Source organism: Pseudoclavibacter sp. Z016 (assembly GCF_002931215.1).
Lineage (GTDB): Bacteria > Actinomycetota > Actinomycetes > Actinomycetales > Microbacteriaceae > Pseudoclavibacter.
This window is the reverse complement of record NZ_PSTU01000003.1, coordinates 110,275-165,569: the sequence shown is the minus strand read 5'-3', so window position 1 is coordinate 165,569 and position 55,295 is coordinate 110,275. Positions and strand designations below refer to the sequence as shown.

53 protein-coding genes (1 of these 53 running past the window's edge) are annotated in these 55,295 nt (G+C 69.0%); 18 read left to right on the top strand and 35 right to left on the bottom strand.

Annotation, left to right across the window (positions count from 1 at the left end):
- Nucleotides 1–91: 91 nt before the first annotated feature.
- The 5 genes from C5B99_RS02085 to C5B99_RS02065 all read right to left on the bottom strand — a co-directional run bounded on the left by C5B99_RS02085 (nt 92) and on the right by C5B99_RS02065 (nt 4,063).
- Entirely contained in the window at nt 92–1,393 is a 1,302-nt protein-coding gene (locus C5B99_RS02085) for an NAD(P)H-dependent oxidoreductase (protein ID WP_104240122.1), read from the bottom strand.
- 44 nt (nt 1,394–1,437) lie between these two features.
- The gene (locus tag C5B99_RS02080; RefSeq protein WP_104240121.1) at nt 1,438–1,923 is read right to left on the bottom strand and encodes a transcriptional regulator GutM; all 486 of its coding nucleotides are present in this window, start codon (nt 1,921–1,923) and stop codon (nt 1,438–1,440) included.
- Between the two features lie 3 nt (nt 1,924–1,926).
- Nucleotides 1,927–2,301 carry a PTS glucitol/sorbitol transporter subunit IIA gene (locus C5B99_RS02075; RefSeq protein ID WP_104240120.1) on the bottom strand — a complete coding sequence of 125 codons (375 nt, stop codon included), beginning with the start codon at nt 2,299–2,301 and terminating at the stop codon, nt 1,927–1,929.
- 86 nt (nt 2,302–2,387) lie between these two features.
- Nucleotides 2,388–3,464, bottom strand: a complete 1,077-nt coding sequence (locus C5B99_RS02070) for a PTS glucitol/sorbitol transporter subunit IIB (protein ID WP_104240119.1) — start codon at nt 3,462–3,464, stop codon at nt 2,388–2,390.
- Nucleotides 3,461–4,063 (bottom strand): PTS glucitol/sorbitol transporter subunit IIC, encoded by a 603-nt coding sequence (locus C5B99_RS02065; protein WP_104240118.1) that lies wholly within the window; start codon nt 4,061–4,063, stop codon nt 3,461–3,463. The genes C5B99_RS02070 and C5B99_RS02065 overlap by 4 nt, the downstream gene beginning before the upstream one ends.
- A 275-nt stretch (nt 4,064–4,338) precedes the next feature.
- On the opposite strand from C5B99_RS02065, the gene C5B99_RS02060 reads away from it, so the two are divergent.
- Both C5B99_RS02060 and C5B99_RS02055 read left to right on the top strand, forming a co-directional pair.
- A complete protein-coding gene (locus C5B99_RS02060) occupies nt 4,339–5,223 on the top strand; it encodes an aldo/keto reductase (protein WP_104240117.1) in 885 nt (294 codons plus the stop codon).
- 369 nt (nt 5,224–5,592) lie between these two features.
- A complete protein-coding gene (locus tag C5B99_RS02055) occupies nt 5,593–6,477 on the top strand; it encodes a helix-turn-helix transcriptional regulator (protein ID WP_104240116.1) in 885 nt (294 codons plus the stop codon).
- 187 nt (nt 6,478–6,664) lie between these two features.
- On the opposite strand, the gene C5B99_RS02050 is transcribed toward C5B99_RS02055, so the two are convergent.
- The 4 genes from C5B99_RS02050 to C5B99_RS02035 form a co-directional block, all read right to left on the bottom strand.
- Entirely contained in the window at nt 6,665–7,081 is a 417-nt protein-coding gene (locus tag C5B99_RS02050; RefSeq protein WP_104240115.1) for a cupin domain-containing protein, read from the bottom strand.
- Nucleotides 7,082–7,165: 84 nt separating this feature from the next.
- Nucleotides 7,166–8,227 (bottom strand): zinc-binding dehydrogenase, encoded by a 1,062-nt coding sequence (locus C5B99_RS02045; RefSeq protein ID WP_181064908.1) that lies wholly within the window; start codon nt 8,225–8,227, stop codon nt 7,166–7,168.
- A gap of 594 nt (nt 8,228–8,821) precedes the next feature.
- Nucleotides 8,822–9,871 (bottom strand): aromatic acid exporter family protein, encoded by a 1,050-nt coding sequence (locus tag C5B99_RS02040; protein ID WP_181057683.1) that lies wholly within the window; start codon nt 9,869–9,871, stop codon nt 8,822–8,824.
- A gap of 57 nt (nt 9,872–9,928) precedes the next feature.
- A complete protein-coding gene (locus C5B99_RS02035; protein WP_104240114.1) occupies nt 9,929–10,588 on the bottom strand; it encodes a hypothetical protein in 660 nt (219 codons plus the stop codon).
- Between the two features lie 37 nt (nt 10,589–10,625).
- Between C5B99_RS02035 and C5B99_RS02030 the strand changes: the two genes are divergently transcribed.
- On the top strand, nt 10,626–11,564 hold the full coding sequence (locus tag C5B99_RS02030; protein WP_104240113.1) for an alpha/beta hydrolase: 939 nt from the start codon (nt 10,626–10,628) through the stop codon (nt 11,562–11,564).
- A gap of 43 nt (nt 11,565–11,607) precedes the next feature.
- Here the strand turns inward: C5B99_RS02030 and C5B99_RS02025 are convergent, their stop codons facing one another.
- From C5B99_RS02025 to C5B99_RS02015, 3 genes are read right to left on the bottom strand one after another with little or no spacing between them, the layout of a single operon-like run.
- Nucleotides 11,608–12,738: a hypothetical protein gene (locus tag C5B99_RS02025; protein WP_104240112.1), complete on the bottom strand. Its 1,131-nt coding sequence runs from the start codon at nt 12,736–12,738 to the stop codon at nt 11,608–11,610.
- Nucleotides 12,735–14,696, bottom strand: a complete 1,962-nt coding sequence (locus C5B99_RS02020; RefSeq protein WP_104240111.1) for a hypothetical protein — start codon at nt 14,694–14,696, stop codon at nt 12,735–12,737. Before C5B99_RS02020 ends, C5B99_RS02025 begins: the two co-directional genes overlap by 4 nt.
- 3 nt (nt 14,697–14,699) lie before the next feature.
- Nucleotides 14,700–16,319 carry a phenylacetate--CoA ligase family protein gene (locus C5B99_RS02015; protein WP_258063002.1) on the bottom strand — a complete coding sequence of 540 codons (1,620 nt, stop codon included), beginning with the start codon at nt 16,317–16,319 and terminating at the stop codon, nt 14,700–14,702.
- Between the two features lie 132 nt (nt 16,320–16,451).
- Here C5B99_RS02015 and C5B99_RS02010 point away from each other — a divergent pair, with 132 nt between their 5' ends.
- The 4 genes from C5B99_RS02010 to C5B99_RS01995 all read left to right on the top strand — a co-directional run bounded on the left by C5B99_RS02010 (nt 16,452) and on the right by C5B99_RS01995 (nt 19,407).
- A complete protein-coding gene (locus C5B99_RS02010) occupies nt 16,452–16,913 on the top strand; it encodes a MarR family winged helix-turn-helix transcriptional regulator (RefSeq protein WP_104240110.1) in 462 nt (153 codons plus the stop codon).
- Complete coding sequence (locus C5B99_RS02005; RefSeq protein WP_104240109.1) at nt 16,910–17,908, top strand: alcohol dehydrogenase catalytic domain-containing protein; 999 nt, start codon at nt 16,910–16,912, stop codon at nt 17,906–17,908. Before C5B99_RS02010 ends, C5B99_RS02005 begins: the two co-directional genes overlap by 4 nt.
- Before the next feature lie 189 nt (nt 17,909–18,097).
- Nucleotides 18,098–19,093 carry an intradiol ring-cleavage dioxygenase gene (locus tag C5B99_RS02000; protein ID WP_104240108.1) on the top strand — a complete coding sequence of 332 codons (996 nt, stop codon included), beginning with the start codon at nt 18,098–18,100 and terminating at the stop codon, nt 19,091–19,093.
- Nucleotides 19,094–19,122: 29 nt separating this feature from the next.
- Nucleotides 19,123–19,407: a twin-arginine translocase TatA/TatE family subunit gene (locus C5B99_RS01995; protein ID WP_104240107.1), complete on the top strand. Its 285-nt coding sequence runs from the start codon at nt 19,123–19,125 to the stop codon at nt 19,405–19,407.
- Here the strand turns inward: C5B99_RS01995 and C5B99_RS01990 are convergent.
- Nucleotides 19,359–21,935, bottom strand: a complete 2,577-nt coding sequence (locus C5B99_RS01990) for an excinuclease ABC subunit UvrA (protein WP_181064907.1) — start codon at nt 21,933–21,935, stop codon at nt 19,359–19,361. The genes C5B99_RS01995 and C5B99_RS01990 overlap by 49 nt on opposite strands.
- Before the next feature lie 145 nt (nt 21,936–22,080).
- On the opposite strand from C5B99_RS01990, the gene C5B99_RS01985 reads away from it, so the two are divergent.
- Nucleotides 22,081–23,262, top strand: coding sequence for a Gfo/Idh/MocA family protein (locus C5B99_RS01985; protein WP_104240105.1), 1,182 nt, complete (start codon nt 22,081–22,083; stop codon nt 23,260–23,262).
- 656 nt (nt 23,263–23,918) lie between these two features.
- Here C5B99_RS01985 and C5B99_RS01980 read toward each other — a convergent pair.
- From C5B99_RS01980 to C5B99_RS01970, 3 genes are all read right to left on the bottom strand, one after another.
- The gene (locus tag C5B99_RS01980; RefSeq protein WP_104240104.1) at nt 23,919–24,959 is read right to left on the bottom strand and encodes an NAD(P)-dependent alcohol dehydrogenase; all 1,041 of its coding nucleotides are present in this window, start codon (nt 24,957–24,959) and stop codon (nt 23,919–23,921) included.
- 98 nt (nt 24,960–25,057) lie between these two features.
- Nucleotides 25,058–26,743, bottom strand: coding sequence for a threonine/serine exporter ThrE family protein (locus tag C5B99_RS01975; protein ID WP_104240103.1), 1,686 nt, complete (start codon nt 26,741–26,743; stop codon nt 25,058–25,060).
- A gap of 32 nt (nt 26,744–26,775) precedes the next feature.
- Nucleotides 26,776–27,849 (bottom strand): aminotransferase class V-fold PLP-dependent enzyme, encoded by a 1,074-nt coding sequence (locus C5B99_RS01970; protein ID WP_104240102.1) that lies wholly within the window; start codon nt 27,847–27,849, stop codon nt 26,776–26,778.
- Nucleotides 27,850–28,113: 264 nt separating this feature from the next.
- Here C5B99_RS01970 and C5B99_RS01965 point away from each other — a divergent pair, with 264 nt between their 5' ends.
- The 3 genes from C5B99_RS01965 to C5B99_RS01955 all read left to right on the top strand — a co-directional run bounded on the left by C5B99_RS01965 (nt 28,114) and on the right by C5B99_RS01955 (nt 30,576).
- Entirely contained in the window at nt 28,114–29,028 is a 915-nt protein-coding gene (locus C5B99_RS01965; protein WP_104240101.1) for a hypothetical protein, read from the top strand.
- A 147-nt stretch (nt 29,029–29,175) separates the two neighbouring features.
- A complete protein-coding gene (locus C5B99_RS01960) occupies nt 29,176–30,099 on the top strand; it encodes a hypothetical protein (RefSeq protein ID WP_104240100.1) in 924 nt (307 codons plus the stop codon).
- A 12-nt stretch (nt 30,100–30,111) separates the two neighbouring features.
- Nucleotides 30,112–30,576, top strand: a complete 465-nt coding sequence (locus tag C5B99_RS01955) for a DIP1984 family protein (protein WP_104240099.1) — start codon at nt 30,112–30,114, stop codon at nt 30,574–30,576.
- A gap of 292 nt (nt 30,577–30,868) precedes the next feature.
- Here C5B99_RS01955 and C5B99_RS01950 read toward each other — a convergent pair whose 3' ends face one another.
- Nucleotides 30,869–31,318: a hypothetical protein gene (locus C5B99_RS01950; protein ID WP_104240098.1), complete on the bottom strand. Its 450-nt coding sequence runs from the start codon at nt 31,316–31,318 to the stop codon at nt 30,869–30,871.
- A gap of 185 nt (nt 31,319–31,503) precedes the next feature.
- Nucleotides 31,504–31,779, bottom strand: coding sequence for a hypothetical protein (locus tag C5B99_RS01945; RefSeq protein WP_104240097.1), 276 nt, complete (start codon nt 31,777–31,779; stop codon nt 31,504–31,506).
- A 26-nt stretch (nt 31,780–31,805) separates the two neighbouring features.
- On the opposite strand from C5B99_RS01945, the gene C5B99_RS01940 reads away from it, so the two are divergent.
- Nucleotides 31,806–32,342, top strand: coding sequence for a CGNR zinc finger domain-containing protein (locus tag C5B99_RS01940; RefSeq protein WP_104240096.1), 537 nt, complete (start codon nt 31,806–31,808; stop codon nt 32,340–32,342).
- Between the two features lie 260 nt (nt 32,343–32,602).
- Here the strand turns inward: C5B99_RS01940 and C5B99_RS01935 are convergent, their stop codons facing one another.
- Nucleotides 32,603–33,904, bottom strand: coding sequence for an O-acetylhomoserine aminocarboxypropyltransferase/cysteine synthase family protein (locus tag C5B99_RS01935; protein WP_258063001.1), 1,302 nt, complete (start codon nt 33,902–33,904; stop codon nt 32,603–32,605).
- 99 nt (nt 33,905–34,003) lie between these two features.
- On the opposite strand from C5B99_RS01935, the gene C5B99_RS01930 reads away from it, so the two are divergent.
- Entirely contained in the window at nt 34,004–35,191 is a 1,188-nt protein-coding gene (locus C5B99_RS01930; RefSeq protein WP_104240095.1) for a MalY/PatB family protein, read from the top strand.
- A 67-nt stretch (nt 35,192–35,258) separates the two neighbouring features.
- Here the strand turns inward: C5B99_RS01930 and C5B99_RS01925 are convergent, their stop codons facing one another.
- A complete protein-coding gene (locus C5B99_RS01925) occupies nt 35,259–35,648 on the bottom strand; it encodes a chorismate mutase (protein ID WP_104240094.1) in 390 nt (129 codons plus the stop codon).
- 128 nt (nt 35,649–35,776) lie between these two features.
- Here C5B99_RS01925 and C5B99_RS01920 point away from each other — a divergent pair, with 128 nt between their 5' ends.
- Nucleotides 35,777–36,838, top strand: a complete 1,062-nt coding sequence (locus tag C5B99_RS01920) for a cation diffusion facilitator family transporter (protein WP_104240093.1) — start codon at nt 35,777–35,779, stop codon at nt 36,836–36,838.
- An 11-nt stretch (nt 36,839–36,849) separates the two neighbouring features.
- Nucleotides 36,850–37,500 carry a GntR family transcriptional regulator gene (locus tag C5B99_RS01915; protein ID WP_104240092.1) on the top strand — a complete coding sequence of 217 codons (651 nt, stop codon included), beginning with the start codon at nt 36,850–36,852 and terminating at the stop codon, nt 37,498–37,500.
- A gap of 125 nt (nt 37,501–37,625) precedes the next feature.
- Here C5B99_RS01915 and deoC read toward each other — a convergent pair whose 3' ends face one another.
- From deoC to C5B99_RS01895, 4 genes are all read right to left on the bottom strand, one after another.
- Nucleotides 37,626–38,318, bottom strand: coding sequence for a deoxyribose-phosphate aldolase (deoC, locus tag C5B99_RS01910; protein ID WP_104240091.1), 693 nt, complete (start codon nt 38,316–38,318; stop codon nt 37,626–37,628).
- Nucleotides 38,318–38,743, bottom strand: a complete 426-nt coding sequence (locus C5B99_RS01905) for an organic hydroperoxide resistance protein (RefSeq protein ID WP_104240090.1) — start codon at nt 38,741–38,743, stop codon at nt 38,318–38,320. Before C5B99_RS01905 ends, deoC begins: the two co-directional genes overlap by 1 nt.
- A 57-nt stretch (nt 38,744–38,800) precedes the next feature.
- Nucleotides 38,801–39,451 (bottom strand): GNAT family N-acetyltransferase, encoded by a 651-nt coding sequence (locus C5B99_RS01900; protein ID WP_104240089.1) that lies wholly within the window; start codon nt 39,449–39,451, stop codon nt 38,801–38,803.
- 592 nt (nt 39,452–40,043) lie between these two features.
- Entirely contained in the window at nt 40,044–40,661 is a 618-nt protein-coding gene (locus C5B99_RS01895) for a YitT family protein (protein ID WP_104240088.1), read from the bottom strand.
- An 89-nt stretch (nt 40,662–40,750) separates the two neighbouring features.
- On the opposite strand from C5B99_RS01895, the gene C5B99_RS01890 reads away from it, so the two are divergent.
- Entirely contained in the window at nt 40,751–41,230 is a 480-nt protein-coding gene (locus tag C5B99_RS01890) for an Lrp/AsnC family transcriptional regulator (protein WP_104240087.1), read from the top strand.
- Nucleotides 41,231–41,275: 45 nt separating this feature from the next.
- Here C5B99_RS01890 and C5B99_RS01885 read toward each other — a convergent pair whose 3' ends face one another.
- The 5 genes from C5B99_RS01885 to C5B99_RS01865 form a co-directional block, all read right to left on the bottom strand.
- Nucleotides 41,276–42,286, bottom strand: coding sequence for a sugar phosphate isomerase/epimerase (locus tag C5B99_RS01885; RefSeq protein WP_104240086.1), 1,011 nt, complete (start codon nt 42,284–42,286; stop codon nt 41,276–41,278).
- A 3-nt stretch (nt 42,287–42,289) separates the two neighbouring features.
- Nucleotides 42,290–43,522, bottom strand: coding sequence for a Gfo/Idh/MocA family protein (locus tag C5B99_RS01880; RefSeq protein ID WP_104240085.1), 1,233 nt, complete (start codon nt 43,520–43,522; stop codon nt 42,290–42,292).
- Between the two features lie 87 nt (nt 43,523–43,609).
- Nucleotides 43,610–44,683, bottom strand: a complete 1,074-nt coding sequence (locus C5B99_RS01875; protein WP_104240084.1) for a substrate-binding domain-containing protein — start codon at nt 44,681–44,683, stop codon at nt 43,610–43,612.
- Between the two features lie 122 nt (nt 44,684–44,805).
- Nucleotides 44,806–45,900: an ABC transporter permease gene (locus tag C5B99_RS01870; RefSeq protein WP_104240083.1), complete on the bottom strand. Its 1,095-nt coding sequence runs from the start codon at nt 45,898–45,900 to the stop codon at nt 44,806–44,808.
- Entirely contained in the window at nt 45,897–47,426 is a 1,530-nt protein-coding gene (locus C5B99_RS01865) for a sugar ABC transporter ATP-binding protein (RefSeq protein WP_104240082.1), read from the bottom strand. Before C5B99_RS01865 ends, C5B99_RS01870 begins: the two co-directional genes overlap by 4 nt.
- Nucleotides 47,427–47,595: 169 nt before the next feature.
- On the opposite strand from C5B99_RS01865, the gene C5B99_RS01860 reads away from it, so the two are divergent.
- Complete coding sequence (locus tag C5B99_RS01860; RefSeq protein WP_104240081.1) at nt 47,596–48,783, top strand: ROK family protein; 1,188 nt, start codon at nt 47,596–47,598, stop codon at nt 48,781–48,783.
- A 201-nt stretch (nt 48,784–48,984) separates the two neighbouring features.
- Nucleotides 48,985–50,124, top strand: a complete 1,140-nt coding sequence (locus C5B99_RS01855; RefSeq protein ID WP_146081116.1) for a hypothetical protein — start codon at nt 48,985–48,987, stop codon at nt 50,122–50,124.
- Nucleotides 50,125–50,129: 5 nt separating this feature from the next.
- Here C5B99_RS01855 and C5B99_RS01850 read toward each other — a convergent pair whose 3' ends face one another.
- The 6 genes from C5B99_RS01850 to C5B99_RS01825 all read right to left on the bottom strand — a co-directional run.
- A complete protein-coding gene (locus C5B99_RS01850; protein ID WP_104240079.1) occupies nt 50,130–50,705 on the bottom strand; it encodes a pyridoxamine 5'-phosphate oxidase family protein in 576 nt (191 codons plus the stop codon).
- A complete protein-coding gene (locus tag C5B99_RS01845) occupies nt 50,702–51,496 on the bottom strand; it encodes an SDR family NAD(P)-dependent oxidoreductase (protein ID WP_104240078.1) in 795 nt (264 codons plus the stop codon). The genes C5B99_RS01850 and C5B99_RS01845 overlap by 4 nt, the downstream gene beginning before the upstream one ends.
- 53 nt (nt 51,497–51,549) lie before the next feature.
- Nucleotides 51,550–53,142, bottom strand: a complete 1,593-nt coding sequence (locus tag C5B99_RS01840; protein ID WP_104240077.1) for a CYTH and CHAD domain-containing protein — start codon at nt 53,140–53,142, stop codon at nt 51,550–51,552.
- 9 nt (nt 53,143–53,151) lie between these two features.
- The gene (locus C5B99_RS01835) at nt 53,152–53,568 is read right to left on the bottom strand and encodes a DoxX family protein (protein ID WP_104240076.1); all 417 of its coding nucleotides are present in this window, start codon (nt 53,566–53,568) and stop codon (nt 53,152–53,154) included.
- Nucleotides 53,569–53,625: 57 nt separating this feature from the next.
- On the bottom strand, nt 53,626–54,387 hold the full coding sequence (locus C5B99_RS01830; protein WP_104240232.1) for an alpha/beta fold hydrolase: 762 nt from the start codon (nt 54,385–54,387) through the stop codon (nt 53,626–53,628).
- A gap of 124 nt (nt 54,388–54,511) precedes the next feature.
- On the bottom strand, nt 54,512–55,295 hold the 3' portion of the coding sequence (locus C5B99_RS01825; RefSeq protein ID WP_104240075.1) for an adenylosuccinate synthase. It continues 503 nt past the right edge of the window; the window shows 784 of its 1,287 coding nt (coding positions 504–1,287); its start codon lies off the right edge, out of view — the gene reads right to left on this strand; the stop codon is at nt 54,512–54,514.

Below are 55,295 nucleotides of genomic sequence, written 5' to 3'. Positions count from 1 at the left end.
GGGCGCGGCATCGGTGATCCGGTTCACATGATCCTATCGACCGCCGATCAGGCGCCCAGTTCAGCCGGGCGCCCGAAGGGGGTCGGACGGGTCAGGCGCCGATGACACCAGCCGCGACCAGCGAGTCCTGCAGGCGGCGCATCGCGATGAGCGGACGCGTCTCGTCGAGCTCGACGTCGTCGTAGGAGACGATCTCACCCGCCTTGATGTCGCGCTTCAGGATGCCGCCGGAGATGAGCCCGATCGGGATCGAGTTGTCGGCGCGTGCCTCGTCCGCATCGACGGCCCAGCCGTGCACGTGGTGCCCACCCATGCCCTCGAGCTTCGTGCCGGCGGCGAGGTCGAACTTCGCCTTCGAGGCGACCTCGGTGCGCCACGTGGTGGTCTGGAAGTCGGCGCGACGCTCGAGCACGGCCTCGCTGATCGAGAGGATCGCCTCGACCGAGGCGAGGTGGTACGGGCGGTAGAGGGCGTAGTACGGCCCCTTGCCGAGCTTCAGGTAGTCGAGCTCGTGCGTGACGACATCGTCTTCCGACTTCACGACGACGAACACGCCTGGCGCGACGTCGCCCTCGACCGTGTACTCGACGGCCGGGGTCGAGGTGAGGACTCCGCCGTCCTCGACGGGGATGAGCGTGGTCGCGAGCGTCGCGATGTCGGCGGCCGGTCCGTGCATGCCCGGCTTGTTGACGGGGAAGCCGGTCGCGTTCGAGAGGGAGGCCATCTCGATCTGCGTCTTCGTTCCGTCGGTGAACTCGCACAGGATGCGCGGGTTCATGTTCTTGGCCTTCGCCTCCTCCATGACGTCCTCCGGCACGTCCGTCGGGCGGTTCGGGTTGTTCTTGCCCTTGCCGGCCGCGACGACGGTGAGGCCGAGGTCGGTGGCGTGCTCGACGAGCTTGAGCGCCTCGACGGGCTCGTCACCGCGGCAGATCGTGTAGATCTGCTGTCCGGCGTTGGCGATGCTGGCCAGGAAGAGCCCAACCGTCACGTCGGCCTCGACGGTCATGAGAGCGACGTCCTTCTTGCCGAGGAGCGACGCGTAGGCGACCTGCGCTGCGATCTCGGTGACACCGGAGACCTCCAGCACGACGTCGACGGGGAGCTTCGGGATGAGGAGGCCGTCGTTGATGACCACCGGGCGGCGAGCCTCGATGTGCTCGGCGACCACGGCGAGGTCGGTCTCGACCTGGACGTCGCTGCGGCCGGCGCGAGTGTACGCATCCACACCGCGCTCGACGGCGATGTCGGCGACGACGGCGACCTCCATGCCCTTGGCTCGCTCGATCTGGGCGATGAGGCCTGAGCCCATCTGCCCGGCCCCCACGACGCCGACGCGGATGGGGCGGCCGAGTTCTGCTTCACGCTGGATGAGGCGCTGGGTGTAGTTCATGTGCGTTCCTTGCTGAGTTCGTGGGGTGGGGTGCTGATCAGGGGCTAGTTGCTGACGCGGGAGAGGCCGGCGAACTGCTTCGGGGCCGCGCCCTTGACAGCGTTGGGCTGCGCACGCTTCGTCTTGCCCTTGACCGGTGGCAGCGTGACCTGGGCGCGCACCGTGTGCGGCAGCATGCTGATCGCCTGGCGGACGGCGGTTCCGAGGTGCTTGTGGCGAGCCTCCGCGCGGTCGTAGACCGTCGTGAGCGGGCCCTCGAGGTCGGGAGCGGGCTTCAGGCGTCCGAAGACGCTGAACCCGAGGAGCGCTCGCGCCTCGACGACCTCGAGCGTGGTCGGGTCGACGAGCAGCACGGCGATCGCGCCGCGGAACGCGCCCTTGCCTCGACCGCTGACGAGGTTGAGGTTCTTGCCGGCGTTCGCCTTCGCGATCTCGTTGACCTGGCTCATGTAGGCGCGCATCTGCACGACCGTCATGAACATGCTCAGGACGAGCGCGAGGACCAGAACGGCGGGGAATCTCCAGTCCATGATCTACACCTCGTTCCGGCGCACGCTGATGAGTGCGCCCTCGGCGGGAGTCGTGAGGGTGCCGGATGCCTGGATGGCGCCCGGGAGGAGCGCGGTGTCCTCCGCGTTCAGGTAGAGCACCACGTGACCCAGTTCCTGCAGGTTCGGGTTGGCGAGATCCCCGACCGCGGTGACCGTGACGGCCTCGTCGCCGATCACGAACTCGTCGCCGGCCTGCACGGGGACGAACTCACCCGAGTGGCCCTTGTGCACGAGGCTGACCTCGGCGAGCGCATCCGGAACGGGTTCGCCGAAGAGGATGTAGACGCCACCCTCGAACATGTCGTTCGCGTCGGGTCCGATGCGTGCGATTTCTGACTGCCAGATGGTCGTGGACACGTGGTGGTCCTTTCTTGAGGCGAGAGGTTGAAGCGAAGTTCAGGGGTGGATGCGCGGGCGGGCCGGTGCGGCCCGCCCGGCGCCCACTAGATGAGGAGGAAGGAGGCGAAGTAGGCGAGCACAACCGCGAGGGGCGACGTGATCTGCCTGGAGAACAGCACGGCTGGGACACCGACCGCGACCGTCTCCGGCTCAGCCTCACCGAGGGAGAGACCGACGGGGATGAAGTCACAGCCGACCTGGCCGTTCACCGCGAAGAGCGTCGGCAGTGCGTACTGCACCGGCAGCGCGCCTGCCGCGATCTGCGTTCCCATGAGCACGCCGACGACCTGGGCGATCGCGGCACCTGGGCCGAGGATCGGCGACAGGAAGGGGAGACCCGTGATGACGCCGAGCAGGATCAGGCCGATCGGGTTCGAGGCCAGCGGCGACACCGCGTTGGCGATGAAGTCCGAAGCGCCCGTGTACGTGACGACTCCGATGAGGAGCGAGACGTACGCCATGAACGGCAGGATCGTGTTGAGGGTCAGCTTGATCGCCTGGCGGCCCGAGGAGAGCAGCGTGTTGATGAAGTAGCCGATGGCGTTTCCGAACTTCACGACGAAGCCCGTGAATCCGCTTCCCTGCGCTGCGACCCTGGCGCGTGCATCCGCCTTGGCCTTCGCCGCGACCTCTTCCGGGCTCAGGCTGGGCGCCTCGGCTGCGGCCGGGGCACCAGCTGCTGCCGTTGCCGCCGCGTCGAGCGCGACGACGTCGCGAGGGGCGACGTCGGAGACGAAGATGTCCTCGGTGATGAACTGGGCAAGCGGGCCGCCCGGTTCGCCGGGGTACACATCCACCGTCGGGATGCGCTTCTTCGGGTACACGCCGATGCGCGCCGTGCCACCGCAGTTGATGACCGCGCAGAGCACGTTCGCGTCCGGCACGTTGTTCTTGAAGCCGTCGACGGCCTCAGCGCCCGTCAGCTCTGCGATCTTCTGGGCGACCGGGTGGATGCCACCACCCGTGACCGACAGGACGATGTTCTTCTCGGCGTTGGGGACGAGCGTCAGCCCGTCGCCCCAGCCGCCGCGACCGCGGTTGACCTTGACGCCCTTGTAGTCCGCGGTGCTCGCGCCGCCGTCGGCCGAGTTGGCGTTCGTGTTCTCAGCGTCTGTGCTCACAGGACACCACCTTCGCTCTTGGAGCCCTGGAGGTGGCCCTCTGCATACATCTCGTCGAAACGAGCGAACGTCGCCTCGTGTCCGCCGCGCTTGATGAGGATCTTCGTGATCCACTGCGTCGTTATGCCGCGGATGAAGATGACGACGATGCCGACCATGAAGTACAGGGCCGCGAGGGTCGCGTACTTGTCCGGTGCGATGGAGAGGACACCGGCGGAGATGCCCGTCCAGACGAACAGCTCACCAGCGTTGGCGTGAGGAAGGAACGCCGTGACCGGGTGCACGAACGACACTGCGGAGTCGTAGAAGGCCGGCTTGTAGCGCTCGGGGAGGAAGCGGCCGAACGTGTACGCCATGGGGTTCGTCAGCATGATGACCGCGATGATCGGCATGACCGTGTAGCGCGTGATCGCGTACTTGCCCGCCCAGCGGACGGCGCGCGTGACGCGCTCCTCGCCGATCCACGTGGTGACGGCGTACATTGCCGTGAGCAGCACGAGAAGCAGGGGGAGGATGCCCGTGATGAGGCCCATGAGGCTCTCGGCGGAGGCGTTGAAGAGGCCGATGAAGTTCTCGGCGATCCAGGTGATTACTTCCATGCCGGCTGCCCTCCCGACGTGGTCGTCGAGCTGTGCTCGACTGTGCTGGCCGCGGGGGCGGCGAGCGGCGACGTAAACCGCATGTTCTGACTCCTTTGTCGGGGTGTGCACGAAGTTGCAAATAGATATGATCGTTTGTGCACCTGCCGAAAGTGTAGGCATGCGGGACCCCGTGCGCAAGTGCGGGTTTTCACCCATCCGAAACGGCTTCGGTTCGACTGGCAGGTTCTGTCAGAACCTGTCACCCCTCAGCCGCCAGACGTAGCGTTTTCAGCATGAGCACCACGAACCTCACCCTGAACAACGGCGTCGAACTGCCCAGCATCGGCTTCGGCGTCTACCAGTCCGCACCAGAGGAGACCGCAGCCGCCGTCGCCGAAGCCCTGCGCGTCGGCTACCGCCACATCGACACCGCCGCCGCCTACGGCAACGAGCGGGAAGTCGGCCAGGCGATCGCCGCATCCGGAGTACCCCGCGACGAGATCTTCGTCGAGACCAAGGTCTGGATCAGCGACTACGGCTTCGACGAGACCCTCCACGCCTTCGACAAGTCGGCCCGCAAGCTCGGCCTCGAGCAGCTGGACCTGCTCATCCTCCACCAGCCGCTCCCCACAGACTGTGAGAAGACGATCGGCGCCTACCGTGCCCTCGAACGGCTCTCCGCCGACGGCAAGGTGCGCGCCATCGGCGTCAGCAACTTCATGCCAGACCACCTCGACCGGCTGCTCGACGCGACCGACATCGTGCCGGCCCTCAACCAGATCGAGCTGCACCCCTACTTCCAGCAGAAGGACGTGCAGGAAGCGGATGCGCGCAACGGCATCCTCGACCAGGCCTGGTCACCCATCGGCGGCATCACGTTCTACCGCGAGGGCGACGGCGGAAGCACGCTGGAAGACGCGACGATCCGCGCCATCGCGGACGCCCACGGCAAGAGCCCTGCGCAGGTCATGCTGCGCTGGCACGTGCAGGAGGGCCGCTCGGTGATCCCCAAGTCGGTCAAGCCGCATCGCATCGCCGAGAACTTCGACATCTTCGGCTTCGAGCTCACGCCCGACGAGGTCGCCCAGATCGACGCCCTCGACAAGGGCGTGCGCCGCGGGCCCGAGCCCGAGTCGCTGACGCTGGAGGCCTACGGCATGCCCATCCCCGAGGCCTGATCGGTGCGGCCTGATCCGTGCGGCCTGATCCGCGCGGCCGCGTGCCTCTCCGCGCTGACCCCACCTCGCGGGTGTTCTCCCCTCGCGGGTGTCCAACTTCCGGGACGGGAACGCCCGCGCAGGCCCGAACCGCGCGCCTGAGCCGAACTACTCCCGGAAGTTGGCCAGCCACCCCGTCGTCAACCGAGTCGGGGCCTGCCTGGCTTGCCTCCGCCCCTGTCCAACTTCAGTGCAGAATCAGCTCCGACGGGAGCTCTACTCGCGTTCCCGCCGGAATCTGCACTGAAGTTGGACAGCGGCGCGTCTGCATCCGCCAGCAGGTACTCGCGGGGCCTCCCTCGCTCGAGCCCGCGGGCGTAGCTTGGACACATGAACGATGTGCGCGAGCAGGTGAAGGAGTTCCTCAGCTCCCGCCGGGCGAAGATCACCCCCGAGCAGGCTGGGCTGCCGGCCTACGGAGGGAACCGCCGCGTCGCGGGACTGCGGCGCGAAGAGGTCGCGATGCTCGCCGGCGTCTCCGTTGACTACTACGTGCGGCTCGAGCGCGGCAACCTGTCGGGCGCATCGGAGAGCGTGCTCGATGCCATCGCGTCGACGCTGCAGCTCGACGAGGCCGAGCGCGAGCACCTGTTCAACCTCGCGCGGGCGAGCGCTCCGCCCAGGCGAGTGTCGAGGAAGCGGGGCGGCGGCGAGCTGCGCGCCTCGGTCCGGCAGATGCTCGACGCGTTCTCCGAGGCTCCCGCGTGGGTGCGCAACGACCGACACGACGTCCTCGCGGCCAACCGCCTCGGCCGGGCGCTCTACTCCCCCGTCTTCGACGACCCTCGCCGGCCCGTCAACACGACGAGGTACATCTACCTGAATCCGGCGGCCCGCGACTTCTGGCCGGACTTCGACCGCATCGCCGCCGACGCGGCATCCATGCTGCGGATGGAAGCGGGCCGGAACCCCCACGACCCCCAGCTGCACCAGCTCATCGGAGAGCTGTCGACGCAGAGCGAGCTGTTCCGCGAGATGTGGGCGGCGAAGGACGTGAAGTTCCACCGCAGCGGTGTGAAGCGCCTGAACCACCCGGTCGTCGGCTTGCTCGAGCTGAACTTCGAGTCCCTGCCGCTGCCGAGTGAGCCCGGCCTCACGATGAACGTCTACACGGCCGCCGAGGGAAGCCCCAGCGCCGACGGCTTGCGGATGCTCGCATCCTGGGCGGCGACGGAGTTCCCCGTCGAAGCGCAGGCAGCCTTCCAGCAGCAGTAGGCGCGAGCCGGCTGCCTGTTGCCGCCCTGCTGCACGCCCCTCGTACGCACGCGAAATTGAGCCAGACGCATCCGCCCACAAGGGTTCTGGATGCGTCTGGCTCACACTTCAAAGGCGTGAGGCGTGCAGGGTCAGCTGGTGGCCGAGCGGCGCGTGAGGCCCTGCCAGCCGTCTCGCGTGCGCCCGCTCACCACCCGCTCTGCGGGTATTCCTCCGGCGTGAGCAGCTCACCCCAGACCGTCTCGGGCTCGTCGGAGTCAGCGCCTGGAGCTTCCCAGAGCGCGAGGTGGCACATGAAGTTGTCGGCGGATGCGCCGTGCCAGTGCCACTCGCCGGCCGGGGTGTGGACGGTGTCGCCCGGGCGCAGCTCGATGAGCTCCTCACCACGCGACTGCACGTAGCCGTACCCCTCGGTGACATGCAGGGTCTGACCGACCGCGTGGCGGTGCCAGGCGGTGTGCGCGCCCGGGGTGAAGCGCACCAGGTTGAGGCGGGTGCGCGACGGCTCGGTACCCGCGTAGTAGGCGTTGAAGTAGACGTCACCGGTGAACCACTCGGCTGGACCTTTGCTGGTCGCGCTCTTCGGCTGGAGTTCTGTGCTCATGAGGGTGTTCCTCTCGACAATCGATCACGCATTTTCGGTTCGCGCGCGGCCGCGCACGCGGTGAGCGTGGGCGGCCGCTCGCGCCTACATCTGGACGAGCACCTTGAGGGCTTCGCGCGCATCCATGGCGGCGTAGCCGGCCGGCACCTCGTCGATGCCGATCGTGCGGTCGAAGACGCGGCCGGGGTTGATGTCGCCGTTCAGGACCTGCTGGATGGCCGGTTCCATGTAGGCACGGACAGGGGCGGGCCCACCGGTGAGGGTGACGTTCTTGCCGAAGAGCGAGCCGAAGCCGATGGGCGCATCCTCGTACTGGGGCACGCCGACCCGGGAGATGACGCCGCCGGGGCGCACGATGCCGTAGGCCTGCTCGTAGGCGGGCATGTGGCCGACTGCTTCGAGGACGACGTGGCTGCCTTCGCCGTTCGTGAGGTCCATGACCTGCGCGATGCCGTCGTCACCGCGCTCGGCGACGACGTCGGTTGCGCCGAAATCGATGCCGAGGTCGGTGCGCGAGGTGTGACGACCCATGAGGATGATGCGCTCGGCGCCGAGCTGCCTGGCGGCGAGCACAGCTGAGAGCCCGACGGCGCCGTCACCGATCACCGTGACGGTCTTGCCCGCCTCGACGCGGCCCATGTGGGCTGCGTGGTAGCCGGTCAGATACACGTCGGACAGCGTCAGCAGGCTGGCGGTGAGCTCAGCGCTCTCCCCACGGCCGAGCGCTGCGGCGTCGACGCCGGGCACGACGACCAGGCTGCCGTCGGCCTGTGGGATGCGGGCGAACTCCGCCTGCAGGCCGCCGACCTCGCGGCTGCCGTAGAAGCCGCCGTGGAGGCACGACGTCTGCACACCCTCGCGGCAGAACACGCACGTGTTGTCCTGGAACGCGAACGGCGCGATGACGAAGTCGCCGACCTTCAGGGTCGTGACGGCGGCGCCGAGCTCCTCGACGATGCCGATGAGCTCGTGTCCCATCGGGGACCCCTCTTCGCTCGCCTGCATCGAGTGATACGGATGCAGGTCCGAGCCGCAGATGCACGCCTGCGTGACGCGCACGATCGCGTCCGTGGGCTGCTGGATGGTCGGGTCGGCGACGCTCTCGACTCGGACGTCGCCTGCCGCGTACATGAATGTGGCCTTCATGGGTGCCTCTCGTTGCGCTTCCGGGAACGGCAGCGCGCCAGCCGCCCTCGTCGAGAGCACCGGCCGCCGCCGTTCCTCCATTGGATCGCTACCAGCCTGCGCCCGGGAGGGGCAGGTGTGCCAGGTACTGGCATGCCCTGCCACGGCGCGCGGCGGGCCTGCGGCGTGCAGCGCGGCCAACTTGCGTGACGAAAACGGCGCACCGGGGGCCCGAAGGGCACATTCCGGGCCCATCCATCCCGCGAGTTGGACAGGGGATTCCGACGGCGGGGCAGGGACTCGAGGACGGGACAGGGGCCCCTGGACGGGAGAGGGGATTCCTGGGGCTGGACAGCAGGGCAGCCCCTCTCGGCGGCGGCCAACTTGCGTGACGAGAACCGCTGCCGGGCCCCTGAGAGCGCATCCCCGGCCGCCTCATCACGAAAGTTGGCCAGGTGGGGCAAACGGGCGGCACGGGCGCGCGCCAACACAGGCGAACGGCTGATGCCGGCGCGCAGGGCGAGGGCCTCCGCCCAGCGAGACCGGGCGACCGACTGCGCGAAGGAAGAGGGGGTGCACCGCCGCTCCGCGAAGGCGGAGGGGCGTGCCCTGCCGCTACGCGTCGGCGGTGAGCCCCTCGTGGATGCGTCGGAGGTCTTCGATGAGGGAGCCGATGAGCACCCAGCTGCCGCCCTTTGGCGCCGAGACGACCAGCGGGGCGGTGAGGGCGGGCGGTTCGAGGATGAACCCGCGGGGCTCTCCGGGCTCGCTCGGGATGAGGATGCGCGTGTCGTGGGCTGCCCGTCGGAGCTGCTCGGCGATCGCGATGGCCTGCGGCTCGTCCGCGAGGGTCGGCTCCCAGTGCTCTGCGACAGCGCGGGTCATGCCGGTGAGCTGTGTGACGATCGGGCGGAAGCGGTCGAGGAGCTGGCGGCACTCGACGAGCTCCTCGTGGTGGCTCGACTTGCGCGGGTTGAAGGCGAGGGACTCCAGGCCGTCGGCGATGGAGTTCTCGGCGGCGCCCGCCATGGGGCGCAGCAGGCGCGCCTTGAGGAGCATCTCGGTGAGGCTCGCGGCGGTCTGCGGCTGCTCGATGGCGTCGGCGAGTCGCTCCAGCGACGCGGCGATCTCGTTGCCGAGCATCGCGGTGTCGCGCTGCGCCGGCCCGACGAGCACGGGCGGCAGGATGATGGCGTTGACGAGCAGCCCGAAGGCCGCGCCGATGAGGGTCTCGAGGATGCGGTCGAGCGCGTACTCGGGCGTGGATGCGCCGAGCGCGAGCACGAGCATGGCGCTGATGGCGACCTGGTTGCTGGTCGTTGCGGTCATGCGCAGCAGCCAGGCGACGATCATGGCGACGACGATCGCGAGGAGGATCACCCACGACTGGGGGCCGAGCACGAGCGAGATGGCGCTCGCGACGGCGACGCCGATGACGACGCCGGCGCTTCGCTCGAGCGCCTTCGCGAACGACTGGTTGACGCTCGGCTGCACGACGAGCAGCGCGGCGACGGCGGCGAACACCGGCAGTGGGCCAGGGATGAGCCACCCTGCGAGCAGCCACGCGCCCACGGCCGCGATGGCGGTCTTCGCGACCTGCAGTGCGGGCACGCGCTTGCTCGCCTGAATCCGGTCGAGGCCGGTGAGACGGGAGAGGGAGCGCACTGACTCAGCGTAGGCCGCGGGCCGGGGACGAAGCTCAGCGAGGGCCAGGAGCCTCGGTCAGGACGTGGTCGCCGTGAAGATGACGAGGGCCAGGACGACGAGCAGCAGGATGACGAAGATGAAGACGCCGCCGGCGATGAGCAGGGCGAGGGCGACCGGGTGCGCCTGCCACCACGGCACGAGGCGAGGGTCCCGCTGGCGCAGCTGCGGCGGCGTGACGAGCTCGGGGACGGACATCCACGGCACGCCCCGGCTCGCGAGGTCCTGCATGATCGCCGTGAGCTGTTGCGTGCTCCACATCTGTCCGACGAGGATCAGCAGGCGGCGGTCGTGGCCCGTCACGATGAGGTGATGGGTGGGAGGTCCGGAGAAGCCGCCGAATGACATCCGGTCGACGGTGACGACGCTGGTGGCCTCGGCTGCCGCGAACCGGCGGGTGCGGAACATCCACCTGTGCTCGATCCAGCCGTCGCCGAAGCGGATGTAGGTCTCGCGCATCGACTTGCGCGCGAGCCAGATGGAGAGCGGCACGGAGCCCCCGAGGAGGACGACGATCAGTGCGCCGTAGCCGAAGCCGAGCCAGAAATCCTGCAGCGAGAAGATGACGGTGAGGATCAGCAGGAGCGGGGCGAGCATCCCGAGGCTGATCCAGGACTGCCGCATGTTCAGCGCGACGGCACGGCGCTGGGTTTCCGGGGAGAGGCGTAGCTCGTGCATTCGAAGAGCCTAGAGCGTGTGCCCGTATGGTGGGCGGATGCCGAGACGCTCGCCGACTGCACCGCACGGGGTGGATGCGACGGGTTCCGCCGTCGCTGGCCCGAACGGCCCGGTGGCGGTCCGGTCCTACGCGCCCGCCGCGAGCGCTGCCCGGCCCTCGAGTTCGCCAGTGATCTGGCTGCACGGCGGCGGCTTCTACTCGGGCGGCCTCGACCAGCCGGAGACGCATGAGGTCGCGCTCGCGCTCGCGCGCGCGGGGTTCGAGGTGACGACCGTCGACTACCGGCTCGTGACGCTCGGCGGGCGCGACCGGGCCCAACGCGAGGCGTCCGGGTCCGCGCAGCGGCCGGAGCGGTCTGGACGCGCACCACAGTCGGGACGCTCAGCTCGGTGGGAACGCGACCGTCGCCCCGACGTGCGCTTCCCGGTGCCGCTCGACGACGTGCTCGCGGTCGTCGAGGCGGTCGCCTCCCGGTCGGGTCGTGATGTGATGCTCGGCGGGGCGAGTGCCGGTGCCTGCCTCGCTGCGGCGGCGGCGTACCGGCTCGCCCGAGCTGAGCGCTCTCCCGTGCGGGGCCTGTTCCTGACCTACGGGACGTTCCACGCGCAGCTGCCGACCCGGTCCTCCGAGCTGCTGAGCCGACTGCGCGGAAGCCGCCGCTACGTCCACACTCCCTGGCTCATCGGAGCCATGAACCTCAACTACGCGGGGAGCGAGGACGTGCTCTCACGTCCGGACGCGTTCCCCGGCGGGCACGACCTGACGGGCCTCCCGCCGTCGCTGGTGGTGGACGCGGACCGCGACGCGATGCGCGCATCCGGTTCGTCGTTCGCGCGCGAGCTCGCCGCAGCCGACGTCGACACCGAGTACCGCGTGATTCCCGGAAGTGCGCACGCCTTCCTCAATCGGCCGCGCGACCCGGCCTTCACTCGCGGCATCGACCTGATCAGCGAGTGGATGCGGCGCCTCGACTGAGCGGACCCGCGCGGACGACGCGTTCCGCGCAGCGGGGCGCTGTTCAGCGTCGCGGTGCCCGGGGCGGGTGTGGGTCTCTCGGAACTCCGACGCGCGTGACGAACAGCGGCACGTCGCGGCGGGAGAGGCCGAGCCGGTAGCGCAGCTCGCCCTGCGCGAGCGAGGAGTCAATCACCTCTGAGGCGGGCGCGAACGCCGCCCCGCGCGCGGTCGCACGCAGCCAGAGGCGCATGAGCGCCTGGCCGGCCTCGAGCACTCGCGCGGGTGGCAGCCCGAGCGGGGAGTTGAGCACCCGCGTGATCTCTGTCCCGGAGCCGAGGTCGAGCAGCTTGGTGTCGGCGACGAGCACGAAGGCCGTCGCCTCGGCTGGGGAGTCTTCGTCGGCGGCCGACACGGGCACCTCGAGCAGCACGCGACGCCACAGCTCGCCGAGCGGTGCGGCGACGCCGACTGCAGCGTCTCGGAGGCGCCGCCTCCTGGTGAACGCGGAAGCGACCCGGGTGGCGAACGCCGGGATGCCGAGCGCCTTGTCGTTCAGCCCGTCGACCGTGTAGCGCGGATGCGAGGGGTGGAGCCGCAGCCAGTGCGCGAGCTCGCGCGCCACAGCCGGCTCTCGCAGGGTGTCGGCTGTGCCGAGGGACGAGAAGTGCCGGAGATCGTCGGCGTCGACGGGAACGAGCCGCAGCCACTCGGGAAGCGCGCCGGAGAGCTCGAGCACCAGACCACGCGCGGGCTCGAACCCGCTGCGCACGGTCTTGCGTGCGGCGAGCATCCGTCGCTCGGAGTCGGGGTCGAACGCGGACTCGGCGTGCTGTTTCGTGTCGCCGCCGGGCGAAGACACGGTGTCGTGGTGCAGCTGGATGCGGAGCACCGGTTCGTCGCTTCTGGCCTGCACGATCGCTTCCGGGTCGGCAAGCGCGGGGAGGAGCTCGACGTCGAAGGCCACGCCGTGCGATGCCGCGCTGACGCTGAAGGCCTCGAGCCACGCGCCGAGGCCGAGCAGCGTGTCGCGACCGGTCGGGTCTGCAGCTGGGAGCGTTCGTCTTCGCGAGACTCTCAGCTCCACGGCCACCCCGTCACCGATCATGCGCGGCGACCACGGCTGGGTGTTGTGCGCTGACGGGGCCGACGCTGCGTCGGCGATGATCTGATTCAGCGTGTGGATGCCGGTCATGGCTGCTCCCCCTGGTTCGTCGCCTGCTGCTGCCCCGCGATCGCTGTGTCTGCGCCCTGACTGCCCCGAGTGCCCACGGGCCGCCGGTAGAACACCGTGCCGTGCAGCTCCGATCCGCCCATCCTGCTGAGCTGCCTCGCCGAGGCGGGGTTGTCGAGGCCGATGTAGGTCGAGCGCAGTGCCGTGTAGCCGCCCTCGATGAGTGCCTCACCGACGGTGCGTCCCAGCAGCGAGCTGATCCCGCGACCGCGAGCGTCGGGCGCCGTGCCCTGGATGGTGAGCACCGCTTCCCGCGGCTCGCGCCGTTGGCGCCAGATCTCGAGCAGCTGCCTCGCCCCGATGCGACCCGAGGAGCGCTGAACGATGCGGGTCACATCGGGCACACAGAGCAGGAAGCCGAGTGGCGCACGCGTCTTCGCATCAAACGCGAACACCCAGATGGCGGGGTCGATGATGGCGACGAGCCCGCTGGTCGCCTCGCGCATCTGCGCCGGCGAGATCTGCGTGTAGTAGGGCAGCTCGGCGAAGGCGGCGTTGACGAGCTCCCGCTGGCGAGCGACATCACGTGCGAACCGAAACCGCGACGCCCGTTCGATGACGATGCCGGCGGCCTCGAGTTCGGCCTCGGTCGGAGCCGTGAAGGCGTCGCTCTCGATCTGTCCGAGGCGACCCTGCTCGAGTCGGGCCATCCATGTCGCCGACTCGTTCCACGTCGTGAAGCCCAGCCCCTCGTAGGCGCCTGGGACCCAATCCGGGTTCCAGGCCCCCTCGACGAATCCCCGCTCGCCGAAGCCCGAGGTGATGACGCCGCCCACTTGGTTGGGGAGCAGGGTGACAGGTCCGAGAAGCTCGCGCCGACCTGTCTCCGCGGCACGTTCCTCGACGGCTCCGACGATCGCTCCGAGCGCCTCCGCGTCGGCCGCGGCGACGGCGCCGAACAGCTGCAGGCTCGATCCGAGCTTCGCGTCGAGGGCGCTGCTCGTGTGCGTGACGGCGCGGGCGACCGGCACGCCCCCGCGGTAGGCGAGCAGCAGCTCCACCTTCGACTCGTGCGCGTGCTTGTCCTTCCACCACGAGCGGAGTGTCGACTCGAGCACCGGCACCTCACGGCTCGGGTCTGAGACGCGCCCCGGCAGCTCGACGAACTCCAGGAACTCGAGCTCAGAACTGACGCGTCGCACCTCGAGCGCAGGCCGCGACGCGTCACCCGCTTCCGTCTCTCGACGCGTTGCGCCTTCCTCGAGACCCGCCAGCTCCTCCTCGCTCGCGAAGAGTCGGATGAACCCGGCGTCGGCGTTCTTGGTGTCCTTCACGATCCACTGCATGAGGTGCCGGTGCTCGGGCATCCTCGCGAAGCGGATGAGGGCGTCGCGCGTCGAGAAGTTCGCCAGCGTGCCGAGCGTCCACGGCGCCTCCCAGTAGATGCCGTGCCAGCAGTAGTCGGGCATGCGCCGCATCTTGCCGGTCATCCGGCCCCAGATTCGACTCGTCACTGCCCAGGCGAGCGGGGTCGTGTAGCGGGTCGCACCCACGAACATCGATGCGGTGTCGAAGATCGTGTGCGACGGCGGCGGGATGGGCGTCGCGAGCCGCTTCGGCTTGCGCGTGGGCTCGGCGACGAGCGGTGGCGTGCGCCCTTCGGCCCGTTCCTTGGCGACGGGGGCGAAGTGGGGGTTGTGCGCCATCTCGCCGGGTGGCGGCTCGGGGTCGGCCCGCCAGATGCCGTTCGAGTAGCCGCGGGTCTCGGCGAGCAGGAGCTTCGTGCGCCCGTCGTGTCGAGCGGCGACCTCGCGGGCGCGCTCGACGCTCGCGAAGAGCAGCAGCTCCGCCGAGACACGGCGGTCGCGGAGGCGCCGCCGCCAGATCACGCCCTCCCGCTCGGCGCTGCGCCCCTCGACGATGACAAGAGCCTCCGCCCTTCCCTGGATGGGCGCCTTCGAGAAGTCGGTGGTGTACACGGCCTACTCGGCGTTCTTCACGACGTAGACGTTCTTGATCTTCGCGTTGCCCCCGGTGAACGGCCCCGTGCCGAAGGAGTGCACCTCGATGCGGAGGTCACCCGTCGTCGGGTCCTCGTCGAGCGACTGGGCGAAGTCGCGCGAGACGGAGGCGAGGTGGTCGACGATGCCCGCCCTCGTCGTCTCGCTGAGCGTCGCGAGCTCTTCGCTCGAGAGCGCCGCGCCCTCGCGCAGCTGGAGGTGCACGACGGGCCGCTGCTCGTGGCCGTCGAGCTCGAGCAGCCCGAGCTTGAACGACTCGATGTCGCCAGCGTGCGGGTTGTCGCGGTAGAGCCCGTTCTCGATGTCGATCGGATAGAGGTTCGCGCCCATGTACGAGATGGTCGAGTCCTTCCTGCCGAAGAGCAGGAGGAACGGCAGCTTCATGCGCTGCACCGCGAATGCGCGGTGGAACGCCCGCGACAACGCCGGGTCGAGCTCGGCGATCTTCTCTCGCACCTCGGGGAACGAGAGGATCTTCGCCTCGTCGCCGATGTTGTAGCGCAGCTTCGGGCTGAGCACGGCAGACGAGTTGAGGGTCACGACGAGCTCGTTGCTCGCGTTCGTCTCGAGGTACGTCTCGAGCGGGTTGTACTGGAAGACCATCGGGATGCGCGACTCGTCATCACCGAGGAGCGCCCGCCTCAGCCGCTCGTCGGCGAACATCGCCCGGCGCAGCCAGACGCACGCGTCGGACTCGCCCGCCATGCCGATCGTGAGGTCGGATGCCCCGTACCCCGAGTACACGCGGCCGAAGCGCTCCTCCAGGTAGTCACGCAGACCCTCGGTCATCGCCTCGCCTCCGACGAAGCCGTTGAGTCGATGCTTCGACCAGTCGAACCACTCCTCGCCGTCGAGCCGATCGCGCAGGTGCTTCAGGAACGGTGGGTAGGCGCTCACCAGGTATTGGTACTTCGGGCCGAAGTGACGGATGGTGTCGACGATCTTGTCGATGTCCGGCCCGGTGTTCTTGACCATCGAGATCTTCGACAGCGCGTGGCCCGTGTTGGTGCCGGTCGCCCAGGCCCCCATCGAGAAGGCGTTGATGCCGAAGAGCTTCTTCGTGCCGAACAGCAGCGTGATGTAGCCGGCGACGTTGTTGTGGATCGTCTTCAGCTCGTGCCGCCCGCGGATCCAGTTGAAGGGAGAACCGCTCGACCCGCTCGACTCATCGACCACGGTGCCGACCGTGTCGATCTCCCCGCCCCAGCAGCGCTCGTCTTCCGTGTAGCGCTTGACGTAGTCGTCCTTGCTCGTCTCGGGGTAGCTCGAGAGCTGCCACCACCGGAACGTGAAGTCGTTCTCGTGCAGCCACCGCTGGTACGCGGGCACGTCGAGGTTGGCGCGCTGGCAGATCATCCAGGCGTTGAACTTCGCGAAGTCGCCCATGGCCGGCACGTAGTGGCGGGCGGTCCACCGCCAGACGGCGGGGTGCAGGTGGTAGAGGTCGTAGGTCTTCGTGAGCGCACCGGAACCGAGGCGCAGCAGCGTCTGCCGCAGCTTGGATGCACGCTGCAGGCCGGCTGGCCCTGGGCTCGCCGCTCTGCCTGTCCCCGACTCCCGAACACCGATCTGCTGCGTCACGTCGCTCCCCCGCCTCTCGCCACCGCCGAAGTGTGGGCATAGCTAAGCACGAGCGACGGACATTCAGCCTGGGACGCCAGAAATAATACATTCCATAGAATATAGTTCTCTGGAATGTGGTTGCATGCCTGTATGACCGATTCGAAGACCCCGTCCTCCGACTTTCTGCGGGCACTCGTGAGCACGCAGATCCGGCTCTGGAATGACGCGGACGCCGCTCTGCGCCCCATCGGAATCCCGCTCTCGCATCTCTACGCCCTCAACGCGATTGCCGAGGCCGGCACCGTGCGGGCGAGCGACCTCGCCGCGACGATCGGCATCACGGTGGGCGCCGCGAGCAAGCTCATCGACCGACTCGAGCGCGACGGGCACTGCAGCAGGCGCGCGAACCCTGATGACCGCCGCTCGGCCCTCGTCGAGCTGACGGCCAGCGGCTCGCGGGCGCAGGTCCAGGGGTCTTCCGCCCTCGAGGCGTACCTGACGTCCCGCCTCGACCTCACGGGCACTCGCGCCGAACGAGATGAGCTCTCGGCCCGGCTGCACTCGCTGACCACCGCGCCCACAGACGCTGCAGAAGGATCGGCAAGCGAGTGAGCGAGCGCATGCGTGCGGTTGTGCTGCGCGAGTTCGGCGGCCCGGAGAAGCTGCAGCTCGAAACCATCAAGAGGCCGAAGGCGCACCCTGGCGAGGTGCTCATCCGCGTGCAGGCGTTCGGCCTCAACCGCTCCGAGTACCACTTCCGCTCAGGCGTCGCCGAGGCCGGCGAGCTCCCCCGCGTGCCGGGAATCGAGGCGACCGGCATCGTCGTGGATGCGCCAGGCAGCGACTTCAGACCAGGCCAGCAGGTCGCGACCATGATGGGCGGCATGGGCCGGTCGTTCGACGGCGGCTACGCGGAGTACGTGACGGTCCCGGCAGCACAGGTCATCCCTTTCCGCAGCAATCTCGACTGGTCGATGCTCGGCGCGCTCCCCGAGATGCTGCAGACCGCCTGGGGGTCCCTGTCGACCGGCCTCCAGGCGAAAGAGGGCGACAGCATCCTCATCCGCGGCGGAACATCGTCGGTCGGGCTCGCGATCGCAGCGCTCGCCATCATGCGCGGGATACGCGTCTTCTCGACGACCCGTAACCCCGACCGCTTCCATCACCTGCGCGACCTCGGCATCGAGCATCCGCTGCTCGAGAACGGTGCGGTCGCAGCTCAGATCTGCGAGATCGCTCCGGACGGGGTCGATGGGGCAGTCGAGCTCGTCGGCGCGACGACGCTGCGCGACACGCTTCGAGCCGTGCGCACGGGAGGGACAGCCTGTTTCACCGGCATGCTCGCGGACGACTGGATCATCCCCGAGTTCTACCCCATCGCATGGCTGCCCAACGGGGTTCGCCTCACTGCCTATTCTGGGGAGGCGAACGACCTGCCCCCGCACGTGCTGCAGGACTTCATCGATGCGGTCGAACGGGGCGACGCACGCGTCCCCATCGGCCACGTGTACCGGATGGACGAGATCGCCCAGGCGCACACCGACATGGAGTCTGGTCGCTACGTTGGCAAGCTCGTGGCAGTGCCGTGGACTGGCTCAGAGCTCTGATCCGCGGGCTGACCCGCGGGGCGTCCGGGCTGCACGCGGCGCACGGCTGGATGCTCCCTCCGTTGCCTGACGCCACCTCGGGCGACCACCCCACAGCTCCATAGGCGACTCGTAGCATCGCCATAGCCCCCTCCTGGGCAGGCGACTCATGCTGACGTTCATCCCACGATGAAGAGCAGGAGCACCGCCATGATCAAGATCCCCGAACCCGACCTCACGCCTGACGGACCCGCCTACGAGGGCAGGCTCCTCGACCGAGCGGACGAGGAGGTCGTCGACCAGGGCGTCGCCTTCGACATCGGCACGCTCCTGTCGCGGCGCGGACTGCTCAGCATCTTCGGAGTGGGCGTCGGAACGGTCGCCCTCGCCGCGTGCACCCCTGCCGGGTCGGGTGCTGCGGGCACCGCCGCGGCGACGGCAGCTGCCACGGCTAGCCCGTCCTCGAGCGCTTCGGCAGCGGCCGGCGCCCTCCCAGCGAGCGAGATCCCCGACGAGACAGCCGGCCCCTATCCGGGCGACGGCTCGAACGGCGCGGATGTGCTCGAGCAGTCCGGGGTCGTGCGCAGCGACATCCGCACGAGCATCGGCAGCAGCACCGCAGCTGCCGGCGTGCCCATGACGCTCACGCTCACGATCCTTGACATGGCGAACGGCGACCGGCCGTTCGAGAACGTCGCCGTCTACGTCTGGCACTGCGACGCCACAGGTGGCTACTCCATGTACTCCGAGGGCATCGAGAACGAGACCTTCCTCCGCGGGGTCCAGGTCGCCGACAGCTCCGGCAGCGTCACCTTCACGTCGATCTTCCCTGCCTGCTACACGGGCCGCTGGCCGCACATCCACTTCGAGGTGTACCCGACGGTCGACGACATCACCGAGTCCACCAACGCGATCTCGACCTCGCAGGTCGCGCTGCCCGAGTACGCCTCGGACGCGGTCTACGCGCTCGCGGGCTATGAGGGCTCCGCCTCGAACCTTGCCCAGGTCAGCCTCGACTCCGACAACGTGTTCGGTGACGACGGCGGAGCCCTGCAGCTCGCAACCGTCACGGGCGATGCGACGAGCGGCTACAACGTCGCCCTCACCGTGCGCGTCGACACCACGACCGCCCCGACCGCAGGCGCGGCCCCCTCCAGCGGTGGCGGTGCCGGAGGGCCAGGCGGCTCCGGCGGACCCGGGAACTGATCGACCACCGACAACCGAAGGATCCCGACATGCTCGCGAATCTCACCGGCTGGCACGGCCTCGCCGTGCTCGCCATCATCGTGCTCATCTTCGGCGCGTCCAAGCTGCCCGCCCTCGCGAAGAGCGTCGGACAGTCGATGCGCATCCTCAAGACGGAGGTGCGAGAGCTCGACACCGAGGCGACCGAGGCACCCCCGGCGGAGGTCAGCACCGACGGTCACCCCAAGAGAGGAACGCCGAGCCAGCCGCGAGGAGCGGACCCGGATCAGCGCTTCCCGGATGCCACCAGCCGCTCCACGGCGAGCTTCAAGTAGGGGGCGGTCGCGCTGCCGTCGGCAGCCGCCACCTCCTGCGGGGTGCCCTGCGCGACGACCTCGCCGCCCTCGTCCCCCGCACCCGGCCCCATGTCGATCACCCAGTCCGCGCCGGCGACGACGCGCATGTCGTGCTCGACGAGGATGACGGTGTTCCCCAGATCGACGAGGTCGTGGAGATGCCCGAGGAGGCGATCGGAATCAGCGGGGTGCAGCCCCGAGGTCGGCTCGTCGAGCAGATAGAGGGTGTCGCCCTGCTGAGCCCGACGCAGCTCGGCAGCGAGCTTCACGCGCTGCGCCTCACCGCCTGAGAGCTCCGGCGCGGGCTGGCCGAGCGAGACGTAGCCGAGCCCGACATCGGTGAGCGCATCCAGATGCTGGAGCACCTCCGCCCGACCGGCGAACTTCTCCCGCGCCTCGGTGACGCTCATCGCGAGCACGTCCGCGATCGACGATCCCTCGTACTCGATCTCCAGCGTCTCCGCGTTGTAGCGCTTCCCGCCGCAGGTCGAGCACGGTGCCTGCACCGTTGGCAGGAAGAGCAGCTCGACCTCCATCGTCCCCTCGCCCTTGCACGTCGGGCAGCGGCCGCTGGGGAGGTTGAACGAGAATCGGCTCGCCGAGTACCGCCTGCGCTTCGCCTCATCCGTCGCCGCGAACAGCGAGCGGATGCGGTCGAACAGCCCCGTGTAGGTCGCGACGTTCGAGCGTGACGTGCGCCCGATCGGCGCCTGGCTGACCTGCACGATTCGCGTGAGCCGCTCGGCCGGGCCGATGGCTCGACCGCGCGTGGTCTCCGCCGCGACGGCGACCATGGGGTCTGCCCCGTCCGGCTCCTCATCGGCGACGGCCTCGCCCAGCTCACTCGCGAGACTCGCGCGGAGCAGGTCGGGCAGCGCCTGGTTCACCAGCGTCGTCTTCCCCGAGCCCGAGACCCCCGTGACCGCGGTCAGGCAGCCGAGCGGGAACGCCACGGACAGTCCGCGGATGTTGTTGCGCACCACACCCTCGAGCGCCACCTGCTGCTCCCTGGGCCGAGCCTCACGCAGCTTCGGCTTGGGCGAGTCCTCGCAGTCGAACAGGTAGCGGCGCGTCACCGATTCCTCGGCGGACCGCACCCCCTCGAGAGCGCCCGAGTAGACGATGCGGCCGCCGGAAGCTCCTGCCCCCGGGCCGATGTCGACGATCCAGTCCGCCTCGCGGATCACGTCGAGCGAATGCTCGACGTAGAAGACCGTGTTGCCCCGATCGCGGAGCCCGCGCAGGATCCGGAGGAGCGCCTCCGTGTCGGCAGGATGCAGACCCGCCGACGGCTCATCGAGCACGAACACGACACCGAAGAGCCCCGCGAGCAGCTGGTTGGCGAGCCGAAGCCGCTGCAGCTCACCGCCGGAGAGCGTCCCCGTCTGCCGGTCGAGCGAGAGGTAGCCCAGACCGAGGTCCGAGAGCGGCGCGAGTCGCGCGCACAGCTCACCAGCCAGCCGTCGCGCGGCGAGGTCCTGCTCCGGGGCAAGCGCCTCCCCCTCCCGCACCCAGCCGGGCTCGAGCACACGCTCCATCAGCACGGCCAGCTCGCGCAGCGGCATCGCCGCGAGCTGCGTGATGTCGAGCCCCTCGAACGTCACGGCGAGAGCATCCGGCTTCAACCGCGTGCCCCGACACGAGGGGCACTGCACGCTCTCCATGAACGCGGCCGCCTTCTCGCGCATCCGCTCGCTCTTCGAATTGGCAAAGGTATCGAGCACGTACCGCTTCACGCCGACGAACGTGCTCATGTACGAGGGCTCGTCGCCCGCCGCCACCGCAGCGCGAACCTGCGCGGGCGACCTGCCCGTGAACACCGGCACCTGCGGCTTCTCCGTCGTGTTCAGCAGCCACGACCGGCGCTCGCTGGGAACCTCGCGCCACGGGATGTCGATGTCGTAGCCGAGCGAGACCAGGCTGTCCCGGAGCTGCTTGCCGTGCCAGGCCGTCGGCCACGCGGCGATCGCCCCGTCGCGGATGCTCAGCGACGCATCCGGGATCATGAGCGACTCGGGCACCTCGTAGACGCGGCCGAGCCCATGGCAGTTCGGGCAGGCACCCTGCACGGTGTTCGCCGAGAAGTCCTCCGCGAGCAGCATCGGCGCGCCCTCCGGATACACGCCGACCCTCGAGAACAGCATGCGCACGACATTCGCGATCGTCGACGTGCTCCCGACCGTCGAACGAGCGCTCCCGCCTCCGCGTTGCTGCGGGAGCGCGACCGCAGGCGGCAGGCCCTCGACCGAATCCACGTCGGGCGGCGAGACCTGGTTCATGAGGCGGCGTGCGTAGGGTGCGACCGACTCGAAGTACCGCCGCTGCGCCTCGGCGTACAGCGTCCCGAACGCGAGCGAGCTCTTCCCCGAGCCCGAGACCCCCGTGAACGCGACGAGGGCATCCCGCGGGATATCGACATCGACGTCCCGCAGATTGTGCTCTCGGGCGCCTCGGACCACCACCCGGTCCGGCGCTGCAACTGATGTGTGTCCTTCGGCGAAACCCATCGGAACAGCATGACTCGCGCTCTCGACCCGAAACTGAACGCTTCAGGTAACGCAAGGTTACGCAGAGCTACGACACGACCACACCGGGTAGAAATGTCTCGTTGTCCGAACATATGACAGCTCCAAGCTGGACAAAGGAGTTCCCATGACCGACCAGACCACCACCACGCCCCGCACCATCGGCGTCGGCCTCATCAGCGTCGGCTGGATGGGTCGCCTCCACTCGCGCGCCTACCGAGCCGTCCCCGACCACTTCCCCGAGCTCGGCATCAAGACGCGGCTCGTCGTCGCCGCCGACCCCGTGCCGGAAGCCCGCTCACAGGCAGAGGAACGACTCGGCTTCGAGCGCACCGTCGCCGACTACCACGAAGTGCTCGCGGACCCAGAGGTCGACGTCGTCTCGATCTGCTCCCCCAACTTCCTGCACGCCGAGATGGCCATCGCGGCAGCCGAAGCCGGGAAGCCGTTCTGGATCGAGAAGCCCATGGGACGCTATGCGTCCGACTCGCGGCGCATCGCATCCGCAGTGGATGCCGCCGGCATCGTCACGGCTGTCGGGTTCAACTACCGCAACGCACCCGCGATCGACCACATGAAGCAGCTCATCGAGGAGGGCGCCATCGGCCGCATCACGAACGTGCGCGGCGCGCTCCTCGCCGACTACTCGTCCGACGCCCTCGCACCGCTCACGTGGCGCTTCGAGCGCGAGCGCGCCGGATCCGGCGTGCTCGGCGACCTGCTCTCGCACGGCCTCGACCTCGCCCAGCACGTCGTCGGCCGCATCGGCAGCGTCTCCGCGACCGCCGAGACCTTCATCACCGAGCGCCCAGCCCCGGGCACGGGCATCGTCGACCGCTCCGCCCCCGGAACCGGCGAGCTGAAGCCCGTGGAGAACGAGGACTACGCCGCCCTGCTCATGCGCTTCGACAACGGCGCGATCGGCATCATGGACTCCAGCCGCATCATGCGCGGCCCCCGCGCCGAGTACGCCCTCGAGGTGTACGGCACGAAGGGCTCGCTGCGGTGGGACTTCCAGCGCCTCAACGAGCTCGAGGTCTGCCTCGACTCGTCGAACCCGTACGGCTACACGACCGTCTACATGTCCCCCGGCCACGGCGAATTCCACCGTTTCCAGCCAGGCGGCGGAACCGGCATGGGCTTCGACGACCTCAAGACCATCGAGGCGGCGCGGTTCCTGGAGAGCGTCGTCACGGGCAGGCAGGTCGCTCCGTCGGTCGCCGACGGGCTCGTCGCCGCGCAGATCGTCGAGGCCGCGGAGGCGTCCATCGAGGACGGCCGCTGGCACGACGTGCCCGCCCGCGCGTAGCCGCCGGCACGGCTTGCGCAACGCGCGGCACAGCGCCCGCCGCGCAACGAGTTTCGGGATGGGTTCCACGCCTCCGGATGACTTACAACCCACCCGCATGCGCGAAAGCCATCCCGAAACTCAGCGCCGCATCCCGGCCGGACGCCCTGCGGAACGCCCACCGCGCAACGAGATTCGGGATGGGTTCCACGCCTCCGGATGACTTACAACCCACCCGCATGCGCGAAAGCCATCCCGAAACTCAACGTCGAGGCCGCGGAGGCGTGCATCGAAGACGGCCGCTGGCACGACGTGCCCGCCCGCGCGTAGCCGCCGGCGGCGCTCGGCAGAACGCGCGGCACGACGCCCGCCGCACGACGAGATTCGGGATGGGCTCCACGCCTCCGGATGACTTACAACCCACCCGCATGCGCGAAAGCCATCCCGAAACTCAGCGCCGCATCCCGGCCGGACGCCCTGCGGAACGCCCGCCGCGCAACGAGATTTGGGATGGGTTTCACGCCTCCGGATGGGTTGCAACCCATCCGGAGGCGTGGAACCCATCCCGAAACTGAAGATCCGCGCCAGGCGCCGGCGCCAGAACGCCGCGCCGGCGGGAGAGCCGCCGCGCCGGCGGGAGAGCTGCCGCGGCGCCGCTAGAACGTGGCGGCGCCGCTCTAGAACGTGGCGGCGTCGATCACGAAGCGGTAGCGCACGTCCGACTTGAGAACGCGCTCGTAGGCCTCGTTGATCTGCGCGGCGTCGATGAGCTCGATCTCCGGCGCGATGTCGTGCTCGGCGCAGAAGTCGAGCATCTCCTGCGTCTCGCGGATGCTCCCGATCGTCGATCCTGCGAAGGAGCGGCGGTTGTTGAAGAGCGTGAACGCGCGCACGGGGATCGGCTCGGCCGGCGCACCGACGTAGACCATGGTGCCGTCGAGTGTCAGCAGGTTGAGGTACTGGTCGATCTCGAGGTTCGCGCTCACCGTGTTGATGATGAGGTCGAACGTGTTCCGCAGCTCCGAGAACGTGGCCTTGTCGCTCGTCGCGTAGTAGTGCTTCGCTCCGAAGCGCAGTCCGTCTTCCTGCTTGCTGAGGGTCTGCGAGAGCACGGTGACTTCGGCGCCCATGGCGACCGCGATCTTCACGGCCATGTGGCCGAGGCCGCCCATGCCGACGACGGCGACCTTCTTGCCGGGTCCTGCATTCCAGTGGGCAAGCGGCGAGTACGTCGTGACACCGGCGCAGAGCAGCGGGGCGGCCTTCTCGTACGGGATGCTCTCAGGCACGCTGAGCACGAAGTCGGCGTCGACGACGACGTTCGTCGCGTATCCGCCCTGCGTGATGCTGCCGTCGCGGTCCTTGCCGCCGTACGTCATGACGTTGCCGTTGGTGCAGTACTGCTCGGAGCCGGCCTTGCAGTTGTCGCACTCGCGGCACGAGTTGACCATGCAGCCAACGCCGACGCGGTCGCCGACCTTGTGCTTGGTGACGTCGGAGCCGGCCTCGGCGACCGTGCCCACGATCTCGTGGCCGGGGGCGAGCGGGTAGGGAACCTGGCCCCACTCGCCGCGCACCGTGTGGATGTCGGAGTGGCAGATGCCCGAGTATGCGATGTCGATGAGCACGTCGTTCGCTCCGACGTCGCGGCGCTCGATGGTGATGGACTCGAGCGGTTCGGTTGCTGAGGGGGCGGCGTAGGCCTTCGCGGTCGTCATTCGTGCTCCTTCGGGATGTGCGTGGAGGTCGTTCGCTCGCCTGCTCCGGTTCTCAGAGCACGGCGGGACCGAGGAGACTCTATGCCTCGCCCCGACCGTCACTCTCCGCGAGCGTTCAGGTCGCCACGCTTGAGCGCGACGTTGGGATGCGTCGGCCGCGCCGTCGCCTCCGGCTGAGCTGGCGCATCTGGACCCTTCGCGGCGGCGCCGGTCACCGCATCCACGACCTCGTCGACCGAGACGATGCGCAGCATTCCTGTCTCGAGGCCGACGGCGACCTCGTCGGGGATGACGTACATGGCGCGTGTCTCAGGGCCGGCGGTCGCGGTTCCTCGGAACTGTCGCTTCGACATGACCCTCGCCTCGCGCGGCGCGCCACGACGACGACGCCGGAACTGCCGGGCGAGGAACCGCCCCAGGGTGACGCCGCCGGCGATGCCGATGCCGATGGAGCCCGCCTGCACGAGTCGCAGCACGCCGTCGTCCGAGGAGGAGCTCGACGTGATGTCGAGCATCCCCTGGTAGATGGCCAATCCTGGAAGCAGGGGCACGGTGCCGCAGACGGTGGTGATGGTGGCGGGGATGTGCAGCTTGCGTGAGAGGCCTTCGCCGAGGACGCCGATGATGAGGGCGGGCACAGCGGTCGCGACGAGCGGCTCTGTTCCGGCTGTCACGAGGATGTCGTAGCCGAGGTACGCGATTCCGCCGAACACCATGGCGACCAGGGCGGTGCGCACGGTCGCGTAGGACGCGAGCGCCCACGCCGCGGCTGCGATGGCGGCGCCGACCACCTGCACGGCCGAGGGCCACGGCTGCACGGATCGTTCGACGAGGCGAAGGTCGATGCCGAGGCCCCGCGCGACATCGAGAACGACGGCGATGCCGACGATGAGGCCGAGCGTGAGCAGCACCACTTCGAGCAGCCGCCCCATCGCCGTGATGGGGAAGCCGTTGATGGCGTCGTCCGCTGCACCCACGAATGACATCCCGGCGAGCAGGACGACAAGCCCGGATGCGACGACAAGCGCCGGCGGGAGCGCGGCGAACTCCACTGGCAGCACCGGGAGCAACGCGAGCAGGCCAACGGCCACCCCCGTCGCGATAGCGGCACCAGCGATCTGCAGGAAGAAGGCGGGGAGCCCCCAGCGGCCCAGAGCTTGGAGGACGAGGTCGACGATCACGGTCGTCGCCGCCGAGAGCAGGCAGACGAGCGGTCCGCCACCGAGCAGGAAGCCGACGCCGCCGGCCATGAGCGCGAGCCACACGGTGACCATCGAGCGGCGGAAGCGCTGCGGGGCGACGAGGATCTCGTCGAGGCGCTGGTGGAACGACTCGAGCTGCTTCAGGGCCTCTTCCAGCTTCGCCGGGTCGTCGATCGTCTCGGCGACGTCGATATCGTTGGGGTCGGCCGCGATCTCGCGCGACAGCTCCATGACCCGGGTGAGGCGGTCGTAGTCGGGGAGGCGGCTGTTGACGACGCGCAGCAGGCTGATGCCCGCGCCGTCGTTCGCGCCATCGTGCACGACGAGGATCGACGTGAAGGTGAGGTCGATCTGGCAGTCGACGCCGAACGCCTTCGTGGTGCGGCGGATCGCATCCGTCACGTCCGTCGCGGAGGCACCGAGCGCGAGCATCGTCTCGCCGACCCGCACGGCCAGCTCGAGCACCTCGCGGATGCTGCGTTCGGCGAGCAGGGCACGCTGCGCGCGGCGCCCGATGGTCGTCGACGGGGTTTTTCCGCCGACCTTCCTGGCCAGGTTGTCGAAGAAGTTCTTACCGCGCACGGCCGGAGTCTAATTGCGCGGGAGAGGCCGCGTCAGCGTCCGGAGACGATGTGCACGAGGCCTCTCAGTGCCTCTCCGAGCGGCTCGACTTCGTCGGCGGTGTTGTGCGCGTGGAAGGACAGCCGCAAGTTACCGGCGCGGTTGGCGGCCATCACGTCGAGGTGCTCGAGCGTGTCCTTGATCTGCTGGGTTGCGCCCTCGACGGGGGCGAGCGCGAGGATCGCGGAGCGAGCATCCGGGAGTCCCGCCGCCGACGCGAATGCGGCGCTCACCTCGAGCGCGTGCGCTTCCAGTTGTGGCGCTCCCACCCCGAGGAGGAACTCGAGCGAGGCCTCCGTGCCGACCCATGCCTGCCAGGCGGGCGAGACGTCGAAGCGTCGCGCATCCGCTGCAAGCCGGAGCGGCAGCCCGTAGATGCTCGACCACGGGTCCTCACCTGCGTACCAGTTCGCGGCGAGCGGGCGGATGCTGTCGTGCAGTTCCGGATCGAGCGTCAGGAAGGCGGTACCTCGCGGGCACAGCAGCCACTTGTAGGCGGCGCAGACGGTCGCGTCGAAGCGGCTCGCGTCGACGTCGTTCCACCCGGCGGACTGCGTGAGGTCGATGAGGGTGCGCGCCCCGTGCTTCTTCGCCGCCGCTTCGATGGCGTCGAGGTCGGCGAGGGTGCCCGTCGAGGACTGCACCGCCGAGACGACGACCCAGGCCGTGTCCGAGCCGATCTCCTCGGCGAGGGTGTGCATGGGCACCTCGCGCAGCCTCAGGCCACGGTCGGCGTGGGCCGCGAACGGGAAGCTGACGCTCGTGAAGTCGTTCTCCGCGAAGAGCACCTCGGCGCCGTCCGGGACCGAGGCTGCGATGAGTCCGACGAGGGGCGAGACCTGGTTGCCGATCGCCACCCAGGCGGCGGGCACGTGTACGAGCTCCGCGTAGAGCTGCCGCGATCGAGTGACCGTGGCGTCGTAGTCGTTCGCCTGTCGGCGCCCCGCGCTCCAGCCTGCGATCTCCCGCGTGAGCGCATCCGTTGTCGCCTTCGGCGGCAGGCCCATCGACGCGGTGTTCAAGTAGAGGGGCTCCGCCGTGAAGGAGGCTGCGTGGATCCAGGACATGAGGCCAGGCTAGCGACCGGTGGTGGGGCGATCATCTCCGAGCGCGAGGCCATGTCGGACTGAATGGCGGTGGGCGTCTCCGTCGTCGACGAGTTCGGTCTTCCGCTCGAGGTGACCGCGGGACCCATCACCGTGGAGCTCATCGACGAGGTGCGACAGCGCCACATCGTGTCGTGACCGACCAGTTCCCCAGCCTGAGTCTGCCGTTCCGCGGTCGCGCGATCACGTCTTCCCGACGGCCGCACCGCTCGGTACCCTTCGAGCATGACCGAGACGACAGCGCTGCGCCGTTCGAAGATGCCCCTCTGCGCGGCGGTCCTCGCCCTCGCCGTCGCAGGGCTCGTGGGATGCGCGCCCGCCGATCCGCAGACCGGAGACCGGTCCCCGGGTGACGAGCCGTACCTCGTCGAGTTCGAACCAGAACCCGCCCGGTCTGCCACGCCCACGGAGGGCGAGCTGTTGAGCTCGCCGGATCGTGTCAACGGGGCGGCGGTCCTCAGCGAGGACGGCACCCGCTTCACGGTGATCCGCACGGACAGTCCGGATGACTCCTGCAGCGAAGCCCCCATCCGCCTGATGGTCGTCGACCCGACGACCATCCTCGTGACCTACCGCTTCCTCGGCGAACCTGGCCAATTGTGCAGCGCCGTGGGGACGACCCGCGTCGACGAGTTCGAGGTCCCGCCGGGAATCGAACCGCGCGGCGTCGAGGTGCGCACCGCGAACGAGGCGACGCTACCCGCGCCACTCGCGTTCGATGCGGCACCGGCCACGGACGGCGGTGGGGGTGCGAACGTCGAGTTCCCGAGCCTGAACGCGTTCGAGCTGCTGAGCTCGGCGATTTCTACGCCCGAGGAATCGGCCACGGTCGTCAGCACCGACCCCTACGGCCCAGTGCCTGCCGTCATCTCGCACCCGGACGGCTCGTTCTCCGTTGTCCGCACGGACTCCGCCGATCCGTGCGGCCGGATGCCAGCAGAGCTCGTCGCACTGAGCGCCTCCGAGGTCGCCGTGCACTACCGCTTCCTCGGCGAACCCGGTCAGGACTGCGGCCTCGAGCAGATCGATCGCACCGACACCTTCTCTGCCCCGGCGGGCGTCACCGGTGCGGTCGCCGTCTCGATCGCCTTCGAGTACCCGAAGTACCGCCCCATCGTCATCGAGCAGCTCCCGACGTGAGACGGGAGAAGGCAGCTGCGTGATTCCAGGACAGGCGCCTCGACTCCTCATCGCGAGTTGAACTCGCCCTCCCGCAGCCCACCCGGCAGCGCCGTGTCGCACAGCCGGAGCCTTCCCCGGGACCGCCCCACTCTGTAGCCTTCGAGCATGACCGAGACGACAGCGCTGCGCCGTTCGAAGACGCCCCTCGCCGCGGCTCTTGCCGCGCTGGCTCTCGCGACGCTCGTCGGATGCGCGCCCACGGACCCGCGAGTCGGGAACCCGAGCGAGACGCCCGGGGCTGACGGAGGCGTCTACGTCGAGGAGTTCGATCTCGCGGTGGCCAGAGCTGCGACCCAGGAGGAAGAAGAGCTGCTCCGCCAGGAGGACAACTTCCGGGTCGAAGCCGCCGTGCTGAGCGAGGACCGGGAGACGTTCCGCGTCGTTCGCAGCGACAACGGGGTGGACACCTGCAGTGAGGCGCCGTCGCGGCTCATGGTGCTCGACAGCACGACGATCCTCATCACGTACGCCTACCTGGGCGATCCTGAACAGGCCTGCACACTGACCGGGATGACGAGGGTCGACGAGTTCCAGGTCCCGCCCGGGATCGACCCGGAGGGTGTCGAGGTGCGCATGACGAGTGAGTACGTGCAGACCGACGACCCGACCGTGGAGACCCCGTCCGGGGCGACGACGGAGGCGGTCGCCCCAGCTTTCACCACGCTGGACGGCGCTGTGGCACCCGTCGCGACAGCCGAGCAGTCGGCCCTCATCCCCGGAACGGACATCACGCAGCGTCGGCCCGTGGTCGTCGCCAATGACGACGGGACCTTCACCGTCATCCGCCCAGACGGCGCTGAGCCGTGCAGCCACGTGCCGAGCGAACTCATCACATTGAGCGCATCCGAGATCTCGATCAATTACCGGTACCTCGCGAAAGACGGTGACGGTGCCAGCTGCAGCGTCGAATCGATCGACCGCGCCGACGTGTTCGCCATCCCTGCGGGCGTCGCCGGGAATGTCTCCGTCTCGATCACGCACGAGAGTTCCCCGCTCGGCCCCATCATCATCGAGCCAGCTACGACGTGAGATCGTGAGCACATGAAACTCGCCGAAGCGCTCCTGGAGCGCGCTGATCTGCAGAAGCGCGTCGAGTCGTTGCAGGCTCGCATCGTCGCGAACGCCTCCTATCAGGAGGGTGAGCAGCCGACCGAAGACGCGAGTGAGCTGCTCGAGGAGTGCGCGACTCGCCTCCTGCAGCTGGAGCGTCTCGTGACGTCGATCAACATCACCAACGCGACCGCACCCACGGAAGATGGGCGCACCATCACGGCGCTGCTCGCGGCGCGGGAGACGCTGCGCACGCAGCACAGCATCCTGGTGCGGGCAGCGGATGCGGCGGCCGGGTCGTGGGGGCAGCGGCAGATGCGCAGCGAGCTGCGGCAGATGTCCGCACTGCCGGTGCGCGACGTGCGTGCCAAGGCCGACGGGGTCGCGCAGGCGCTCCGCGAATTGGACGTCGTCATCCAGCGCACGAACTGGGAGGTGGAGCTCCTCGAGGCGTAGCCGTCGACGGGGCGAACACGGGGAAGACTGTCGCGGTGAGTCGGTAGGCGAACGGCGCGAGCACACACCGAGGGCTGGCGGTTTCCAGTCCACCTGTCGACGCGGTGGGCAGCGTCTCGGCTTCGGCCGTCACACCTCAGCCCAGCATCCCTCACCGGGAACCGCGCACGTAGGACACCTCATCACCATGTGCTGGCCGGACGCCGAGGGCGGGATCGGGGACCTCACCGCACCGAGAACGACGGTCAGCGCCTTCTGCGTGCCCGCGGGGTTCGGCGGCGCCTTGTGCGCGCTACGCCTGCTCGCTCGGCAGCACCGATACGGCGAACCACTGCCCGTAGCCGTCCTGCGCGAAGGTGAGCGTCGATCCGCGGTCGATGGTCGCCTCGTTGTGGGTTCCGCACATCGACACGTGCTGCGTGTCGTAGGAAACGCCGGGGCGCACCTTGCCGTCGATGACGGGCAGCAGCGCAACCGGGCCGTCGGTCGTCAGGCCCGGCAGGTCGCGGTCGCCGACGCGGAACAGCTCGCGATCGATGCCGGAGCTCGCAGCGAGCGCATCGACATCGCTGTACGGGCAGCCGAGCACAAACGCGCTCGCGTCCTCGGGGAGCAGCTCATCGATCTCCATCGTCGCCGAGAGCTCGTTGACCTTGAGGTGATCGACCAGGCGCACCGGATCGGGGGTCGCGCAGGCCGACAGCGAGGTCACGGAGAGCACGCTGAGGGCGACGAAGGTCACTGCTCGACGGGGGTGCACAGGAGTGACCCTACTTGTTGGACCGGGTCTATCGCGTCATCCGAAGTGGTGAACTTCGTCATCCGAGAGATGGATGTGACGCATCCGTGGCCGTGCATGCGGACTTCCAGCCTTCCGCGCCTGCGGGCCTGCGGGCGGAACCAGCCCCCGCGGCACCTCCCCCGAACCTAGGAGCGATCTGCGGAGCGCACGCCGACCGCGTGAGAGATGGGTGTGGGAAAGAAGGCGCGCGACTCGAGGAGCTCCGCCCGGTGCGTGCCACAGCTCGCACAGGCGCTGTAGATGATCGTGCCGAGCGACGTCGCGTGTCGGGATGCGGTGACCCATCCGTGCTCGACGCACGTCGGCCCGGCGTCGGCGACTGCTGGAACGGGCGCCTGCGCGGCGGCAGGCAGGGCGATAGGGCGCGTGGCGAAGTCATCTGCTGGCGTGAGTCTCTTCATGCCATCGAGCCTGGTGTAATAGCCTTATGCATCTCAACCCTTACGGTGAGTACGCCGTCATCCTGGCCGCTTCGCTGGCCAACGACTGGCCAGCGGACCGCCCCGCGCTCCTCGCTCGCACCCGCGAGCACGGGATGACCATGCCATTTCCGCCGGAGGCCGAGGACCACGCGCGCACCCGAGCCGTGATCGACGAGTGGCTCCGCGTCGTGGATGCCCCGAGTGACGAACAGCGCGCCGAGGTCCTCAACACCCTCATGGCCTCGGCGACGGCATATCCGCGCCTCACCAACCACGACAACGAAGGCTGGCACCTCCACTACCGCGACTGGAACATGTCCCTGCCGGACATCCTGCTCGCCGTCATCACCGTCGGCACCGCCCTGCACCTCACGACGCGAGGCATGCACCGCCTCGGCCGGTGCGCGGCCGGCCTCGACGAGGGCGACGAGTGCCGCAACGTGGTCGTCGACGTCACCCGGAACGGGCGCCAGCGCTACTGCTCGGTGCGTTGCGCGAACCGGGCCGCCGTTCGCCGACACCGGGCTCGCGCGACGAGGTGAGCGCATCCGCACCCAGCACGCTCCTCGCCGAGGGCACCTGCGAGGTGCCCCGGATGCGCGTGATGGGTTTCCGCGACCGTGATGGGAAGAAACCCATGACCAGTCACCGAAACCCATCACGCCCAGCATCGAAACCCATCAGGGATGCAGAAACCCCGCAAGCCCACCGGGCGCGAGTCGCACGCGCGCGACGCCGACGTCCCGGAGCCACCACCCGGAGCTGTGCCCGGCAGGGCCGCGCCAGGCAGGGGCCGCGCCTGCTAGGACCGCGTCGCCTCGAGGCCGCGCTCGAGGTCGGCGAGGATGTCCTCGATCCCCTCGATGCCGATCGACAGGCGGATGAGTCCTGGAGTCACACCGGCCTCGTCGCGCTGCTCCTGCGAGGAGCGCTTGAAGATCGTCGATTCCATGTGCAGCGCGAGCGATCGCACGTCGCCGATGTGTGTCATGTGGCTGACCAGGTCGAGGGCCTCCACGAACTTGCGCGCCGCACCCGGGCCGCCGGGAAGGTCGAACGAGACGACGGAACCAGCACCGTCCGGCAGGTACTTCTGGGCGAGGGCGTGGTACTCGTTCGACGGCAGTCCCGAGTAGTCGACCGAGGCGACCTCGGGTCGGGCCTCGAGCCATTCGGCGACGCGCTGCGCGTTCGCAACATGGCGCTCCATGCGCAGCGACAGCGTCTCGATGCCGTGCAGCAACAGGAACGTGCTGGTCGGCGGCACCGTGGGTCCGTAGTCGAGGACCGTGACCGACTTCACGTAGCTCATGAACGTGTCGGCGCCGTACCGCTCGATGAAGGAAGGGGCCCCCTCGAACGACCCCTTCGTGAAGTGCGGGAACCGCTCGGAGTTGGCGGCCCAGTCGAACTTCCCAGCATCGACGATGACACCGCCGATGACTGAGCCATGGCCTGAGAGCCACTTCGAGGTGGAATGGATGACGATGTCGGCGCCCCACTCGATGGGGCGACAGAGGTAGGGGGTCGCGACCGTGTTGTCGACGATGAGCGGCACCCCGGCCTTGGCGGCTACGCGCCCGAGCAGCTCGAGGTCGACGACGTCGTTCTTGGGGTTGGGGATCGACTCCGTGTACACGGCCCGAGTCTCGGGGCGGATGCGCGCGAGCCACTCCTCCTCGCTCGCATCCGCGCGGAGGAACTCGAAGTTCAGGCCCTGCCGCGTGAGGCTGCCGTCGAACAGCTGCCGGGTGCCCCCGTAGAGGCTCGCCGTCGAGAGGATGTGGTCACCGGAGGCGGCCAGCGAGAACAGGGTCATGGCGATGGCCGCCTGCCCGCTCGACACGACGAGCCCGTTCCGCCCACCTTCCAGGTTCGCGATGCGCTTCCCCGCGACGACGTTCGTCGGGTTGTCGCCGCGCGAATAGGCGCGCCCGACGCTCTCGCCGGAGAATCGGGCCTCGGCCTCGTCGTAGGACGGGAAGACGTACCCGGCGCTCTGGTAGATCGGGGTCACGCGTGCGCCGACGTCGCTGTCGACGACCGCGCCGGCGTGGATCTGCCTGGTCGCAAAGGTCTGTTCGTTTCGCTCTTCAATGGCCACAGGGTCAACGTACGGAACTCGCGTCAGCTTGTGGAGCCGCGGCGAAACCTTTGGAAATACGCGAGGGGCCCCGAGCGTTTGCGTGGTTACGTTTCCCACATGCCCTCGCCGACAAGCAGCACCGAGACCACGAGGCGCTTCGACGCCGTCACCCGCGCGGAGCTGGCCCGCCCCGACAGCCGAAAGTGGAGCCTCAACGAGGGCACCATCGGCGCGTGGGTCGCGGAGATGGACTTCGGGACGGCGTCGAACGTGCGGCAGGCGATCCTCGGGGCCGTCGAGAAGGACGAGCTCGGCTATCTCGCCCCACCCACCTGGGCGCGCACGGCGACGGCCGCGTCCGCGTTCTTCGAGCGACGCTATGGCTGGGCGGTGGAGCCCGAGCGCATCCACCACATCGCCGATGTCATGGGCGCCTTCGACGTGTTCGTGCGTCACTTCACGGCTCCGGGCTCTCCGATCATCGTGCCGACGCCCGCGTACATGCCGTTCCTCGTGACCGACGCGTTGCAGGGGCGCGAGACGATCGAGGTTGCGGGAGTGATCGAAGACGAGCGCTGGACGCTCGACTTCGAGGGCATCGAGCGTGCCTTCGCGAATGGGCCGGCCAACGTGGTGCTCGTCAACCCGCACAACCCGACGGGCGCCGTCTACACGAGAGACGAGCTGCTCCGCCTCGCCGACATCGTCGAGCGCGGCGGAGGCCGCGTCTTCGCGGACGAGATCTGGGCGCCGCTCACCCTTGATGGGCCGCAGCACATCCCGTACGCGTCCGTCTCGGCCGAAGCGGCCCGCCACTCGGTGACCTCGACGGCGGCCTCGAAGGCGTGGAACGTCGCTGGCCTGAAGTCCGCGCAGATCATCTTCACGAACGACGCCGATCTCGAGCACTACCGCACGTTCGGCTTCGGAGTCGTGTGGGGCTCGTCGATCCTGGGTGCGTTCGCCGCCGAGGCCGCGTACAGCGACAGCGACGGCTGGCTCGACGAGGTGAACGCGGCGCTCGTCGAGAACCGCGACCTCCTCTTCCGGCTGGTTGCCGAGCTCCTGCCCGGCGTGCGTGCCATCGTGCCCGAATCGACCTACGTGGCCTGGCTCGACGTGTCAGCCCTCGGCATCGATGGCTCACCCGCGAAGTTCTTCCTCGACAACGCCCGCGTCACCCTGACCGCAGGTGCGTCCTGCGGTGCCGATTTCGAGCAGTACGTGCGCATCGTGTTCGCCACCCCGAAGCCGGTGATCGAGGAGATCATCCAGCGCATGGCCGACGCTCTCGCGGCCCGCTAGGGCACCGCACCCTCCCAACGGAGCGGCAGGCGGGCGGGCCTAGGCCCGCTCGCCGAGACCCGATCGCCTAGTTCTGCTCGGCGATGCGCTCGTGGTGGCGGATCACCTCGGCGATGACGAAGTTGATGAACGTCTCCGCGAACTCGGGGTCGAGGTGCGCCTCCTCCGCGAGCTGGCGGAGGCGGAGGATCTGGCGTCGCTCACGGTCGGGGTCTGCGGGCGGCAGGCCGTGCTCCGCCTTCAGCTCACCGACGAGGGTCGTGAACTTGAAGCGCTCGGCGAGCATGTGCACCAGCGCGGCATCGATGTTGTCGATGCTGCCGCGGATCGAGGTCAGCCGGCGCAGCGCTGCATCGTCCGACGTGTGCTGGACCTGCGCGTCGCGAGCGGATGCGGGGGCCTCGACGCCATCGACGTGCTCGTTCCTGACTGCGGGGGCTTCGCTCGATGAGGACATGCCAGGAGCCTAGCGCTGGCTCCGTGTCGCGAGAAATACGCGCCAGGCGCGGCACGGGACCGATACTCCCCGCAACCGTCCCAGGATTGGAGATTGTCAACAATAGACAGCAGGGCTAGCCTGGACGCATGTCGAACCCCACCGAGCCTGCCGACGGCCACCGCCACGACGGCGATCAGCCGGCGCACGACCACGACGGCGGCGAGGCCTTCAGCCCGACGCATCCGTGCGTCGAACGCTCCTCCGAGCTCCACGAGGACCACGGGCACAGCCACGGGCTCGGCGACCACACGACGGCCACGGGCAAGCACCGCAAGAAGCTCATCATCGTCCTCGCCATCACGGCGAGCGTCTTCCTCGTGCAGATCGTCGGAGCCTTCGCCTCGAACTCGCTCTCCCTGCTCGCCGACGCCGGCCACATGCTCACGGATGCGGCCGGCGTCACCGTCGCGCTCCTCGCCAGCTACGTGGCGACGCTCCCCGCATCCTCCCGCCGCACCTTCGGCTTCCAGCGAGCGGAGGTGCTGGCGGCACTCATCAACGGACTCATCCTCGGCGTCATCGCCGTCACGATCTTCATCGAGGCGATCCGCCGATTCGGGCAGGAGGTGGAGGTCGAGTCCGGCATCATGCTCGCCGCGGCGGTCATCGGAGCCGTCGCGAACCTCGTCTCGCTCCTCGTGCTGCGATCGGGCCAGAAGGAGAGCCTGAACGTGCGCGGCGCGTACCTTGAGGTCCTCGGCGACCTGCTCGGCTCGGTGGCCGTCATCATCGCGGCCATCGTCATCTGGGTGACGGGGTGGATGGTCGCCGACCAGATCGCGTCGATCCTCATCGCCGTCCTCATCTTCCCAAGGGCCATCAGCCTGCTCCGCGAGGTGGTGGACGTGCTCATGGAAGCCACCCCGAAGAACGTCGACCTCGACGCCACTCGCAGGCACCTGCGGTCCGTGCCCGGGGTCGTGGATGTGCACGACGTGCATGCGTGGACCATCACGTCCGGCGTGCCCATGTTCTCCGCCCACGTCGTCGTCGCCCCGGAGACGCTCGACGAGCGGGGCCTCGACGCCGTGCTCTGCGAGCTCGACGCGTGCCTCAAGGAGCATTTCGAGACGAGCCACAGCACCTTCCAGGTCGAGCCCGCCACCCATGTCGACCACGCGGCCCACTCGGGTCAGCTCCACAGCTGAGGACGCATCCCATGAGCGCAGCAGCCACGCTTGGCCTCCAGAGCCAGCAGACCTCGGCGATCATCGCCGACCATCTCCGCGAGCAGGTCATCGACGGCTCGTTCGCACCAGGCGCGCAGCTGAACGAAGCGCGCATCGCCGCTGACTACGAGGTCTCGCGCGGGCCGGTTCGTGAGGCGCTGCAGCGGCTCGTCCAGGAGGGCCTGCTCGAGAGCCGCCGCAATCGTGGCGTCTTCGTCCGAGAACTCACCGACGAGGACGCCGCGGAGATCTTCGCGGCCAGGGAAGTGCTCGAGTGCGCGGCCGCCGCCGTCATCGCGGCCAAGTCCCCCGCCGAGCGGGCGAGCATCGCCTCGGCCCTGTCCGCCGTCGTGGCGGAGCTGCACGAAGCCGCCCATGCCGGCGACGAGATCCGGGCACTCCGCATCGACCACGCCTTCCACCGGAGATTCGTCGAGAGTGCAGGCAACTCGCGCCTCTCCCGGGCGTACTCGACCATCGCGACCGAGTCGCTCATCTGCACCTCGCACGCAATCGGCGCGCACCCCGCGCTCGGCGACTTCAGCACCCATCACGAGGAACTCGTCCGCCTCACCGAGCAGGGCGACATCGAGGGCATCCACGAGGCCGTGCACCGGCACCTCACACCGCGCACCGCCTGAACGGGCACCGCGACCGGCGCGCGAGCTCGAGGCACAACGACGAAGAGCGCATGCCCCTGAGGGCATGCGCTCTTCGCACGTTCAGCGTTCCGGGCCGCCGAATGGGAACCCGGAATGCGGGACTTCTAGCCGCTGAGGCCGTCCAGCACAGCTGCCGTTCCGGAGAGGCCGAGGCGTGAGGCGCCGGCTTCGACCATGGCAAGCGCATCCGCCGTCGAGCGGATACCGCCGGACGCCTTCACGCCGAGCCGTTCGCCGACCGTGGCACGCATGAGCGCCACGGCATGGGTGGATGCTCCGCCAGCGGCCGAGAAGCCCGTCGACGTCTTCACGTAGTCGGCCCCCGCGGCTTCGGAAGCCTGGCAGGCGGCGACGATCTCGTCGTCCGTCAGCGCGGCAGACTCGATGATGACCTTGAGGAGTGCGGACGGGGCGGCCTCGCGGACCGCGGCGACGTCCGCCTGCACGAGGTCGGCCCGGCCAGCCTTCAGCATGCCGATGTCGATGACCATGTCGAGCTCGTCGGCGCCGTCGGCGACGGCCCGCGCCGCCTCTGCGGCCTTGATCGCGGAGTGGTGCTTCCCGGAGGGGAAGCCGACCACGGTCGCGATCTTCACCTCGCCCGGGTCTCCCTGCACGGGGAGCATGTTGGGCGAGACGCAGATGGAGAACGCCTTCAGGGCCTTGGCCTCCTCGAGGAGGGCAGCCACCTGCCCAGGGGTCGCGTCGGTCTTCAGCAGCGTGTGGTCGACGATGCCCGCGAGCTCGGCTCGCGTGACCCGGTCATCCGGATGCGACTGTTCGTTCACCTCCGCCATCAGCTGACGATGTTGATCTGCACGTCGACGTTGCCGCGGGTGGCGTGCGAGTAGGGGCAGATGTCTTCGTGCGCGATGCGAGCGACCTCTTGGGTCTCCTCGCTCGACAGGTTCGGCGCGTAGACGTCGTGGACCACCGAGAGCTCGAAGCCAGTGGGCTCGCGCTTGCCGATTCCCACCGAGGTGGAGACGGCGGCGTCCTTCGTGTCCTTGCCGAGCTGCTTTCCTGCCGCGTGGAATGCGCCGAGGAAGCAGGCCGAGTATCCGGCGGCGAAGAGCTCTTCAGGGTTGGTGCCCTCTCCGCTGCCACCCATCTCCTTCGGGGGACGCGTGTCGAGATCGATGCGGTCGTCTTCCGAACGCACGTGGCCGTCGCGGCCACCACCGGAAGCGTGGGCAATTGCGGTGTACACAGGAGTCGTCATGGGTCCATGGAACCACGTCTGCTGACGGACACGCTGAGCCGAGCTCCGCGTTCTCCTTCAGCGGGCTGATCTTCCGTCGACGGGACCCGCCTCGCCCACCAGCGCCTGCCCGGCCTCGACACGTGCACGCAGCCGTTCGCGGACGGTCGACCACTCTGGCTCGATGACGGAGAAGCGGACCGTGTCTCGCCAGGTGCCGTCCGCACGGAGCTGATGACGCCGCAGCACCCCCTCCCGGGCAGCGCCGAGCTTGGCGAGCGCCGCCTGCGAGCGTTCGTTGCGGTTGTCGACGCTGAACTCGACTCTCCCGAAGCCCACCCGGAAGAGGTGGTCGAGGAGCACCAGCTTCGTGGCCGGGTTCACGACGGTCCCCCACACCGCTGGCGTGTAGGCGGTCCACCCGATCTCCGCCGACTCCCTGGCCAGGTCGACGCGACCGATCGAGGTCGTGCCGACAGCCCGCCCGTGCTGCGGCCCGCCGTTGACTCTGACGACGTAGGTGCATCCATTTCGGGGCCCAGGCGTGTAGTTCTCCACCCAGTCGCCCCAGTCTCGACGGTCGGGCATCCCAGCGGGACCCCCACCCCATCCGGAGGCGAACACCTCTGGCACGCAGAGGACATCGCCCAGCTCCGCCCAGCCTGCCGCGCTCGCCGGATGCAGCGAGACGTGCCGGCCTTCGAGTACCTGCGAGGGTTCGAGATGCATACCCTCATGAAACACGATCCGAGCGCGCCGATCGACAGCGACGCGTCCAGCGCCGGGAGGCGCGCTGCGGGTTCGGGCACAGCGGCACGGAATGCCGATTCCGCTTTCGCAGCCTGGATCGGCCCGTCGCAGACCCCGCGAATCGCCAGATCAGGCATGGATTCACGAGCACACCGACCAAAAGACATGTGGACGATCCGAATGGACTAAACGGTTCATTAGCGACACCAGACGCGCGCGTCGGCCCGCCACCACCGTGTTAGCTTCCTCCATGTGGTGAGCGAAACGGCACCGCCCGGGCAACCCCACGAAAGTGAAGCAGCCTTCGGCGGCACAGCCACCACATCCGTGAGATCTCGAGCTGCGGCTCGAGGCGGCGAACGGAACAGAGAGCAACCAAATACTCCCCTCGCCGGCGCGTAACGCCGGGTTCGAGAAACTGCAGCCCGCATCAACACGGGGTGGGCGTCATCGGGGGACGACGCCCGACTGCACTCCTCACCTGGCGACCGCGGCAGGGGACGATGGGCACCAACCTCGGGGGAGGTTGGTGCCCATCACTGCATGCGCGGGCGGTGACGGGCGCCTGAGGTCAGGAGGCTCGGTACCTGCCCGGCCGATGATTGAGCATGATGATGAGACTCAGCACGCCGGCACCGAGCGCCGAGATGAGCACCTGCGACGGGTCGAGGACGGTGAAGGAGGCAAGCACCACCAGCAGGTCGAGCGCGAGCAGCACGTAGCCGGCCCGCACGCCGAACTTCTCCTGCGCCACGAGTGCGACGACGGTGAATCCGCCGAGACTCGAGTTGTGTCGGAACAGGATGAGCAGCCCGACGCCGCACAGGACGTTGCCGAGCACCGCCGCGTAGACGGGAGGCAGCTCGAGAGGCCCAACCCCCGCGACGGATGCATGCAGCGAGGTCAGCACGGAGACGAGCGCGATCGAGACGAGGCTCCTCACGACGAACCGCCAGCCCTTGCCTCGAGCGGCGAGCGCGAAGAACGGCAGGTTCACGACGACGAAGATGACTCCGAATGGAACGGGCAGCACGTACCCGAGCAGCAGCGCCAGGCCGGCGGTCCCTCCGGTGACGAGGCCGCCCGACTTGAGGAGGAAGAGCCCGAACGAGATGACCAGAACTCCGACGGCGAGGCCGGCGATGTCGTCGAGAGCGCGGTGGCGTGGAGGCGCGACGAGTTCAGGCATGCGCCGAGCATGTCGCCCGGGGGTAGTCTGCGCAAGACAAGCTGCGCGGACTGAGCAGTTTGCACGCTCTCCGCACCTGAGGAGGAGATTTGCCCAATCATCGCGGCTTCGACGCCCTTGACGCCCGCATCATCCGGACGCTCGACCGACTCCCCGGCGCGTCCGTGCTCGCCCTCTCGAGAGAGCTCGGCGTCGCCCGGAACACTGTGCACGCTCGCCTGTCGCGGCTCGCCGACGAGGGGATGCTCTCGCCGGAGAGCACCCGCCTCAGTGCCGCCGCCCTCGGCTATCCGCTGACCGCCTTCGTCGCGCTCTCCCTCAGCCAGAATGCCGCCGACGAGGCCTACGAGCGACTCGGCGAGATGGCCCAGGTCGTGGAGGTGCACTCGACGACCGGTGATGCCGACCTGCTGGCGCGTGTCGTCGCCAAGGACACGAGCGACCTGCATCGAGTGACGCGCGCCATGCTCGAGCTGCCCGGCGTCACACGGACGAGCACCACCGTCTCGCTCTCCGAGGTCGTGCCGTACCGGCTGGCGCTCATCCTCGACGACCTCGCAGAGGGCTGATCCGCGCCGGCTCGTCCTGCTTCGTGGGCTCGTCCTGCTTCGGGGCTAGTCCTGCTTCGTGGAGAACGCCGAGTCGAACGCCGCTTCCGACGGGCGGTACGTGGACAGCGTGCGCACGAACCCCAACGCCTCCGGAGCACCCACGAGACGGTCCATACCCGCGTCCTCCCACTCCACCGACAACGGCCCCTCGTACCCGATCGCGTTCAACATGCGGAAGCAGTCCTCCCACGGCACGTCCCCGTGCCCGGTCGAGATGAAGTCCCACCCCCGCCGCGGATCCGCCCACGGCAGATGCGACGACAACCGCCCATTCCGACCATTGCTGAGGCGCTTCTTCGTGTCCTTGCAATGCACGTGATAGATGCGGTCCTGGAAGTCCCACAAGAACCCCACCGGGTCGATGTCCTGCCACACCATGTGCGAGGGATCCCAGTTCAACCCGAACGACTCCCGATGCCCGATCGCCTCCAACGCACGCTTCGTGGTCCAGTAGTCATACGCGATCTCGGACGGGTGCACCTCGTGCGCGAACCGGACCCCGACCTCCTCGAACACATCCAGGATCGGGTTCCACCGATCCGCGAAGTCCTGGTAGCCGGCATCCACCATCGCCTCCGTCGCGGGAGGGAACATCGCCACGTACTTCCAGATGCTCGACCCCGTGAAGCCCGTGACGGTCTTCACACCCAGCGCCGCGGCCAGGCGGGCCGTGTTCTTCAGCTCCTCCGCAGCACGCTGCCGCACCCCTTCCGGCTCACCGTCGCCCCACACCCGGTCGGACACGATGTCCCGATGGCGCTGATCGATCGGGTCATCACACACCACCTGCCCCTTGAGATGGTTCGAGATCGTCCACACTTTGAGACCGTTGCGCTCGAGAACGTCGAGCTTGCCCTGGACGTACTCGGCGTCATCCCACCGCCACGGATCCAGATGATCACCCCAGCAGGCGATCTCCAAGCCGTCATACCCCCACTCCCCCGCGAGGCGAGCGACCTCCTCGAACGGCAGATCGGCCCACTGACCGGTGAACAACGTGACAGGACGAGACATGGACTAGCTCCTCTGGAGTTCTGGTTCGACTGAGGTGTGCGGGGCATCGCTCGGCACGGGGATCGAGACCCACGAGCTGCCGTTTGCCGAGCTCTCCTCGACGGCGGCGAGCACCCGCTGGACGGCGAGGCCGTCGGCGAACGAGGGCGCCGGAGCGCGGCGAGCCGCGATGTCCTCGACCAGCTCGACCGCCTGGTGCGTGAAGGCGTGCTCGTAGCCGAGCCCGTGGCCGGCCGGCCACCACGCCTTGATGAATGGATGGTGCTCTGGCTCGGTGACGATGATGCGCGTGTACCCGGCCGTGGTGGGATCGCCGCTCGCGTCGAAGTACTCGAGCACGTTCATGTCCTCGAAGTCGAAGGCGATCGATCCTGTCGTTCCGTTGATCTCGAGCCTGATCGCGTTCTTCCGACCGTACGCGAAGCGCGTGGCCTCGAACACGGCGATGGCGCCGCCCTGCAGGCGACCGAAGAAGACTGCGGCATCGTCGACCGTGACGGGGCCGCGCTCGGTGCCGCCGGTTCCGGAGAGCCCCGCGAAGTCCTCGGCGACGGGTCGCTCCTTCACGAACGTCTCCACGAGACCCGAGACTCCGCTCAGCTGCTGGCCGGTGATGAAGTGGGTGAGGTCGACGATGTGCGCCCCGATGTCGCCGAGCGCACCCGAGCCGGCCTTCTCCTTGTCGAGACGCCAGGAGAGCGGCGCGTTCTCGTCAGCGAGCCAGTCCTGCAGGTATTGGGCTCGCACCTGACGGATGTCGCCGATGCGACCCTCCGCGACGAGCTGCTGCGCGAGTCGGATCGCCGGCACTCGCCGATACGTGAAGCCGACCATGGCGCGCACGCCGTGGGCCTCGGCGGCGATCGCCGCCGCGTTCATCCGCTCGGCCTCCTCGACCGTGTTGGCGAGCGGCTTCTCGCAGAGCACGTGCTTGCCCGCCTCGAGCGCCGCGATGGCGATCTCGGCGTGCGTGTCGCCCGGCGAGCAGATGTCGATGAGCTGCACGTCGTCGCGAGTCAGCAGCTCCCGCCAATCCGAGGTGCTCGATGCCCAGCCGAGCTTGTCAGCGGCCTGCGCCGCCTTCGCGGCGTTCCGGCCAGCCACGACGCGCATCTTGGGCGCGAGCGGCAGGTCGAAGAAGCGGGGAGCGTTCCGCCACGCCTGCGAGTGCGCGGCCCCCATGAAGGCGTAGCCGACCATGCCGATGCCCAGGTCCGGCTGTGCGTCTTGACTCATTGTTCACTCTTTCGTTCAGGAGGCCAACGCGGGGCGGAGTCAGAGAGGAGGAGAGCCCCGCCCCGCGCGGACAGTGTGAGCAGCTGGTTACGACTCGAACGCCGCGTCGATGTAGTCGCCGACGTTCTCGCTCGTCACGACGGGAGCGTAGAGCTGCACAAGACGCGGGACGCTCTGCGACGTGAGGTCGCCGAGCGAGCGGTCGTGCGCGATGAGGCGGGCCAGCTTGATGCCGTCGGCCGCCTGCGTCGACGGGTAGACGACGGTCGCCTTGACGACGCTGTCACCCTCCTGGATCTCGCGCATCACGTTCGCCGAGCCCGCGCCGCCGACGAGGAAGAACTCGTCGCGGTTGGCGTTCTCGATGGCAGAGAGGACACCGACACCCTGGTCGTCGTCGTGGTTCCACATCGCGTCGATCTGCGGAGCGGCCTGCAGGAGGTTCGTGGCCGCCTGCTCACCGCCCTGCACCGTGAAGTCGGCAGCGACACGGTTCGAGACCTCGAGACCGCAGTCGCCGAGCGCATCCGCGAAGCCCTGGCTGCGCTCCTGGGTGAGCGGCAGGGAGTCGATGCCGGCGATCTCGGCGACCACGGCGTCTGGCTTGTCCGCGAGCTGCTCGCACATGTACGTGCCGGCGCTGACGCCCATGCCGTAGTTGTCGCCGAGCACCGTCGTGCGGGCTGCGAAGGGGCTCGTGAACTCGCGGTCGACGTTGATGACCGGGATGCCCGCCTCCATCGCCTTGGTCGCGACCTCGGTGAGGGCGGCGCCGTCGAAGGGCAGCAGCACGATGGCGTCGACACCGTCGTTGATGAAGCCCTCGATCTGGCTGATCTGGAGGTTCACGTCATTCGTGCCCTCTGCGACCCGAAGCTCGACGTCCTCGTACTTCGCGGCCTCAGCCTCGGCGGCAGACGTGATTGCGCCCATCCAGCCGTGGTCGGCCGCCGGGGCCGAGAAGCCGATGACCAGCGGCTCGCCGGCCGCGTCGTTGTCGGACGCCGTGGCGTTGCCGCCTGCTGGCGCCTCGCCCTCCGCCGCCGGCGGGGTGTTCGAGAGGCAGCCGGTGAGCAGCAGCAGCGCCGAAGCGGCCGTTGCGCCTGCTGCGAGGATCCGGCGCTTTCGGGAAGCTGTCTTCCTGAAGGAACTCGTGGACATGGGGATCTCCTTTGATGCTGCCATGGTGATGGGGTTTGGGTCTGGTGGGGTTCGGTGGGTCTGGAGAGGATGGGTCTGGAGAGGATCGGGCTGGAGGGCCTGCCTCGCGCCCCGTCCCGCGGCTAGGACGTCTTGGCCCGCGACGAGAAGCGCTGCTGGAGGAGGACGGCGATCACGATGATCGCGCCCTTCGCAATGGCCTGCACGGAGCTGTCGAGGTTCGCCTGGATGAAGATGTTCGTGAGGGTGGCGAAGATGAGGACGCCGAGGACGGTGCCGACGATCGTGCCGCGACCGCCGACGAGCAGGGTGCCGCCGACGACGACCGCCGCGATCGCATCCAGCTCGTAGAGCATGCCGTTGGTGGACGAGCCCGCCGTCGTGCGGGCGAGCATCATGATGGACGCGATGCCGGCGGTCAGACCGACCAGCGCGTAGAGGTACATCGTGTGGCGCTTCACCTTGATGCCGGCGAGGCGCGCGGCCTCCGGGTTGCCGCCGACGGCGACCGTACGGCGCCCGAAGGTGGTGCGGTTCAGGAGGAACCAGCCGCCGATCGCGACGAGCACGAAGATCCACACGATGACCGGGATGCCGAGGAGGTCGCCGCGGAAGGTCTCGAGGAACGAGTCGACGTTGACGATCTGCGTGCGACGACCGGCGATGAGCTCCGCGAACCCACGGGCGGCGACCATCATGGCGAGCGTCGCGATGAACGCCACCACCTTGCCGTAGGCGATGAGGACACCGTTGACGACACCGGCGCCGAGCCCGACGAGCAGCGAGGTGAGCACGATGACCCACCATCCCCACGCTTCCGCGTAGGCCTGCGTGGAGAGCGTCGTCGCCCAGACCGAGGCGAGCCCGAGCACGGAGCCGACGGACAGGTCGATGCCGCCCGCCGTGATGACGAACGTCATGCCGATCGAGAGGACGCCGATGATGGACGCCTGGCTCAGCACCACCATGAGGTTGTCGACGCTCGCGAAGCGCTCACCCGCCGAGACCGTGCCCGCGATGCAGAGCACGACGAGCGCCAGGATGAGGCCGAAGTTGCGGGCAGAGCTGCCACGGAAGAAGCCGCCGCGCTTGGCGTTGTCGCTGGCGACCTCGTGCTCCACGCGGGAGCTCTCGTCGGCGGCGGGGGCGATGATCGTGCCGTCCTGGGATGGCGAGCCGCCGCTCGGGGCGGAGGACTGGGGAGTCTGAGTGCTCATGCTGCGCTGCTTTCCATAACCATGTCGAGTACGGCGTGCTCATCGAGAGCGGATGCTGGGCCTTGGTGGACGACTCGCCCTTCGGAGACGACGAGCACCCGGTCGGCGAGGCCGAGGACCTCCGGGATCTCGCTGGAGACGACGACAACCGCCGCGCCTTCGTCGGCGAGCTTGCGTATGAGGGCGTAGATCTCCGCCCGCGCGCCGACATCGACGCCTCGGGTCGGCTCGTCGAGCAGCAGCACGCGGCAGCCGTGCACGAGCCAGCGGGCGAGCATCGCCTTCTGCTGGTTGCCACCCGAGAGCGTGCGGATGTCGCGATCGACGCCAGCCGGCCGCAGGTCGAGGTACTCCGCCTGCTCCTTCGCAGCGCGGCGCTCGTCGCCTTCCTTCAGCCACGAGAACGAGGCGAAGCGCTGGAACGTGGAGAGCGTGATGTTCCGGTAGACGGGCTCGTCGAGCAGGAGCCCCTGGCTCTTGCGCTCTTCCGGCGCGAGGCCGATGCCCGCGTTCACGGCAGCCGTGACCGAACCGCGCGCGAGCGTCTTGCCCTCGACCGTGACCGTGCCGCCCGTCGCCTTGCGTGCGCCGTAGATGGTCTCCATGATCTCGCTCCGGCCGGCACCGACGAGCCCCGCGAATCCGACGATCTCGCCAGCGGAGACGGTGAACGAGACGTCCGAGAACGTGTCAGCGAGCGCGAGGTCCTGCACGTCGAGCAGCACGGGCGCATCCGATGGGAGCTCAGGGGAATCGGGGAACAGGTACTCGACCTTGCGGCCGGTCATGAGGGTGATGAGCTCCGAGGTCGGAGTCTCGCTGACCGGCAGGTTCTGGGCGACCGTGCGGCCGTCCTTGAGCACCGTGATGCGATCGCCGATCGTGCGGATCTCCTCGAGCCGGTGCGAGATGTAGATGATCGCGACGCCCGCCTTCGTGAGCTCCTCGACCACGCGGAAGAGGTTCGCGACCTCCTCGGAGTCGAGCACCGCGGAGGGCTCGTCCATGACGATGATGCGGGCCTCGTGCGAAAGCGCCCGAGCCATGGAGACGATCTGCTTGCCAGCGGCGGAGAGCTCGCCGACCTCGGTCGTGGGTGAGATCTCGGAGTGCCCGAGCCGCGCCAGGATCTCCTTCGTCCGCTGCTTCGCCTCGGCACGCCTGGAGACGCCCGCGGTGTCGAGTTCGTGCCCGAGGTACACGTTCTCCGCGACGGTCAGGCCGTCGACGACGTCGAGCTCCTGGTACATCGTGGCGATGCCGAGCCCGAGTGCAGCGACTGGGTTGGGGATGGTGATGGGCTCGCCGTCCAGGAGCAGCTGGCCCTCGGTGGGCTGGTGTGCGCCTGCGAGCACCTTGATGAGCGTCGACTTGCCTGCGCCGTTCTGGCCGAGGAGGCAGTGGACTTCGCCGGGGAGGACGTCGAGGTCGACGCCGTCGAGCGCCCGAGCACCTGGGAACTGCTTGACGATGCCACGCATCTGCAGGAGGGGGGAGGGACCCGATGTGGGGTCTTCGTTGACCATGTGTCGAAAGCTACCGTCACTTTTGTCGACGGTCAAGCAAAAGTGTCTTGCCTGTTGCACAATTGAGATACGCCGCCACACAGAAGCGTCGCAGTCACCGAAGACGGGCAGAGCGGTAACGTGGCGAAGTCGGCTCCCGCCGACCCCCGACCCGAGAGAGAAGACGCGCATGGTCATCGAGCAGCTGCCGAAGCCGGCGTCGCGCCAGCCTGGCCCCGGAGAGCTCTTCCAGATGCTCCGCGACGGCGCCCCCCGCACGCGCGCTGAACTCGCATCCGTCACCGGCCAGGCCCGCTCCACGGTCGCGACCCGCATCGACATGCTCATGACGGCGGGCCTCATCGTGACCGTCGGCGAGGCCCACTCGACGGGCGGCAGGCCCCCCGCCGTCTTCGCCTTCTCCCCCGAGAGCAGAGTTGTCCTCGCCGTCGACCTCGGTGCGACCCACGCGAGAATGGCCCTCACCGACCTCGCCTCGAACATCATCGCCGACTCGGAGGACAAGCTGCCCATCGACCTCGGGCCGGACGCGGTGCTGGCCTGGGTGTGCACGAAGGGCGACGAGATGCTCGCCGCGTCGAACCGCGGGCGCCGCGAGCTCGTGAGCGTCGGCGTCGGCCTCCCCGGGCCCGTCGAGTTCAGCTCCGGCCGACCCATCAACCCGCCCATCATGCCCGGCTGGGACGACGCCGACGTCGCCGGCAGGCTCGGCGCCCACTTCGACGCTCCTGTGCTGGTCGACAACGACGTCAACATCATGGCCCTCGGCGAGCACCGGAGCGAGTGGCCCGAGGTCTCCGACCTGCTCTTCGTCAAGGTCGCGACCGGAATCGGCTCCGGCATCATCGCGGACGGCTCGCTGCGACGCGGCGCCAGAGGTGCCGCTGGCGACATCGGGCACATCGCCGTGCCCGGCGCCGAGAGCATCCCCTGCAGGTGCGGCAACCTCGGCTGCCTCGAAGCCGTCGCCGGGAGCGACGCAATAGCCCGAAGGCTCCGCGAGGAGGGCATCGAGGTGTCGGGCAGCGGGCAGATCGTGGCGCTCGTGCGCTCGGGAGACCTGAGCGCAGCCCGGGCCCTCCGTCAGGCCGGCCGCGATGTCGGCACCGTGCTCGCCGCCTGTGTCAGCATGCTCAACCCGTCGATGATCGTCATCGGCGGGAGCATCGCGGAGGCGGGCGAGCAGCTCATGGCCGGCATCCGCGAAGTCGTCTACTCGCGCTCACTGCCGCTCGCGACGCAGCACCTTCGGGTCGTGGCGTCGCGAGCCCGAGGCGACGCCGCGATCCTCGGCGCCAGCGCCCTCGCCATCGACCACGTGCTCTCGGCCGACGCCATCGACGCCGCCCTCGCCTAGCCGCTCCCACCGGCGTGCCCCGGCGACGCCATCGAGCGACACAGATCGTCGACTCTCGGACAGACGGACGCGGTGCAGCGGCCAGCAGCGCACCGCGGACTACGCTGGACCGGTGCCAGAATCGCCGCGGGAGAGTCCTTTCCTGGAGCAGACAGCACCGCATCTCTCCCGAGCGGTGAGCCAGAACAGCAAGGGGAGTGCATGAACGACCGGCAGCCAAGGGCAGCGCACGCAATCGCCTGCGATCCGAGCACACCGTTGCAGGTCCTCGTCGATCTCGCCGCCCAGCGCTGGGACCTCCATGCGCTCATCGCCGCGAACCCAGCCGCTTCCCCCGAGCTCATCCGCTGGATCCGAGGCGTCAACCCGACGCTGTCGACCGGACGAACGCCCGGTCACCAACCAGCGGCGTCAGCAGCAGGTCCAGCACTCGCACCGGCGACAGCACCGCACGTGTCTCGCCGAAGCCGCGGAGTCGGCGGCTGGCTCGCCGGGTGCGGATGCCTGGCCGTCGTGGCCATCGTGGCCGTCGTCGTCTTCGCCGGTTTCGGCGCGCTGCTCTTTTCCGGGGGTGATGAGACGGGCGGCTCCTCCAGCGTGGCGACACCCGATGCTGCCCCCACGGCAGACTCCGAGATCGACACCCAGCGCGCGCTCTACGCGGACGAACGCGCCAAGATCGACGAGCTGTCCCTCGAGTTCGAAGAGTCTCCCGTCGCCTGGCTCGTCGCTGAATTCGAGTGGTTGTTCCGGCAGGACGAGAAGATGGCTGATCCGAACCTGCTCGAGTACACCGCGCAGACGATCGCAGCGCAGGCGAAGACCTTCCGAGAGGGACTCGAGGTCAGCGTCGCTGAGGCTCAAGCCCGGCGCGTGAACACCAGCGGCTTGGTCACGGAGAGCATCGTGGACACGGCAGGCAAAGGGTTTATCGACGTGCAGTGGGATGCGGCAACCGCGTGCACGGCCGACGATCGGGAGGACTGGCGCACGACAGGGTGCATCACGAAGGAGGACTCGCTCACCGTGCACCTGCTCCCGGAGAGCGAGCTCGGCGAGTGGTCGAGCAAGTTCACCGTCGTGCACGAGCTGGCCCACGTCTACCAGCGTGCCGACAACGCCAGCGTCTTCGACTATCGCGGCGAGTACAACGACCTGCTCGCGCAGGGCCTGTTCCAGGGCAGTGCCGAAGCCATGGCCGACTGCTACGCCTTGACCTACTACGGTGAGTGGTCGCTCACGAACGGCGACACGACCATCGGCTACGGCTACGTGTGCGACGAGAACGAGCGTTCAGCGATTCGAACCTGGGCGTCGAACCTGAACGCGCCCATGCAGTAGCGCGCCTAGGGAACCAGCCGATCGCTTGCCCAGGAGTCGACTCCTCGTGTGTGGCGGCAGCGGATGTGCTCAGCGCCGGAGAGGTCGACCGCGTCGATCGCGTCGACCGTGACCCGGACCCACGCGAAGCGCTCGAACGCAGCCTCATCGCCCGTCCCCCGAGCATCGGAGTCCCCCTCTGCCAGCCGAGTCCCGGGCACCTCAGGCTTGTCGTAGAGCCGCTTCGACCCCGCCCCGAGCCCGTCCCAGATCTCGCGCCGGACGGCAGTGTCGGCGACGACCTCCGCGCGGCCGCCCAGGCGCAGCTGCACGTCGCGCTCCGGATCGTAGAACGTGAGGGCCGCTCGCTGGTTCTCGGCCAGCTCCCCGACCTTCGCCGTCCGACTGTCCGTCGCGAACGCCACGACGCCGCGCCGCTCATCCACGGCTCTCAGGATCACGGCACGGACGCGGGGCTCGCCGCCCGACGCCACGGTGCCGAGGTAGCCGAGCGTGAACGGCGTGCGCCCCGTCGTGGCTGCGACGAGCGACGCCCACACCTCACCCATGTCGCCAACATCGAGGCTGCGCTCGACGCTCACGGCAGGATCGAATCGACGTAGCCGCCGTCGACGCGCAGGGCGCCTCCGGTCGTCGCCGAGGCCAGCGGCGATGCCAGGTAGGTGACCAGGTGCGCGATCTCCTCCGGCTCGATGAGACGCTCGATGAGCGACTGCGGCCGGTGCCGTCGCATGAACTCCCGCTGCGCGTCGTCCCAGGCGAGGTCGTCGCCCACGAGCTCCGCCACGAACGCCTCGACGCCGCCGGTGTGCGTCGGCCCCGCGATGACGGCGTTGACGGTCACCCCGGTGCCCTTGACCGCCTTCGCGTAGCCGCGCGAGACCGCGAGCAGCGCCGTCTTGGTCATGCCGTAGTGGATCATCTCCTCGGGAATCACGACGGCTGAGTCGCTCGCGATGGAGATCACCCGCCCCCAGCCGCGCGACGTCATGCCCGGGAGGTACTCGCGCATGAGACGGGCGGCCGACAGCACGTTCACCTCGAAGTAGCGCAGCCACTCCTCGTCGCTGATCTCGAGAGCGGGCGTGCTGCCGTAGATGCCGAGGTTGTTGACGAGGATGTCGAGGTCAGGGAACGCAGAGCGGACGACGGCCGCGCCCTCCGCCGTCGCGAGGTCGGCGGGCACCCCCTCGATCGTCGCGTCTGGCACGCGCCCGCGCAGCTCGGCGACGGCCGACTCCACGCTGGCGGCTCCGCGCCCGTTCACGATGACGTGCGCGCCAGCGGCGGCGAGATCCGCGGCGATCGCAAGGCCGATACCCTGCGTGGAACCCGTGACGAGGGCCGTACGGCCCGAGAGATCGATGTGCATGCGCCGATCCTGGCACCACCGCCTGACCGGTCCGTGCAGATCTCGCCGGCCGGTCAGGCCAGGTCGTCGAGGGCGTCGCGGGCGACTCGCAGCGCGTCGTTCTGGCGGGCGCGGATGCGCGTCCGGAGCTCCCCGAGCACGGCGACGGCGTCGCGGTCCTCTGCACCCGTCTCTCCGCGCTCTTCCTCCTGCGCGGACTGACCGAGCTGCTCGCTCAGCACGCCGAGCTCCTCGTCGAGCATCGACGAGTCCTGCAACTCGCCGAAGGCCTGCGCGAGGCGCTTCCACTCCTTGCGCTGCTTCTTCGCCGTCGCGTCCGGCAGCTCGTCGATGGCCTCGTAGCCGTAGCGAACCGACTTCGCGGCCTTGCGCACGTCGTGCCAGCGTTCGAGCTTCTTCGGCTTCTTGCGGGCGCGTTCCGTCCGCTTCTCGACCGTGGCGATGGCGGTGCGGGTCAGGCTCCGCATGGTGCCGAGGGCGCGCCGATCGGCGAGCCCTGCGAACGGGGGCGCGGTGACGAAGGAGACGAGGCTGTCGTGCAGCGCGTCCCAGCGCTCCCCATCGAGTTCCGTCCGGAAGGACGCGAGGGTGGCTGCGTGCCGGTCGCCGATGAGCGCCTCGATCCGCGCTCTGGCGACGTCGACGGCCCCCGCGCCCGCCTCGAGGTGTCCCGCCGAGTCGAGTTCGGCGAGCACGAGCTCGCGGAGGACCTCCGCATCACGGGGAGCCCCCAGCACGCCCCCAGCCCACTTGAGCTCCCCGGCGAGCGACGCGACCGCATCCGCCTCGAACAGGGCGCCGAAGACCTTGAGGAGGCTCCGCAGCCTGCGCAGGGCGACCCTCGCCTGGTGCACCGCGTCCGGCGCATCGATGCGGGCCGCGGCCTCCTGCTCCTGGAACTCGCCGAACCGCGACGCGATGGCGAAGACGACCGCGTCGCCGGCCGTCCCCTGCCCCGTCGGCGCCTGCGCGGGCTGGACCCCGTCGAGGCTGCGAACGAGCTTGGAACGGTGGATGGACGGGGTGAGGCCGGCGTCGAAGAGCACCGCCTCGATCTCGTCGAAGACCCGGATCGATGCGCCGTCCGCCAGCTCGACCTCGAACTCCCGCCACTCGAGCGTGCGCTCCTCGCCGATGCGGACGACCCTGGCGTGCACGACGTCGTCGCAGATGAGCGCGGCGAGCGCGTCGTCGTCATCCCGCGCCCCGCCGGCCGACCACGCGCCGCCGCCACGCACCTCAGTGGTCGTGCGCGTCGTCGTGAGCTCCACGAGCGGAAGCACGGGGCGCTCGCCGATGATGTCCGCGAACTCGGCGCGCAGCTCCGGCGGGATCCGCCGCGGGGCGCCCACGGGCGCGTGGACCTCGATGCGCTCGTCGCCGCTGCGCGGACGCTTCAGGTGCCACCCCTCGTCGTCGCCACCCGTGCGGCGACGCAGCACGCAGCGGGCGTCGAGGATCGCTAGCTCGGGAGTGTCGACATACTCGGCGACGAGGGTCTCCGTGACCGGCTCCCCTGCTCGGAGCCCCGCGCCGAGCTTCGAGAGCTCGGGCTCCCCCGCCCCCTCGGGAATGTCGTACTTCCGCTCGATCTCGCGCTGCTCGGAGGTCGTCCGAACCTGATCGTTCTTCGACTCGATGCTCATTCGGAAAGGCTAGCTCCCGGAGCCCAGCGCGGCCCTCATGAGCGGGAGCTGCATCGGCAGGCGAGCAACGGAGACGACAAACGCGACGACCGACGAGGCGGTGCGCTTCCGCCACGCCCGGCGGCCCAGGTCGACGCTCATCTGGGCGTTGGCGGGCCAGACCGCGAGCAGCACGGCCGCGCTCGCGAGCCCCGCGATCGACCGTGTCGACGGGCGCACGAGCCCCGCCGCGCACGCCAGCTCGGCGACGCCGGAAGCGACCACCAGCTCGCGGCTGTGCCCCCGCAGCGGTTTGGGGATGATCGGTTCGAAGACGGCGGGCTTCACGAGGTGGATGACGCCGGAGACGGCGAAGGGAAGGACGACGATCCACGGGATGGCCCCGCCGTGTCCGCGGGAGCGGCGTTCGAGTGTTCTGGACGACATGGAAGCATCTTGCCCGGCGCTCCCGAACGTCACCCAGTCGCCACCCTCCGGGGTCCGCTAGCCCTCTTGGACTTCCTCGGCGAGGAAGGCGAGGGCTGCGGCACGGAAGTCACGCGAGCCTGGAGCGTTGAAATGGTGGCGGTCCGGGATCTCGAAGAAGCGGGCCTTGGGCGTCGCCGCGGAGAGTGCCTTGGACCCCTCGATGATGCCGTCGCGGGACCCGGTCGCGAAGAGCACCGGCTGCTGCGGCACACGGCCGAGGTCGGGGTCGGCCTTGCCGGACGCGCGCATCCCTTCGGCGATCGCGAGCAGCGCCCGCAGGTCGTTGCCTCCGACGCGCTCCGTGAGGGCGAGGTAGTTCTGCGTCACCGGGTCCTGCACCGGGGTGCCGTGGTCGATGAGCTCGCGCACCTGATCGATATCGAGGCGCCCGAGCGGCACGCCATCCGGGACTCCCCCGAGCACGACCCGCGGGATGCGGTCGGCGAAGTCCTGTGCGACCTCCCAGCCGACGCGCGCGCCGAGCGAGTAGCCGACGTACAGCGCGGTGTCGACGAGGTACGCGTCGAGCACGGCCTCGACGTCGGAGGCCAGCGTGCGGATGTCGTAGTCGCGCCCCTCGTAGGGCTTGTCGCTCTGCCCGTGCCCGCGCTGGTCGAGGCCGAGCACGCGGTAGCCGGCGCGCAGCAGGTCGCGCACCCAGCCCGTCGCCACCCAGTTGTCCTTCGTGCTCGACGCGAAGCCGTGCACGACGATCACCGTCGGCGCGTCCACATCTCCCCACGTGTACGTGGCGATGCGGTGACCGTCGCCGACCATCACGAACTGGGGGTCTGGGAGGACGGTCAGGGCTGCGGGGGCGCTATTCACGTCGTCGATTGTCTCAGGCGTTGAGCGCTTGCCCGCACACGGGCGCTGACGGCGCTGCCCGCGCTGCCCGCGGTCAGTCGATCAGGTCGTGGATCTGGATGATCTCGTCGCGCTTCGGGCCGACGCCGATCGCGGAGATGCGGGCACCGGAGAGGCGCTCGAGTGCCTGCACGTAAAGCTGCGCGTTCTCGGGCAGCTCCTCGAAGGTGCGGCAGCCGGAGAGGTCCTCGGTCCAGCCGTCGAAGTACTCGTAGATGGGCTTCGCGTGGTGGATGTCCGACTGCGAGACGGGCATCTCGTCGAAGCGGACGCCGTCGACGTCGTAGGCGACGCAGACGGGGATGCGCTCGATGCCGCTGAGCACGTCGAGCTTCGTCATGACCAAGTCGGTGACCCCGTTGATGCGGGCCGTGTAGCGGGCGACGGGAACGTCGTACCAGCCGGTGCGGCGCGGGCGTCCGGTGGTGGTGCCGAACTCGCCGCCGCGAGTGCGCAACAGCTCACCCCACTCGTCGAACAGCTCGGTCGGGAAGGGGCCGGCTCCGACGCGCGTGATGTAGGCCTTGACGATGCCGATGATGCGGTTGATCTGGGTCGGGCCGACACCGGCGCCCGTGGATGCGCCTCCCGCGGTCGAGGACGAGGACGTCACGTACGGGTAGGTGCCGTGGTCGACGTCGAGCATGGTCGCCTGGCCGCCCTCGAAGACGACGTTGCGGCCCGCGTTGAGGGCGTCGTAGAGCTCGAGCGAGGTGTCGCCGACCATGGGACGCAGGCGCTCGGCGTGGAGGAGGAGCGCGTCGACGATCTCGTTGACCGTGATCGCGCGACGGTTGTAGACCTTCACGAGGAGGTGG

What these genes read in the sequence shown, in the direction of transcription:
- C5B99_RS02055 (WP_104240116.1), top strand. Translation starts at nt 5,593, where the DNA reads ATGAACGATGTGCGCGAGCAGGTGAAGGAGTTCCTCAGCTCCCGCCGG.
- C5B99_RS01925 (WP_104240094.1), bottom strand. Translation starts at nt 35,648, where the DNA reads ATGTCCTCATCGAGCGAAGCCCCCGCAGTCAGGAACGAGCACGTCGAT.
- C5B99_RS01865 (WP_104240082.1), bottom strand. Translation starts at nt 47,426, where the DNA reads ATGGTCAACGAAGACCCCACATCGGGTCCCTCCCCCCTCCTGCAGATG.
- C5B99_RS01990 (WP_181064907.1), bottom strand. Translation starts at nt 21,935, where the DNA reads ATGGGTTTCGCCGAAGGACACACATCAGTTGCAGCGCCGGACCGGGTG.
- C5B99_RS02010 (WP_104240110.1), top strand. Translation starts at nt 16,452, where the DNA reads ATGACCGATTCGAAGACCCCGTCCTCCGACTTTCTGCGGGCACTCGTG.
- C5B99_RS02045 (WP_181064908.1), bottom strand. Translation starts at nt 8,227, where the DNA reads ATGAAGGCCACATTCATGTACGCGGCAGGCGACGTCCGAGTCGAGAGC.
- C5B99_RS02060 (WP_104240117.1), top strand. Translation starts at nt 4,339, where the DNA reads ATGAGCACCACGAACCTCACCCTGAACAACGGCGTCGAACTGCCCAGC.
- C5B99_RS01860 (WP_104240081.1), top strand. Translation starts at nt 47,596, where the DNA reads ATGGTCATCGAGCAGCTGCCGAAGCCGGCGTCGCGCCAGCCTGGCCCC.
- C5B99_RS01880 (WP_104240085.1), bottom strand. Translation starts at nt 43,522, where the DNA reads ATGAGTCAAGACGCACAGCCGGACCTGGGCATCGGCATGGTCGGCTAC.
- C5B99_RS01830 (WP_104240232.1), bottom strand. Translation starts at nt 54,387, where the DNA reads ATGGTCGGCGACGGTCACCGCATCGCCACGTACACGTGGGGAGATGTG.
- C5B99_RS01940 (WP_104240096.1), top strand. Translation starts at nt 31,806, where the DNA reads ATGCATCTCAACCCTTACGGTGAGTACGCCGTCATCCTGGCCGCTTCG.
- C5B99_RS01985 (WP_104240105.1), top strand. Translation starts at nt 22,081, where the DNA reads ATGACCGACCAGACCACCACCACGCCCCGCACCATCGGCGTCGGCCTC.
- C5B99_RS01970 (WP_104240102.1), bottom strand. Translation starts at nt 27,849, where the DNA reads ATGTCCTGGATCCACGCAGCCTCCTTCACGGCGGAGCCCCTCTACTTG.
- C5B99_RS01900 (WP_104240089.1), bottom strand. Translation starts at nt 39,451, where the DNA reads ATGCATCTCGAACCCTCGCAGGTACTCGAAGGCCGGCACGTCTCGCTG.
- C5B99_RS01995 (WP_104240107.1), top strand. Translation starts at nt 19,123, where the DNA reads ATGCTCGCGAATCTCACCGGCTGGCACGGCCTCGCCGTGCTCGCCATC.
- C5B99_RS01885 (WP_104240086.1), bottom strand. Translation starts at nt 42,286, where the DNA reads ATGTCTCGTCCTGTCACGTTGTTCACCGGTCAGTGGGCCGATCTGCCG.
- C5B99_RS01835 (WP_104240076.1), bottom strand. Translation starts at nt 53,568, where the DNA reads ATGTCGTCCAGAACACTCGAACGCCGCTCCCGCGGACACGGCGGGGCC.
- C5B99_RS01875 (WP_104240084.1), bottom strand. Translation starts at nt 44,683, where the DNA reads ATGTCCACGAGTTCCTTCAGGAAGACAGCTTCCCGAAAGCGCCGGATC.
- C5B99_RS01955 (WP_104240099.1), top strand. Translation starts at nt 30,112, where the DNA reads ATGAAACTCGCCGAAGCGCTCCTGGAGCGCGCTGATCTGCAGAAGCGC.
- deoC (WP_104240091.1), bottom strand. Translation starts at nt 38,318, where the DNA reads ATGGCGGAGGTGAACGAACAGTCGCATCCGGATGACCGGGTCACGCGA.
- C5B99_RS01905 (WP_104240090.1), bottom strand. Translation starts at nt 38,743, where the DNA reads ATGACGACTCCTGTGTACACCGCAATTGCCCACGCTTCCGGTGGTGGC.
- C5B99_RS01945 (WP_104240097.1), bottom strand. Translation starts at nt 31,779, where the DNA reads ATGAAGAGACTCACGCCAGCAGATGACTTCGCCACGCGCCCTATCGCC.
- C5B99_RS01980 (WP_104240104.1), bottom strand. Translation starts at nt 24,959, where the DNA reads ATGACGACCGCGAAGGCCTACGCCGCCCCCTCAGCAACCGAACCGCTC.
- C5B99_RS01930 (WP_104240095.1), top strand. Translation starts at nt 34,004, where the DNA reads ATGCCCTCGCCGACAAGCAGCACCGAGACCACGAGGCGCTTCGACGCC.
- C5B99_RS01855 (WP_146081116.1), top strand. Translation starts at nt 48,985, where the DNA reads ATGAACGACCGGCAGCCAAGGGCAGCGCACGCAATCGCCTGCGATCCG.
- C5B99_RS02080 (WP_104240121.1), bottom strand. Translation starts at nt 1,923, where the DNA reads ATGGACTGGAGATTCCCCGCCGTTCTGGTCCTCGCGCTCGTCCTGAGC.
- C5B99_RS01895 (WP_104240088.1), bottom strand. Translation starts at nt 40,661, where the DNA reads ATGCCTGAACTCGTCGCGCCTCCACGCCACCGCGCTCTCGACGACATC.
- C5B99_RS02065 (WP_104240118.1), bottom strand. Translation starts at nt 4,063, where the DNA reads ATGGAAGTAATCACCTGGATCGCCGAGAACTTCATCGGCCTCTTCAAC.
- C5B99_RS02035 (WP_104240114.1), bottom strand. Translation starts at nt 10,588, where the DNA reads ATGCACGAGCTACGCCTCTCCCCGGAAACCCAGCGCCGTGCCGTCGCG.
- C5B99_RS02050 (WP_104240115.1), bottom strand. Translation starts at nt 7,081, where the DNA reads ATGAGCACAGAACTCCAGCCGAAGAGCGCGACCAGCAAAGGTCCAGCC.
- C5B99_RS02025 (WP_104240112.1), bottom strand. Translation starts at nt 12,738, where the DNA reads ATGACCGGCATCCACACGCTGAATCAGATCATCGCCGACGCAGCGTCG.
- C5B99_RS01845 (WP_104240078.1), bottom strand. Translation starts at nt 51,496, where the DNA reads ATGCACATCGATCTCTCGGGCCGTACGGCCCTCGTCACGGGTTCCACG.
- C5B99_RS02030 (WP_104240113.1), top strand. Translation starts at nt 10,626, where the DNA reads ATGCCGAGACGCTCGCCGACTGCACCGCACGGGGTGGATGCGACGGGT.
- C5B99_RS01965 (WP_104240101.1), top strand. Translation starts at nt 28,114, where the DNA reads ATGACCGAGACGACAGCGCTGCGCCGTTCGAAGATGCCCCTCTGCGCG.
- C5B99_RS01870 (WP_104240083.1), bottom strand. Translation starts at nt 45,900, where the DNA reads ATGAGCACTCAGACTCCCCAGTCCTCCGCCCCGAGCGGCGGCTCGCCA.
- C5B99_RS02085 (WP_104240122.1), bottom strand. Translation starts at nt 1,393, where the DNA reads ATGAACTACACCCAGCGCCTCATCCAGCGTGAAGCAGAACTCGGCCGC.
- C5B99_RS01960 (WP_104240100.1), top strand. Translation starts at nt 29,176, where the DNA reads ATGACCGAGACGACAGCGCTGCGCCGTTCGAAGACGCCCCTCGCCGCG.
- C5B99_RS02000 (WP_104240108.1), top strand. Translation starts at nt 18,098, where the DNA reads ATGATCAAGATCCCCGAACCCGACCTCACGCCTGACGGACCCGCCTAC.
- C5B99_RS01915 (WP_104240092.1), top strand. Translation starts at nt 36,850, where the DNA reads ATGAGCGCAGCAGCCACGCTTGGCCTCCAGAGCCAGCAGACCTCGGCG.
- C5B99_RS01840 (WP_104240077.1), bottom strand. Translation starts at nt 53,142, where the DNA reads ATGAGCATCGAGTCGAAGAACGATCAGGTTCGGACGACCTCCGAGCAG.
- C5B99_RS01920 (WP_104240093.1), top strand. Translation starts at nt 35,777, where the DNA reads ATGTCGAACCCCACCGAGCCTGCCGACGGCCACCGCCACGACGGCGAT.